The organism is Candidatus Paracaedimonas acanthamoebae (assembly GCA_017307065.1).
Taxonomy (GTDB): Bacteria; Pseudomonadota; Alphaproteobacteria; order Caedimonadales; family Caedimonadaceae; genus Paracaedimonas; species Paracaedimonas acanthamoebae_A.
The window spans coordinates 57,672-109,486 of sequence record JAFKGL010000013.1; the positions used below are offsets into that span (position 1 = coordinate 57,672).

42 protein-coding genes, 1 tRNA gene, 1 other RNA gene and 1 riboswitch (1 of these 45 only partly in view) are annotated in these 51,815 nt (G+C 37.3%); of the genes, 24 read left to right on the plus strand and 20 right to left on the minus strand.

Translation table 11 applies throughout. The annotated features are described in order from the left end of the window. Both rnpB and J0H12_02745 read left to right on the plus strand, forming a co-directional pair. Window positions 1–347: RNase P RNA component class A (rnpB, locus tag J0H12_02740), an RNA gene on the plus strand; it begins 23 nt to the left of the window's first position. A gap of 60 nt (window positions 348–407) precedes the next feature. Continuing rightward, window positions 408–1,346 (plus strand): LD-carboxypeptidase, encoded by a 939-nt coding sequence (locus J0H12_02745; GenBank protein MBN9412831.1) that lies wholly within the window; start codon window positions 408–410, stop codon window positions 1,344–1,346. 37 nt (window positions 1,347–1,383) lie between these two features. On the opposite strand, the gene J0H12_02750 is transcribed toward J0H12_02745, so the two are convergent. From J0H12_02750 to truB, 12 genes are all read right to left on the minus strand, one after another. Further along, complete coding sequence (locus tag J0H12_02750; GenBank protein MBN9412832.1) at window positions 1,384–1,881, minus strand: methylated-DNA--[protein]-cysteine S-methyltransferase; 498 nt, start codon at window positions 1,879–1,881, stop codon at window positions 1,384–1,386. Window positions 1,882–2,032: 151 nt separating this feature from the next. Continuing rightward, the gene (locus J0H12_02755; protein ID MBN9412833.1) at window positions 2,033–2,527 is read right to left on the minus strand and encodes an RNA pyrophosphohydrolase; all 495 of its coding nucleotides are present in this window, start codon (window positions 2,525–2,527) and stop codon (window positions 2,033–2,035) included. Window positions 2,528–2,584: 57 nt separating this feature from the next. Continuing rightward, entirely contained in the window at window positions 2,585–3,922 is a 1,338-nt protein-coding gene (locus J0H12_02760) for a S41 family peptidase (protein ID MBN9412834.1), read from the minus strand. 140 nt (window positions 3,923–4,062) lie between these two features. Next, window positions 4,063–5,601, minus strand: coding sequence for a 2,3-bisphosphoglycerate-independent phosphoglycerate mutase (locus tag J0H12_02765; GenBank protein ID MBN9412835.1), 1,539 nt, complete (start codon window positions 5,599–5,601; stop codon window positions 4,063–4,065). Between the two features lie 45 nt (window positions 5,602–5,646). After that, window positions 5,647–6,120: a transcription antitermination factor NusB gene (gene nusB / locus J0H12_02770; protein MBN9412836.1), complete on the minus strand. Its 474-nt coding sequence runs from the start codon at window positions 6,118–6,120 to the stop codon at window positions 5,647–5,649. Window positions 6,121–6,449: 329 nt separating this feature from the next. After that, a complete protein-coding gene (locus tag J0H12_02775; GenBank protein ID MBN9412837.1) occupies window positions 6,450–6,905 on the minus strand; it encodes a DNA starvation/stationary phase protection protein in 456 nt (151 codons plus the stop codon). A 119-nt stretch (window positions 6,906–7,024) separates the two neighbouring features. Further along, window positions 7,025–9,307, minus strand: a complete 2,283-nt coding sequence (locus J0H12_02780) for a hypothetical protein (protein MBN9412838.1) — start codon at window positions 9,305–9,307, stop codon at window positions 7,025–7,027. Window positions 9,308–9,612: 305 nt separating this feature from the next. Beyond that, window positions 9,613–10,149, minus strand: a complete 537-nt coding sequence (locus J0H12_02785; GenBank protein ID MBN9412839.1) for a peroxiredoxin — start codon at window positions 10,147–10,149, stop codon at window positions 9,613–9,615. A 19-nt stretch (window positions 10,150–10,168) separates the two neighbouring features. Further along, window positions 10,169–11,542 (minus strand): nitronate monooxygenase, encoded by a 1,374-nt coding sequence (locus J0H12_02790; GenBank protein ID MBN9412840.1) that lies wholly within the window; start codon window positions 11,540–11,542, stop codon window positions 10,169–10,171. 70 nt (window positions 11,543–11,612) lie between these two features. Then, on the minus strand, window positions 11,613–13,718 hold the full coding sequence (pnp, locus tag J0H12_02795; protein MBN9412841.1) for a polyribonucleotide nucleotidyltransferase: 2,106 nt from the start codon (window positions 13,716–13,718) through the stop codon (window positions 11,613–11,615). Window positions 13,719–13,759: 41 nt separating this feature from the next. After that, window positions 13,760–14,029, minus strand: a complete 270-nt coding sequence (gene rpsO / locus J0H12_02800; protein ID MBN9412842.1) for a 30S ribosomal protein S15 — start codon at window positions 14,027–14,029, stop codon at window positions 13,760–13,762. Window positions 14,030–14,049: 20 nt separating this feature from the next. Next, a complete protein-coding gene (truB, locus tag J0H12_02805; GenBank protein ID MBN9412843.1) occupies window positions 14,050–14,937 on the minus strand; it encodes a tRNA pseudouridine(55) synthase TruB in 888 nt (295 codons plus the stop codon). A 519-nt stretch (window positions 14,938–15,456) separates the two neighbouring features. Between truB and J0H12_02810 the strand changes: the two genes are divergently transcribed. The 5 genes from J0H12_02810 to J0H12_02830 all read left to right on the plus strand — a co-directional run bounded on the left by J0H12_02810 (window position 15,457) and on the right by J0H12_02830 (window position 20,914). Further along, window positions 15,457–17,730 (plus strand): hypothetical protein, encoded by a 2,274-nt coding sequence (locus tag J0H12_02810; GenBank protein MBN9412844.1) that lies wholly within the window; start codon window positions 15,457–15,459, stop codon window positions 17,728–17,730. A gap of 13 nt (window positions 17,731–17,743) precedes the next feature. Continuing rightward, on the plus strand, window positions 17,744–18,187 hold the full coding sequence (locus J0H12_02815) for a hypothetical protein (protein ID MBN9412845.1): 444 nt from the start codon (window positions 17,744–17,746) through the stop codon (window positions 18,185–18,187). Window positions 18,188–18,430: 243 nt separating this feature from the next. Continuing rightward, window positions 18,431–18,928 carry a pilus assembly protein gene (locus J0H12_02820; protein MBN9412846.1) on the plus strand — a complete coding sequence of 166 codons (498 nt, stop codon included), beginning with the start codon at window positions 18,431–18,433 and terminating at the stop codon, window positions 18,926–18,928. Window positions 18,929–18,938: 10 nt separating this feature from the next. Continuing rightward, complete coding sequence (locus J0H12_02825) at window positions 18,939–19,499, plus strand: pilus assembly protein (GenBank protein ID MBN9412847.1); 561 nt, start codon at window positions 18,939–18,941, stop codon at window positions 19,497–19,499. A gap of 2 nt (window positions 19,500–19,501) precedes the next feature. Then, a complete protein-coding gene (locus J0H12_02830) occupies window positions 19,502–20,914 on the plus strand; it encodes a hypothetical protein (protein MBN9412848.1) in 1,413 nt (470 codons plus the stop codon). Here J0H12_02830 and J0H12_02835 read toward each other — a convergent pair. Beyond that, window positions 20,855–21,880: a tetratricopeptide repeat protein gene (locus J0H12_02835; GenBank protein ID MBN9412849.1), complete on the minus strand. Its 1,026-nt coding sequence runs from the start codon at window positions 21,878–21,880 to the stop codon at window positions 20,855–20,857. The two genes, J0H12_02830 and J0H12_02835, sit on opposite strands and share 60 nt — an antisense overlap. Window positions 21,881–22,055: 175 nt before the next feature. On the opposite strand from J0H12_02835, the gene J0H12_02840 reads away from it, so the two are divergent. The 13 genes from J0H12_02840 to J0H12_02900 all read left to right on the plus strand — a co-directional run bounded on the left by J0H12_02840 (window position 22,056) and on the right by J0H12_02900 (window position 36,906). Continuing rightward, window positions 22,056–22,610 (plus strand): prepilin peptidase, encoded by a 555-nt coding sequence (locus J0H12_02840; protein ID MBN9412850.1) that lies wholly within the window; start codon window positions 22,056–22,058, stop codon window positions 22,608–22,610. Between the two features lies 1 nt (window position 22,611). Beyond that, entirely contained in the window at window positions 22,612–23,406 is a 795-nt protein-coding gene (gene cpaB, locus J0H12_02845; protein ID MBN9412851.1) for a Flp pilus assembly protein CpaB, read from the plus strand. 29 nt (window positions 23,407–23,435) lie between these two features. Beyond that, window positions 23,436–24,836, plus strand: a complete 1,401-nt coding sequence (locus J0H12_02850) for a type II and III secretion system protein family protein (GenBank protein MBN9412852.1) — start codon at window positions 23,436–23,438, stop codon at window positions 24,834–24,836. Between the two features lie 10 nt (window positions 24,837–24,846). After that, window positions 24,847–25,518, plus strand: coding sequence for a hypothetical protein (locus J0H12_02855; protein ID MBN9412853.1), 672 nt, complete (start codon window positions 24,847–24,849; stop codon window positions 25,516–25,518). 20 nt (window positions 25,519–25,538) lie between these two features. Then, on the plus strand, window positions 25,539–26,750 hold the full coding sequence (locus J0H12_02860; GenBank protein MBN9412854.1) for an AAA family ATPase: 1,212 nt from the start codon (window positions 25,539–25,541) through the stop codon (window positions 26,748–26,750). A gap of 58 nt (window positions 26,751–26,808) precedes the next feature. Next, on the plus strand, window positions 26,809–28,239 hold the full coding sequence (locus tag J0H12_02865; GenBank protein ID MBN9412855.1) for a CpaF family protein: 1,431 nt from the start codon (window positions 26,809–26,811) through the stop codon (window positions 28,237–28,239). Next, window positions 28,236–29,219: a type II secretion system F family protein gene (locus J0H12_02870; protein ID MBN9412856.1), complete on the plus strand. Its 984-nt coding sequence runs from the start codon at window positions 28,236–28,238 to the stop codon at window positions 29,217–29,219. The genes J0H12_02865 and J0H12_02870 overlap by 4 nt, the downstream gene beginning before the upstream one ends. A 12-nt stretch (window positions 29,220–29,231) precedes the next feature. Beyond that, entirely contained in the window at window positions 29,232–30,191 is a 960-nt protein-coding gene (locus J0H12_02875) for a type II secretion system F family protein (protein ID MBN9412857.1), read from the plus strand. Next, the gene (locus tag J0H12_02880; GenBank protein ID MBN9412858.1) at window positions 30,188–30,670 is read left to right on the plus strand and encodes a DUF721 domain-containing protein; all 483 of its coding nucleotides are present in this window, start codon (window positions 30,188–30,190) and stop codon (window positions 30,668–30,670) included. The genes J0H12_02875 and J0H12_02880 overlap by 4 nt, the downstream gene beginning before the upstream one ends. A gap of 106 nt (window positions 30,671–30,776) precedes the next feature. Further along, window positions 30,777–33,011, plus strand: a complete 2,235-nt coding sequence (locus J0H12_02885; GenBank protein MBN9412859.1) for a UvrD-helicase domain-containing protein — start codon at window positions 30,777–30,779, stop codon at window positions 33,009–33,011. A 19-nt stretch (window positions 33,012–33,030) separates the two neighbouring features. Continuing rightward, window positions 33,031–33,903, plus strand: a complete 873-nt coding sequence (locus J0H12_02890; GenBank protein MBN9412860.1) for a 50S ribosomal protein L11 methyltransferase — start codon at window positions 33,031–33,033, stop codon at window positions 33,901–33,903. 218 nt (window positions 33,904–34,121) lie between these two features. Further along, window positions 34,122–34,222: riboswitch (TPP riboswitch) on the plus strand. Beyond that, entirely contained in the window at window positions 34,212–35,477 is a 1,266-nt protein-coding gene (locus J0H12_02895) for an MFS transporter (GenBank protein ID MBN9412861.1), read from the plus strand. It overlaps the preceding riboswitch by 11 nt. 103 nt (window positions 35,478–35,580) lie before the next feature. Continuing rightward, the gene (locus J0H12_02900; GenBank protein MBN9412862.1) at window positions 35,581–36,906 is read left to right on the plus strand and encodes a D-alanyl-D-alanine carboxypeptidase; all 1,326 of its coding nucleotides are present in this window, start codon (window positions 35,581–35,583) and stop codon (window positions 36,904–36,906) included. 119 nt (window positions 36,907–37,025) lie between these two features. Here J0H12_02900 and J0H12_02905 read toward each other — a convergent pair whose 3' ends face one another. From J0H12_02905 to J0H12_02925, 5 genes are all read right to left on the minus strand, one after another. Continuing rightward, window positions 37,026–37,652 (minus strand): CatB-related O-acetyltransferase, encoded by a 627-nt coding sequence (locus J0H12_02905; GenBank protein ID MBN9412863.1) that lies wholly within the window; start codon window positions 37,650–37,652, stop codon window positions 37,026–37,028. A gap of 43 nt (window positions 37,653–37,695) precedes the next feature. Beyond that, window positions 37,696–37,770 (minus strand) — tRNA-Val (locus tag J0H12_02910). A 98-nt stretch (window positions 37,771–37,868) separates the two neighbouring features. Further along, on the minus strand, window positions 37,869–38,447 hold the full coding sequence (gene pgsA, locus J0H12_02915) for a CDP-diacylglycerol--glycerol-3-phosphate 3-phosphatidyltransferase (protein MBN9412864.1): 579 nt from the start codon (window positions 38,445–38,447) through the stop codon (window positions 37,869–37,871). A gap of 49 nt (window positions 38,448–38,496) precedes the next feature. Further along, complete coding sequence (uvrC, locus tag J0H12_02920; GenBank protein ID MBN9412865.1) at window positions 38,497–40,359, minus strand: excinuclease ABC subunit UvrC; 1,863 nt, start codon at window positions 40,357–40,359, stop codon at window positions 38,497–38,499. Window positions 40,360–40,790: 431 nt separating this feature from the next. Then, complete coding sequence (locus tag J0H12_02925) at window positions 40,791–42,137, minus strand: peptidoglycan DD-metalloendopeptidase family protein (GenBank protein ID MBN9412866.1); 1,347 nt, start codon at window positions 42,135–42,137, stop codon at window positions 40,791–40,793. A gap of 75 nt (window positions 42,138–42,212) precedes the next feature. Between J0H12_02925 and J0H12_02930 the strand changes: the two genes are divergently transcribed. The 4 genes from J0H12_02930 (at window position 42,213) to J0H12_02945 (ending at window position 48,523) form a co-directional block, all read left to right on the plus strand. After that, a complete protein-coding gene (locus J0H12_02930) occupies window positions 42,213–43,187 on the plus strand; it encodes an RluA family pseudouridine synthase (protein ID MBN9412867.1) in 975 nt (324 codons plus the stop codon). Between the two features lie 181 nt (window positions 43,188–43,368). After that, entirely contained in the window at window positions 43,369–44,250 is an 882-nt protein-coding gene (locus tag J0H12_02935; GenBank protein MBN9412868.1) for an RNA polymerase factor sigma-32, read from the plus strand. 93 nt (window positions 44,251–44,343) lie between these two features. Further along, complete coding sequence (dnaE, locus tag J0H12_02940; GenBank protein MBN9412869.1) at window positions 44,344–47,823, plus strand: DNA polymerase III subunit alpha; 3,480 nt, start codon at window positions 44,344–44,346, stop codon at window positions 47,821–47,823. Next, complete coding sequence (locus tag J0H12_02945) at window positions 47,816–48,523, plus strand: N-acetylmuramoyl-L-alanine amidase (GenBank protein MBN9412870.1); 708 nt, start codon at window positions 47,816–47,818, stop codon at window positions 48,521–48,523. The genes dnaE and J0H12_02945 overlap by 8 nt, the downstream gene beginning before the upstream one ends. Window positions 48,524–48,703: 180 nt before the next feature. On the opposite strand, the gene J0H12_02950 is transcribed toward J0H12_02945, so the two are convergent. Together J0H12_02950 and J0H12_02955 are read right to left on the minus strand one after the other, a co-directional pair. Further along, window positions 48,704–51,247: a tetratricopeptide repeat protein gene (locus tag J0H12_02950; protein MBN9412871.1), complete on the minus strand. Its 2,544-nt coding sequence runs from the start codon at window positions 51,245–51,247 to the stop codon at window positions 48,704–48,706. A gap of 345 nt (window positions 51,248–51,592) precedes the next feature. After that, complete coding sequence (locus J0H12_02955; protein ID MBN9412872.1) at window positions 51,593–51,778, minus strand: hypothetical protein; 186 nt, start codon at window positions 51,776–51,778, stop codon at window positions 51,593–51,595. Window positions 51,779–51,815: the final 37 nt, after the last annotated feature.

A 51,815-nucleotide genomic window follows, 5' to 3' on the forward strand; every position in this document is an offset into this window, starting at 1 on the left:
TAATAATTTTAGAGGAGGAAAGTCCGGGCTCCACGGAAAGAGGATGCTGGATAACGTCCAGCGAGGGTAACCTTAGGGAAAGTGCCACAGAAAATATACCGCTAGCCTTGGCTAGTAAGGGTGAAATGGTGCGGTAAGAGCGCACCGCGCCTCTGGTGACAGAGGTGGCAGGGTAAACCCCATCCGGAGCAAGACCAAATAGGGATGATAGTTAGGGAAACCTAAAGGCGCCTTTCCGCGTTATCATCCGGGTAGGTCGCGTGAAGCTTTTGGTAACAAAAGTTCCAGATGAATGATCATCCCTGGGAATCCCAGGACAGAACCCGGCTTATAGACCTTCGAGTTTGCATTTTTTTTATTTAGAACCATGACACAAGAAGGCATAGCCTATAATTTGGATGAGAACGATGAATCAATCTTCTGTCTTCAAACCAACTTTTTCACCTCTTCGTATTGCGGATACTGTGGCGGTTGTTGCGCCTTCTTTTGGAGCCATTGAGGGCCTTCTTGAGAAAGCACGTTCTTTTTTATCTCAGTGGGGGTTGCGTATAAAAGTTCATTCTGATCTCTACGGGGATGATCTTCTTTATGCCAATACCGATGATAAACGGCTTCAATGCTTAATAGATGCGTTTTATGATGAAGAAGTTAAGGCTATTTGGTGTCTGCGTGGTGGGGCAGGCGCTAAACGTTTAATCCCTTTCCTTGAAAAATTGGAACGACCGCGTCATGAGAAATTATTTATTGGGTTAAGTGATATCACGGCTCTTCATCATTTTTTTCATCAAGCATGGGGATGGACCCCCATTCATGGATGTACCTTAACTCAACTCGTCAAAGAAAACGCAAATCCTGCAATAATAAAAGAAATGCAGGATGTTCTTTTTGGGACACAATCAGAAGTCACTTTTAGGGATTTAATACCTTTAAATCTTCAAGCTCAAGAACTCGAAAGCGTAACGGCTTCTCTAGTGGGAGGAAATTTAGCCGTTTTGCAATATAGCCTTGGAACAGATTGGCAGCTTCAAACTAGTAATAAATTCTTATTATTAGAAGATGTAAATGAAAAACCTTATCGCATTGCTGAATATTTAGAGCATTTTAAACAAGCCAGAATTTTAAAAGATCTTAAAGCTTTGCTTTTGGCAGATTTTACTTATGATCATCCTGAGCAAGATCAAAGTGCTCTCTTACAAGAAGTTTTCAAAAAATTTGCGACAGAAGTCCAATTCCCTATTTTCCGAATGACAGGTGTTGGCCATGGAAGCATCAGTCGACCTTTTAAAATTGGAGGAACAGCTATATTGAATGGGCAAGAACAAAAACTTACTTGTTCTTTTAGCTAAATAAATTTTTTACAGAAGCTGCTATTCATATAGAATTTTAAGCATCAAATCTCTTATCGGGATTTTCAAGTTTTAAGAGGAAGGCTTTGGTCTCAAGACCACCTGCAAATCCTGTTAATTTTCCATTTGTGCCGATCACCCTGTGGCAAGGAGCAATAATTGAAAGGGGATTTTTTCCATTTGCAGCGCCCACGGCTCTTACAGCCTTAGGATTGCCAATTTGTTGGGCAATTTGTGCATAGCTACGTGTCTCACCAAAAGGGATTGTTAATAAAGCTTGCCAAACTTTCTTTTGAAATTCAGTGCCCACAAAATTAAGCTTTAGAGAAAATTTTTTTAATTTTCCTGTGAAATAGTCTTTTAATTGCTTTTCAGCATCAAGAAGGAAAGGATTATCTTTTTCTTCTATCTCTGACCTAAAAGAAACGCGACCAAGTGTATCATTTTCCCATAAAATTCCAGTAAGACCTTTATCACTTGAAATTAATTTTAATATACCAACTGGTGAGGGCATAGTTTTATAAACATAGGTCATGATGAAACTCCTTGTTAGAAGAGGAAATCCAGGGAAAATGAGGTAAATCTATACATCTATAATTATTATAACTAAGAATTTAAATTTTTCAATTTTGTATTTTTAAGAATTTTTTCTAAAGAATAGACTATTGGGAGTTAAATAAGAATTATTATTCATCTTTAGCTGAAACAGCTAGCAGACGAAATTCGTCTATTAATGCCTGATATGTTTTTCGTTTAAATGAGATTGCAAGAGCAGGTAATTCTTTAATACTAATCCACTTCCAGTCACAAAATTCTGGGTGCTCAGTTGCTACATTAATTTCAGTATCTTTCCCGAGGAAACGCATCAAGAACCATTTTTGGCGTTGACCGCGATAATTTCCATTCCATAATTTTCCCATGAGATACGGAGGGAAGTCATAGCTATGCCAAACCTCAGATTCTGCTAAAACTTGAGCATTATTTGTTCCTATTTCTTCTTTTAATTCACGAAAAGCTGCAATTTCAGGTGTCTCTCCGTCATCAATGCCTCCTTGAGGCATTTGCCAAGATTTTTTTGCGGGGAGAATACGCCTTGCGATAAAAACTTGATTTTCTTTATTTAAAAGTATAACTCCAACCCCATTACGATAGGGTGGAAGCACCTTTTTAGAATGCTTCATTTACTTTTTCTTTCTCTCTCAATTAAAACATTGTCGTTTTAAATTGAACTAAACCTCTTATTTACCTTTCTTAAGCTGATCAATATATTTTCCCGGTTGAAGTTTCTCATAAATGCTCATTGCTTTTAAGAGAATGAATGCTTGCTTAAGTTGGTAATCAAGAACGTCTTTTAAAATATTTTCTTCTTTTTTTATCTTTCCTTCGCCTTTTTGAGTTGCGGGAGGCGTAGAGTTGAATTTATCGGAAATAATAGCCGGTAAAGCACCAATAAGGTTATTTTCCCTTAAGTGCTTATCATCATTCACCATTTTGAGATCTACATGCTGATCAATTTTAATATCTGGATCAATGCCATTTTTTTGAATTGTTTTACCTGAAGGGGTGTAATAAAGAGCCACAGTAAGCTTAATAGCGCCTTTATTTGTAAGTGGGATGATGCTTTGCACAGACCCTTTTCCGAACGATTTTGTTCCCACAATGACAGCTCTTTTGTTATCTTGAAGGGCTGCAGCAACAATCTCGGCAGCAGAAGCTGTTCCACTATTAATCAGAATCATTAAAGGCGAATTCCCGGTGAAATCACCAGGATTTGCACTAAAATGAAGCTCTTTTTTAGGATCTTTTCCCCGAATAGAAACAATCTTTCCGCCATTCAGAAAAACATCGCTTACGGAAACAGCTTCATCCAGTAAACCACCACTATTATTACGTAAATCGAGAATATATCCTGTGAGGTCTTTCTTATCTATTTTTCTTTTAATTTCTCGAATGGCTTTTAAAAGTTCTTTAGTTGTTTCTTGGTTAAAAGTCGAAATACGAATATAAGCGATATTATCCTCAATCCGCCATTTGATAGGACGAGTATTGATGATTTCTCTTTCTAAAGTAAGTTCAAAAGGAGCTAATTTTTCACGTTTTATTGAAACTGTAACCTCAGTGCCAGGAGCACCACGTAGTTTTTCAGCGGCTTCAAGAGATTTCATTTGGTAAGTCGCCTCTTTATTGACGGCAATAATCTGATCACCGGGCAACACACCTGCCTTTTGAGCGGGGGAGTCATCAAGAGCAGAGATGACATGAATGATACCATCTTCCATGACCATTTCGATCCCAAGGCCACCATAATGACCTTGTGTTTGCTTCTTAATATTTTCATATTTTGCGGGTTCAAGATAAGCTGAATAAGGATCTAAGGAAGATAAAACCCCATTTAAAGCACCTTCTAAGAGTTTTGTATCATCAACTTTTTCAATATATTCTCTCTTCACACGATCGGTCACATAGCTATAAAAGAGGGCAGCTTCCTTAGTTGATAAAGACGGAGGAGTTGTACTTATTTTGTCTTTATCTTTAGCGCTACATCCCGTAACCAGAATAGTAAAAGAAAAAAACAAACAGGACCACAATTTACTAAAATGAAATCTATGAAAAATATAAGCTGACATAATTTCCCTTCAATTCTAACTCACTCTATTCTAACTCACTCTATTGTCTATAGTTTATAACAATCGTTGTTTTTATAACATAGAATAAACTAAAGATTCTTTAATAAGGATTTTCCTGTCATTTCAGATGGTTTAGGTAACCCAAGTATTTCCAATATTGTTGGGGCTATATCAGATAGTTTTCCATCTGATAAGGAAGCTTTAGAGAGAGTATTGTTGATACACACAAAAGGCACTGGATTCATTGTATGAGCTGTATGCGCTTCTTTTGAAGTTTCATCATAAACTTGTTCAGCATTTCCGTGATCTGCGGTGATCAGAAGAGTTCCATTAAGAGGTAATAGAGCTTTTTCAATTTCTCCTAGGCATTCATCAACACATTCCACCGCTTGAATCGAAGCATTAAGATCTCCTGAGTGGCCAACCATATCAGTATTGGCATAGTTTACAACAACCAGATCATAAGGTGTTTTATGGAGGGCTGAAATAAGTTCTTGTGTTACTTGTTTTGCAGACATCTCTGGTTGTAAATCATATGTGGCAACCTTTGGAGAAGGTATAAGGATGCGATCTTCTCGAGGGAAAGGTGATTCTTGACCTCCATTGAAAAAGAAGGTGACATGCGCATATTTTTCTGTTTCAGCGATGCGCAATTGTTTAAGGCCAGCATTCGCAATGACTTCGCCCAAACTATGATGAATCTCAATAGCAGGAAAGAGCGCAGGGCTGTAATGTGTTAAAAGCTCAGAATATTCAACAAGCCCGAGAATGGAGGAGAATTGAATAATTTCCTCTCTCTGAAAATCTTGAAAGTCTGGGAGGGCAAGAGCACTTAGAGTTTGACGAACTCGATCGGCACGGAAATTTGCAATGAACAATCCATCTCCATTTTGCATGCCTTTATAGCCTTGTAAAAGGGCAGGAGGAATAAACTCATCGGTAATTTTAGAGGTATAATTTTCCTGAATATAAGCAAGAGGATCACTGAAGATAGGTCCTTGGGCTTTGGTCATAACTCGATAGGCTTTTTCAACGCGATCCCACCGCTTATCCCGATCCATCCCAAAATATCGGCCTCCTATTGTTGCAATTTTAATAGAGGGAAGAAGGCTTATTTCACTCATTAAATGTTTTAAATATTCTTTTCCTGAAGTAGGAGGGGTATCACGTCCATCAAGGAAAAGATGCAAGTAAACGGTTAATCCTTCATTTGAAAAATTCTTTGCAAGAGCTATAATATGATTTTGGTGTGAATGAACGCCTCCTGGAGACAAAAGGCCTAAAAGGTGAATGACACCTGTTCCTTCTTTTACTTTTTTAGTGAAATTTTGAAATTCTGGGAGGGGTATAATTTCATTATTTTTAAGAGCAGCATCGATGCGAGGCAGATCTTGCATGATGATACGCCCCCCACCAATATTCATATGTCCAACTTCAGAGTTTCCCATTTGCCCTTCAGGAAGTCCAACGTCAAGAGCTGAGGCTTCAAGGAGAGAGTGCGGATAATTTTTTAGAAAACGATCAAAGTTGGGCGTTTTTGCTTGGGCAATCGCGTTATGATTTAGTTCTTCACGATGTCCCCAACCGTCTAGGATGCATAAAATGACAGGGGAATGATTATCTTTCATTTAAAACTCCATATCCTTGTGTTTTAAAGCATTTTTTAAATGATATTATTTTTTAGGTTTTGAAAGTGAATATCCTAAATGTTTTGCAACTTTATCAAGATAACTATTAACAAATCCTGGTTCTTTACCTTCGAAAAATCCATGAGTAATATCAACATATTCTGAGATAATAACGGGGGCAGGGACTGTTGTTAACCGTCCTAAAAACTCAGCTGTAGCAATTTGTAAAATAGCTTTTAAAATTGATTCAAGACGTTCTAGAGACCATTCTTGACTAAGATTTGCAAGGATGAGGTCCATGATATCCTGGCGTCTCTCATAAGACGTTGTGATAAGTTTTCTGAATAAAGAAACATCTACACTGACAGGGTAATCACCTGAATTAAAGCGATGAAAGATAAATTCCTCTATGACAGCAGGACCTGTTTGATCTGTCTCCGAAATTTGATAAAGAGCTTGAACAGCCGCAAGCCTCGCAGCGCGACTTTTTTCAAAATGATTACGATGATGTTGTGTCATTCTTCATTTGCAAAGATTATTGGTTAAAAAACATTAATGCCGATAGATGGAAAGAAAGGCAAGCATTCTCTGAAAATGTTGAAGATTTATTATAAAAAAATTCCCAGAGATTTAAATTTCTGGGAATATTTTGGCTTATATGAAGTAAACATGTTGCTAAATAATCAATCTGAAACCTTTAGAGAAAGTGAATATTGTTCTTAAATTTTATATTTAAGATAGGGTCCACGAAGCTCTCCCTTTGTCTTATTATTTTTTATCACTGACAAGATCTTTATAGGTAAGAAAGATTAATAAAGAGTAAAAAATAAGGGATTGATTACTATAAATTACAAATGACTTCTTAGTATCCAGGCTGTTTTTTCATGATTTCTGAGGCGTCCAATAAAGAAATCAATTGTTCCTTCGTCATCACTGGATTCAAGTTCTTTTAGAATTACCCGAAGCTCTGCAATAATTTTTTCATGATCATTTAAAAGAGTAGTCACCATAATTTCAGGTGTCTTAAGATCTTCATTCTCACTTAACGTCGTAAGCTTTAAAAACTCGTGAAAAGTCGCGGGAGTTTTTTCTTCTAACATCCGAATTCGTTCAGCAATTTCATCAATTGCCTCTGAGAGAGTCTCATATTGATTTCCAAAAAGCTCATGCAGCATCGAGAAATTAGGGCTTATCACATTCCAATGGCAATTCTGCGTTTTAAGGGAAAGTAGATAAGTATTTGCAAGCAATATTTTCAAATGTTCTATAGATTTTAAACGACTTGAATTCTCTAATGTGATCATCTTTTTCTCCTTCAAAGCAGTACTTTATCATAAATATCTAATATTTATGAAAAGTAAAAAAGAATAAAATAAGTCCTTTTTTCTTCATATAATTAAGATTTTCAAAGTGCTTTCAATTTTTAGATCTCTAAGTCGCTAATTTCGTCGTCCGTATCAGAATTTACAATGTGTTTATGGGGATCTGTATAAACTATTTGTGCAGAATTTTGAGAATCTGTAGGCGGTGTTCGGCTAGTACATGAAGAAGCTGTTAGTCTCTTTTTATTGGCTCTACAAGGGGCATCTTTGGAAACTTTCTTCCAAGGATATATAGATCTTAAATGAAGGTCCAAATTATCTAAAAAGGTATCAGACGCTTTTCTTGTGCGTTTTTCATAATAGGTCCATGTTATTGAAGCAGGGTCATACCCTTGTTCTGCTGTAGAAGTTGTTTCTAAAGGGACAGTTATAGAGGTTATTTCTGCTTGCTTTAGGTGAGCGTCATATGCTGCTTGTATAGGACCTTTAGAACGTTGCCATACCTCCAGCTGGGGCACATAAGAAAAAGTTGACGTTGGGGCCGGATGGGGGGCTTCAGTTGTTTGAGTTAAAGTCGGGATAGTATTGAAAGAACTTGTCGGCGTTACGCCAGCTTGCCTTAGATAGCCTTTATAGGTTGTTTCCGTGAGAGTTTGAGTTTTCTTCGGATATTGATCATGAGGTGATGGGCTATAAGAAGTTCTTGTTGAAGTCGGATGAGGCTTTAAGTTTTTCCCTGCTGTAGCTTCAGAAACGTCTGTGTCACTCTCTTGCCCAGCCATAAAAGAAAGAAGAGGGGCTGATGAAGCTGATGGGGCTCTGCTTAATGGCGGTGTTTTTGGAGCGTCTTTAGTACTCAAGCTTGGGGTTGCTACGGATATCTTGGTATTTGAAGGGCTGCTTGTTGTTTTAGGGGAAGAAATAGACTTAGTTGCACTTGCTATGTTAGGAAGAGATATTTTTACCGGTATATGAGCGCTTACGTTACTGTTTGTAGGTACAGAAGAAGCGATAGGAGCAGCCGGTGCGGACAAGGTTGGTGCTTGGTTACTGATTGTTGCTATAAGGTTTGAATCCTTGAGACTGCAGCTCGTCGCTATAGGCGCTGCACTTGAAGCTGATGTCGCTCTGCTTAATGGCGGTGTTTTTGGAGCATCTTTAGTACTCAAGCTTGGGGTTGCTACGGATATCTTGGTATTTGAAGGGCTGCTTGTTGTTTTAGGGGAAGAAATAGACTTAGTTGCACTTGCTATGTTAGGAAGAGATATTTTTACCGGTATATGAGCACTTACGTTACTGCTTGTAGGTACAGAAGAAGCGACAGGCGCAGCCGGTGCGGATAAGGTTGGTGTTTGGCTACTGATTACTGCTATAGGGTTTGAGTTCTTGAGACTATAGCTTGCCGCTATAGGTACTGCAATTGAAGCTGGTAAGGGGGGTATTTGACTACTGGTTGTTGGCGTGGTTTGAGCCTGAAGAGGATAGCTTGAGATGATTGAAGTGACAGAATTCGAGGCGCCCATATCACTGCTTGCTGCTATAGGAAGCGAAAGCTTGGTAGGTAAGGTTGGTACTTCGCTATTGAGTATAGGGATTATTTGAGGACAAGAAGTACTTGGACTAATTTCCATAGAAATCGGAAGAGTGGCCTCACTAGTCTCAGATGTCTCAGGAAGTATCATCTCTGAGATAGTATCTGTCATTACGTGAGATGATATTTCTTCATCCCTTGAGATTGAGTTAGATAGCGCTATAGAATCAGAAATCTTTAATTGGTCTTGCTTAAAAATAGGAAAAAGAAAAAGGTCATCTTGTGATGGTGATAAAACAGGAATTTTTTCTAAGAAAATACTTTTCAAACCTAAAGGATCTTTTTTTTCTTCTTCTAAAGAGGATAGTTCTGCGAAGGAGAAAAGAATATCGTCCTCTAAAGTTAACCAAGGGAAGATAATTTCATCATCTTTTTCACTATTTTCGGTAATAACGCTTGTCTCGGATTGAGCAGGGAGTTCAAAATTCGGCTCTTTAATAATTTGTCTCTTTTTTTCAGTTAATTGAATTTTTTTAATAGATTTTAACAAAAAGACTGAGGGTAAAAATTGAACATGAGCATGATTTTTTAAAATTAGAGGATTTTGAGGAATAACATTTAAGGTCTTTTTTCGAGATTTTAGCGGGTAAGGCTGAGACAAAAAGTCGGAATCATTTTTAGGAGACAGATAGCGTTTAATTTCTTTTAAATTACCAGTCTCTTTTCTTTTAATTAAAAAGATAATTGGCTTTTCTTGATGGGGAATAGTGAAAGTAGATATTGCTGAAAAAATTCGATGAGGAGTATTTAAACTCAGAATAATTATAAGAGAGAGCAATAATTTTGTAACCACTTTATTGTACCTCTAATGGGCAAATTAACCACCCCGTTTTTTCTTATTTAAAAATCGCCTAAAAAGCAAGAAAATTATTAATAAATTCTTAATGCATAAAAATATTTTTCAACAAATTAATAGGATAACTTTAGCAGGAAAGAACGATAGTTTTAGAGATTTTACGCGTGTTTCATGGATAAATTGATCTAATAAATTGACTTTTTGAAATTCTTTTTAAGAAAAAACCGGCGTAGTACTGAAGAGGGGGGTGAAATAAAAAAGAGCAAGAAAATAACTTCCTTGCTCTTTAAATGAGTCCATTATTAAGCGACTTTTACGTGATCTTCGCCTTTTTGCCAATTGCAACCACAAAGCCCTTCGGATTGTAGGCCATCAAGAAGGCGGAGAGTCTCTTCAACATTACGACCAACTGAGAGATCATTAATCGAGACATGCCGAATAATTCCTTCAGGGTCCACTAAATATGTCGCACGTAAACAAACACCTTCTTGTTTATGAAGGATGCCTAAGGCAGTTGAGAGCTCTTTACGAATATCAGAAAGCCACGCAAAAGGACTATTTTTGAGCCCTTCATGGTGCGTACGCCATGCAACATGGACGAAATCAGAGTCTGTGCTGCAACCATAAACTTCACAATTTCTTTCTTTAAATTGTGTATAAAGATCACCATATCCCATGATTTCCGTTGGACAAATAAAGGTAAAATCTTTAGGCCAGAAAAAGAAGAGTTTCCATTTTCCTTTATCCGTTTTCTCTGTGACAAGAGGAAAATCACCAATCTCAGTAGACCTGACAGCTTTCAGCGAAAACGCAGGAAAATTATCACCAACAGTAAGCATTTTTAAGCTCCTTTCGTTTTTAGTTTCCGGTTTTTAAACGTTCGATAAGTTGTTTAACCGTGGGAATAAAGCCATCGGCATAAAAGGGATCAGAAGCAAAGCGGTAGGCATTATGCCCAGCAAACATAAGCTGTTGATTAACATCACCCCCGTGTGAAATTTCTTGGAGTGTTTTTTGAATGCAGAACGAACGAGGATCTGCTTTATGGCCTGTCGTATAAGGATCATCTTGTTGCCAATTACTAAAGAGGCAAGCACTCAAACAGCCCATACAATTAATTTGATCAGTCAGAATTTGATTGGCATCTTCGGGTGTTACAAAAATGAGGGTGCTATCGGGAGTTCGTAAGCCTTCTGTAAAACCTTGGCTAACCCATTGCTCAACATGAGTAAGATCATGAGCTGTAAGATAAACAAGTCTCTTACGAGCACCAACTTCGTAAGCAGATTCATGATCTCCAATTGGCGACGTTGTATAAGCAACCTGACGTTGCGAACGAGCATGAAGTTCATTTAAGAAATCATTTTTAACAGCAGAAGAATAAAAACCTGTGGGGCTAAAGCGATTTAAAAAGACATCGCCTTGCTTCAGCGTTAAAAGTTTTTGTTTCCATTCTGTAGAGATAGGGCTCTCTTGTGTAATAAGGGGCCGTGTCCCAAATTGAAACGCAATAGGACCAAGTTCAGGATTATCAATCCAATCTTCCCATTCCCTTAAGAACCAAACGCCACCAGCCATAATAATAGGGATATTATCAAGACCAAACGCCGCCATTTGTTTCCTTAAGGCAAGAACGCGTTCATAGGGAGCTTGAGGTTGAGTTGGATCTTCACTATTACTTAGGCCGTTATGACCTCCTGCAAGCCAAGGATCTTCATAAACAACAGCGCCGAGTTTATCTGGAAATTTATGATAAGCTCTTTTCCATAAGGCATTAAAAGCACGTGCAGAAGAAACAATCGGGTAATAGAATATATTGTAACGTGCTGAAATTTCAGCAACTTTATATGGCATTCCCGCGCCACAGGTAACTCCATGAATAAGCCCTTTGGAGCCTTCAAGGACGCCATATAAGATTTCTTCACAAGCGGCCATTTCCCAGAGAACATTCATATGAAGGCGGCCTTGTCCATTCCGCATTTCATGGGCAATTTTCGCCTGATCAATACCACCTTTTATGGCATAGGCGATAAGTTCATGATGGCGTTCACGCCTTGTTTTCCCATGATAAACAACGGGGATTAGATTTCCATTTTCATCATAGGCATCGGCATTAACGCCAGAGAAAGTACCAACCCCTCCAGCGGCAGCCCAGGCGCCTGAACTTTCACCATTCGAAACAGAAATCCCTTTTCCTCCCTCAATAAGAGGGAGAACTTCTTGACCTGACATAAGAATAGGATTTAAGGACTTCACAATTTCTCTCAAAGTTAAGTTAGGTTATATTCTATAAATTTTCTGGTTAGCCTTCAATATCTTGACCAGATTCTTGGTCAACGACCTTCATGCTGAGTTTAGCTTTACCACGGTCATCAAATCCTAGCAATTTGACGAAAACAGCATCGCCGACTTTAACAACGTCATCGACTTTTTCAACTCTAGTTACTGCCAGTTGGCTAACATGAACAAGGCCTTGACGTTCGCCATAGTATTCAACAAACGCGCCGAAATCCATAATTTTTACAACAGATGCTTTATAAATGGCACCGATGTCAGGATCGCCAGCTGCTGCTTTGATTTTTTCAATTGCAGCCTCAATATTCGCTTGATTGGTGCTGGAAATATCAACTTTTCCATCTTCAGCAATATCGATCTTTGTTCCTGTTGTTTCGCAAATTTCGCGGATAACTTTACCACCTGGACCAATAAGGTCGCGAATACGCTCTTTATTAATCTGTATACTCACAATGCGCGGAGCATTATCTTTGACGGATGTTCTGGATTGCTGAATCGCTTTTTCCATTTCCTTCAGGATATGAAGACGACCTGCAAGCGCTTGCTCAAGAGCAACTTTCATAATGTCTGCAGTGATACTTGTGATTTTGAGATCCATTTGAAGAGACGTCACACCGCGAGACGTACCTGCAACTTTAAAGTCCATGTCGCCTAGGTGATCTTCATCTCCTAAAATATCTGTTAAAACTGCAAATTTATCTTTTTCCTTGATAAGTCCCATAGCGATACCTGCTACTGGTTGTTCGAGAGGAACACCTGCATCCATCAATGAAAGAGAGGTTCCACAAACTGTTGCCATGGAAGAAGAACCATTAGATTCAGTAATCTCGGAGACAACTCTGAGTGTGTAAGGAAATTGTTCTTTCGTCGGAAGAAGAGGGTTCATAGCGCGCCATGCAAGCTTTCCATGTCCAATTTCTCGTCGTCCTGGGGAAGACATGCGTCCGGCTTCTCCAACTGAGTAAGGCGGGAAGTTATAATGAAGCATGAATCTTTGACGGCTTTCACCTTCAAGGGCATCAATGATTTGCTCGTCTTGTGCGGTACCAAGTGTTGTTACAACAAGAGCTTGTGTTTCACCCCGTGTGAAAAGCGCACTTCCATGAGCTCTTGAGAGAAGACCTACTTCAGCCTCAATCGGGCGGACGGTTTTTAGATCTCTTCCATCGATACGACGACCATTTTCGAGGATGTCACCGCGCACGATTTCTTCTTCAAGTTTTTTAAATTGCGCATTCAAAACATCTTCTAGGAGTTCTTCAGAGAGAAGAGCTGTGAGCATTTCTTGGCGAACTTGATCGATGCCATTGCAACGTTTTTGTTTGGATGTTTCTTGGTAAGCTGTGCGTAGGTCTTTCTCTGCAAACTTTTTAACTTGAGCAAAGATGGCCTTTTCGCTTTCACTAGGATCTTCAACTTCCCAAGCAGGCTTTCCTGCATCTTTTTTTAGATTTTGAATCGCCTTGATAACTTTTTGGAATTCTTTGTGTCCAAACATGACAGCGTCAAGCATCGTTTCTTCTGAAAGCTCACGCGCTTCAGATTCAACCATGAGAACACCTTCTTCAGTTCCCGCAACAACAAGCTCAAGAACTGATTCTTGAAGATCTGCATAGGTTGGATTTAGGATAAATGAACCATCCTTGTAACCAACTTTGGCGGCAGCGGGAATCTGATGCACAGGAAGACCTGAAATTGCGAGAGCTGCTGAAGCTCCAATAATAGCAACAATATCTGGATCTGTTTCAAGATCATGACTTAGAAGCGTGCAAATAACTTGAACTTCGTTATAGAAGCCTTCAGGAAAGAGTGGGCGAATTGGGCGATCAATGAGTCTTGAGATTAAGACTTCTTTTTCGCTTGGTTTCGCTTCACGTTTAAAAAAACCGCCTGGAATTTTACCTGCAGCAAAAGCTTTTTCTTGGTAATGAACCGTTAAAGGGAAGAAATTTCGATCCTTTGAAACAGTTTTTGCACCAACGACGGTACAGAGTACGCTTGTCTCGCCATAGGTTGCAACAACAGCTCCATCAGCTTGGCGGGCAATTTTTCCTGTCTCGAGAACAAGTTGACGGCCTCCCCATTCCATTTCTTGGCGGTGAATTGTAAACATACTTTTATTTATTCCTTTCTGAAGCCTTCTAACGGCATTTACTAACGGCGCAATCCAAGGCGCTTAATAATCGTTTCATATCTTTCAAAAGTGCTTCTTTTTAAATAATCAAGAAGACGGCGACGACGGTTGACCATGATTAAAAGCCCACGGCGTGAATGGTGGTCTTTGACATGTGATTCAAGGTGTTTACTGAGCTCTTTAATACGAGTAGTTAAAAGAGCAATCTGTACCTCAGGAGATCCTGTATCATTTGCGACAGTGGCAAAGTCTTTAATAATTTGTTGTTTTTGTTCATTTTGTAACGACATCGTGCATTCCTTTCTTTCGTTTAATTTAATACAAATACGCGTTTGGGCAGAATCCTTACGCCCTCTAAGTGTGCAATTGCAATGGGATTCTTTGCCGTATGAAGGCAAAGAAGACAAAGTTGACCAGGAATCGAAAGAGAAGTCTTGAGTTCTTGACCGCAACGAACTTTCTCAACTTCCTGTTCATCAATCATTACAGCCGGGATGTCGTCCAGCCCTGCAATGAGATTTTGCACATGGTCTCTTTTTAGAATCTTTTCATCACAAATTGCAAGCGTTTCATACGATAAAGCTGCATCTTTATGAAAAGACCCGACAGCTGTCCGATCAATCATGCTAGCAAACCCATATGTTCCAAGGGTTTTTGCGATATCACGGGCTAGACTTCGAACATAAGTCCCTTTTTGGCATTCAACCTCAAATTGAGCAATATCTGGGGACTTAACGTCAATTAACCTCAAGGCATAAATGTGAATTGGACGTGAAGGAAGAGAAAAGTCTTCGCCATTACGAGCTAAATCATAGGCTCTCTTTCCCTCAACTTTAATTGCCGAGAATTTGGGCGGGACTTGGCTAATCTCACCGGTAAATTGCGGCAAGATTGCTTTTATTTCTTCTTCAGAAGGGCGGTAACTAGAAGTCAGCATGGGCTCACCTTCCGCATCATCTGTGGTTGTCTGTTGCCCCCAAGTGATTTCAAACCGATATTTCTTTTTTTGATCAGAAAGGTAAGGGATTGTTTTTGTTGCTTCCCCTAACGCAATAGGAAGTACTCCTGTTGCTAAAGGATCTAAAGTTCCAGCATGCCCCACTTTTGTCTTGGGGAATTTTCGTTTAATAGCTCGTACAACATCCGTTGATGTTATGTTAAGTGGTTTATCAATAATAATCCATCCGTGAATAGACATAAAAGCCTCCGTTATTCTTTTGTTTTTATAAATTTTTATCTTTTAAGGGGAAAGCCCCTAAATTTTTATTCGTATCTTTGTTATATTGGTGTCACTTTCTTATAATTCCTTTATTTGTTTTGGTGAAATCTCCACTATTAGCGCCTGATAGAGGGGAAATCATCGATGTTCACTGTGTCATAACGTTATATATTAATAGTAACATAAATCATTACATTTTTCAAGAAATTTTGGAAAAAATATCTGATAATATTGTAAAAAATGATGAATCCTATGGCTAAAAAATAGGTAAAATTCAAGCGTATAAATCTCTAAAAAAGTTATTTAAAATATCTTTGGTGTTTAAGGGATTACTAAATTAATTTTGATGCTAGTGTTATGAATTTAAACAATAAATCTACTCCAATTGGATTCGCATAATTCACAATGTAATAATAAGAAATTCTTAAAGAACAGAGCTAAAATTTCACAATTGACACAAATTATATGCTATAATAATTCTTTTTAAAGGGCGTAATCGTGATTTTTACTCAACATTTCAAGAGGATTTTGGTTGTTTTCTCAATCTTTTGTACGTCATTGCTTCATACGACGAATGTTTGTGCTTCTGATGATTCAAGTGAAGAAAATGAAGGACCTCCCACAAAAAAAAGAAAACTAAAGGAAAATACCGATAGTAATGAAGGGATTATTCATATAGTTGATTCCCCGGACACGAAGCCCAGCCCTGTAGTTCCTAGTAATCCCACTTTACCTGAATTAGACACAACAGCGGTTACATCGCCGATCCTTTCGACTCTGCCCTCAACTCTCCAAACTCCTTTCACCTCAGTTGCGCCAAAAAAAATAACTATTACAGATTGGCTCAAGGCAGCACCTTCTATGCCCCTATATGAAGAAGAAGTTATTGTTCCTAAAAGTATGCCCTTAAAGGATTCATTTTATATTTTTAACGTGGGACAAGGTAATTCTCAGTTGGCAATGTATGTTGAAGGGCCGGGAGAAGCTTTTGCAGTTCTTTATGATGGTGGAACCTCAGCAGAAACCGTTAATAGTAAAGTTTTAAAAATACAATCGTCCAATAAAGAATCTAAACCTTTTTTGATGAAAAAAACAGAATTATCTCAACCATCAAAGCCAAGTGTTCCGGATTCTCTTAAGCTTCCTCTCGCAACATTATTAGAAGAAAAAGCGTCTCCTGAACATACGACAAATATGGAATCAACCGAAGGAAGTCTAGAAAGTTCTGACAATAGTTTTAGTAATGACGCAGATACAGAAAATCCTGAAAATCCTATAACATTAAATATTAAAAATACTCTAAAAACAGTAAAAAATTTATTTGTGGTTTTATCTCATCCTGATAAAGATCATATTAACTTAATTAAAGACTCTTTATCCACGACTATAAATGTTTTATTTATACTGTGTGGAAATTTTTTTGCTGAAAATGATAAAGAAGATCTAAAGAAAGATATTAAGGAACTCTTTAGTTTTATATCAACTAGAATGCGCTCACATCCAGCAAAAACACACTTTACTTTTCCTTATTTTTGGCCTTCAGATCTTAAGACACCTTATTCCACTTTAAACTATCAGGAGATTAAAGATTTTCTGTTAACTTATCACCCTTCAAATAAGCATCCTCTAGGAAGCGACACTTATCTGCCAAAAATGTTCCAAGGAAACTTCTCAATCTTCTTACAAACAATGCAAGCTATAGATCCTCAAAACACTACAGAGAATCCTTTTTGGGTAAATTTTTTAAATGATGAGCGTTTACAGAATATTTATATTTGGCTCATGAATCAAATATCTGATAATATTAACAATCATTCACCTGTTATTTCTTTTCGTATGCCTAATCTAGAAAAAACATTCATTTGCACAGGAGATGCAGGTCCTGAAGTTTTTCTAAAAATCCAAAAGAAAATTAGCAAGCAGATTGCTATTCAGCCAGCTAACAAATCTACTTCAGGGGAATCTATGTTAGATGATGAACCTATCACTATACCTGCAGAAGAACTGATGAGAGTTAGGGTTGATGCTCATCTCCATGGACAGATTCCTTATATTATTATGTTAATGTTACCTCATCATGGTGCTGAAAAAAATCTTTCATATTCAATGTTAGATTTATTTGCTCCCCACGTATTGGGGATTTCTGCAGGTGCAGGATCGATGTATCGGCATCCATCCACCGATCTTATCAAATTATATAAAAAAGCTTATAAAGAAAAAGCTCATCTTCAAAAAAGAAAAAAAGAGCTATGGGAACATTATGAGCTTCAAGTCGCACATCGTTATCTCACATTTAAAGACGAAGAAAAAACAAAGGAAAGTAAAAAACCAGTTGTTTGTGCAAGATTAAATCGTTTACAGGAAACTAAACTTCCTATCCTTTCTACTGGGATAGCAGGAACAATTAATGTCACAAAAGAAGGTTTTTATAGCCAATTTACTGATCATTTTCAATTTACTGACCAAATATATTCTTTAGTATTCTCAGAGGCTATTTGCATACATGATCCTGCAAGTACAAAGGTTACTGATGACTCCATTGAAATTATAGAAAAAGGGCAAAAATTTTATATATCCCCTAATATATTAAAGATAAAATATGAGGGTAGAGTTTTTAAAAAGAACGAGCCTACAAAATTGTTGGGAAAAAAAGTTTTTCTCTCTGAGGATGGGGAACAACTATTAGTTTCCCTTGACATAAAACAGAAGGGAAGTGATAGTAAAAGTATACAAAAGCTTTATCTAGGTCATAAAGTAATAATAGATAATTAAGAAAGCCCTGATTATGTGGAAAAAAGCCTTCATTTTTTTTGTTCTTTTTATAATCATTTCCATCAATAACGTACAGGCAAGTAATCCAGTTTTACAATTAGATGAAGATGAAATTGATCAAAGAAGTTTTAGCCGTATATATAATAAGCTCGTGAATTTTTATCGACTCAACTCTGAGCAAGTCACTAAACTTAATGCGCAAAAATTTTTTGAAGATCCTGAACATCCCTCAGCACTAGCCGAGCAGGCTCTTAAAGAAATTGAAAAAAATAGAAAAGCATCTATTACTCAAAGCTACTTTAAAAATTATAATTTACTTAAATCTCATCTTTTGAAAATTCATGGATGTTTTAAGGAAGATCAGACGGCGGAAGATTTAGATGCCTCAAAAATTACTGATCTCCTTACTTACACAAATGGTTTATTCTTAATTCTTTACGGGCTGGGAGTTCGTTAAAGGGTTTGAAACTCTAAATTTTGTGAAATCATTACTTTAATGGGAATTGGTCTATTCTGGATATTTGGCTCATTTTGGATTAATATCTCAAAGAAAATAATAGTCAAAATTCAATATCTGTACCACGCCATTGACAATTAAAATTCTTTTAATAGTACGCTTTATTTAAGGCAAGCTTAACCAATTTTTAATCGATTTTTCTTATAATTATAGTAGGTCTATTACTTGGGTGAGGCCCTCATAATGAGGAAAAATCTAAATAAATCAGGAAAAATTTTTTTCCACCGAATGTCTGATGAAAAAGGGGCGTCCGTTGTAGAATTTTCCTTGCTAGCGCCCCTTTTTATTTTCTTTATTTTCGCGGTCATTCAGATGGGAGCGGTGCTGACAATTGATAATGCATTAGAAGCCTCTATTCGGGAAGGGGCTCGTTACGGAATTACGGCTCAAGGAGGCTCTTCGCGCGATAGTCAGATTCGCAACGTCATTCAAACAATCGCCAAAAATTATAGTGGCGGGCTTATAAACCCTAGTAATCTTATCATTACAATTAATTCTTATCCAACTTTCCAAGCTTTAGATGCCAATACATCGGCGTCAAATGGGGCAGGAACTGGGAATCAAGCTGTTAAATATCAAGTTCAGTATACATGGGATACGATATTTCCTATTTTTGGAAGTTCTAACTTAATTGTTTTAAAGGCACAAACACCGGTTATGAACGAAGGTTTTGAAAATTAAAGAGGATAATGTGAAATTTTTAATTAATTTTTTTCGGAAAAAACAAGGGAATGTGATGATTGAATTTGCCCTTATTTTACCCCTTGTTTTTTTGCTGAGTGCGGGCGTGTTTGAGCTTGTGATGTTTACCTTGTTGAATAATAAACTTGCTCGAACAGCGGCGGTTTTTGGGGATGCCATTACGCGAGATAATATTAAGAAAAGTGAAATTACAGGACTTTTAAATACAGCACGCTCTTTTCTAAAGCCTTTTTTTGATTTCAATACAGGCGGGAGCATCGCTGTTACTCAAGTTTATAATAGTGGTTTATCAACGGATCCATCGAAAATGGTTATTTCTTGGCAAGTCCCAATAAATGGTGCAACAAGTCGTTTGGGCACGGCGGGATCTTATCCAAACAATATGCCTAATAATCTTAAGGTCTTGAATGATATGGCTGTTGTCGTGACAGAAGTCTTTTATCAATATAAGCCCATTATTTTTACAGGATTTATCTCAAATAAAACACTTTATCATACTTCTGTTTTTGTCCCGAGAGTCGGAAGCATGATTTCATTAGAGGCTGAGTGATAATGATAAGAGAATTAAAAAAATATATAAGAGAAATAAAGCGCAACGAAGACGGTGCTGTTTATATAATGTTTGCTTTTCTTCTTGTTCCTTTCATTATTTTTGCTGCAATTGCCATTGAGGTTTCTCGGGCTTCTTATATTAATACCCAGTTAGCCTATGCTGCAGATGCGGCAGCACTTGCGGGAGCGCGCTATAACGTTAGTGATGTGCAGTCAAATGCAAGCAAAATATTTTATGCTAATTTTATTAATGGAACTCAGGATGTTAATGTCACACCGCAAATAAGTGTTTCTAGTGATCAAAAATTTGTGACCGTTTCTGTTTCCGGCAGTATGCCAACCATTCTTGGAAAATTTGCAGATGTTTTATCACTTCAAGTTCATGCATTTTCGAAAGTTCAACGCTCATTTGAAGGGTTTGAAATGGCTCTTGTCTTAGATGTGACAGGGTCGATGGCTTCAAATGGAAAAATGACAGGTCTTAAGACTGCCGCCACAAATCTTATTACAACTATTTATGGAATGGATAATACAAAAGAAAATATGGCGATCTCCATCGTGCCTTATGTGGCAGCTGTGAACATCGGGACCCAATACACGGCGTGGCTTTCTGATCCCGCAACTGTCAATACATTCCCTAAAAAAGTTCCGTGGGAAGGATGCGTAAAAGCGGTTGATACAGGAAGCGTAATGGATAAAGATGATGCCCCTAGTTCAACTCGTAAATGGCCAGTTTACTATACGGAGTCAACTTATGGGAAATATGGCTCAAGTAAAGGCGATAATGATTGGGTTGCAAATTCTAATGGTACCGTGACGGTAAAGACGTCTATTGGGAGCGTAAAGATTGGCCCTAATAGAAGTTGTGGTCCTGCTATCATGCCTTTGACGAATAATCGCGATGCGCTTAAGGCCAAGATAGCAACATTTGAACCTGTCTATGGGGGGGGAACTTTTGGTAATTTAGGGCTTGTGTGGGGATGGAATACGATCTCACCTAAATGGAGCGGCTTATGGAATGGTATTAGCCCGCAAGCTTATGATAAAATAACAAAATATGTTTTAATTATGACCGATGGTGAGAATAATTGGTACGATGAAAGTGGGTACCAACCCGTTGGAGATCCTACAGCCTATGGACGTCTTCAGGATAATCTTCTTGGGACGACCACTATTTCACAAACAAGAACGAAAATAGATAATCGGTTAATAGATTTATGCACTAAGATTAAGGCAGCGGGTATTCAGATATTTACGGTAACCTTTCAAGTGTCTGATTCACAAGCAAAAACGATTTATAAACAATGCGCCAGCAAAGCTGAATGGGCTTTTCAAGCTGAAAATTCAACTCAATTAAACACGTTCTTCAGTCAAATCGGAGAAACCGTCAAGAAAATTATTGTTGTTGAGTAAAGGTTCTTTTTTTTCGGATTTTAGAGGTTTTTTTGCGTCAGAATTTTTTGGCTGGATAGAAGGAGTTTCAGCGCTTTTTTGGGGAAGATTGAAACCTGCAGAAGAAGAATTTATCTGTTTTTTTGTGAGATTTTTCTTTTTATTTTTAAGAGGCTTACTCGATCCTTTTGGAGATTCTTGAGATTCAAGTTTTGAGGGTTTAATTGTTAAGGTTGAATTTTCTTGCGTACTAAGAGACGATAAGAAATTAATATTTTTTTGGATAGATTTTTGATCAAGGCCATCTTTAAAATATTGATTTGCTTTTTGGCTGTCACCTGCCAAGGCATAGGCCACTGCAAGATTATGTTTCACATTTGGCGTTGCCTTAGGATTTTGGCTTAATTTAGTTAGGTAATTAATCCCTTCTTCAATTTTTCCTTCTAGAGCTAAAGATAAGCCCAAATTCGATTGAATGCTGATATTATTTTGCTCTATTTCAAGCGCTTTTTTATACCATATTTGAGCTTGATGATGCTGACTTTTAAGGTCTGAACAAATACCCAAGCCGTTGAGAATAAGAGCATCTGTGGGGGCAATTTGATTCATTGTCTTATAAACAATTTCACATTTCTCGCTTTTATTTGTCGCGATATAAATCTTTCCAAGGGCTTTTAAGGCAGGAAGATGTTGAGGATGAAGTTTTGTTGCTTCCTCAAGAAGTTGTATCGCTTCCTCTATTTTTCCTTCTTTAGTAAGCATTGTGGCAAGGCCAATCTGAGCGTCTACATGATCAGGAGAGGTCTCTAAAATTTGCTGATAAAGTTTTTTAGCCGTTGTAAAATCTTGAGATTTTTGCATCGATTCTGCAATTCTTAATAAAGAAGCTGAAGAACTATCGACATAGTTTTTTTCGTGATCTGCACACCCACACATTAATATTGAGGCAAGTAATAGAGGGGTAAAATTTTCGATCTTAAACTTCATTTATTTGGCCTTTATTTATTATTATAAGTAAGTAATACATTATTTTGAAATAAAAATCTACTTTTCATATAATTCTATTGCATTAACAAAAATTTAATAAGTTGAAGGATATGGTTAATCACAATTTAAGTCAACGTTAATTAAAAGTTTTGGAAATTAGGGGGAGAGATAAAAAGTGCAGACATTTTATATTATTTTTAGCCTGTTAGCTTGTTGTGCGGCAGTCTTTGATTTCCTCTTTTTTCGTATTCCCAATATAATTTGTATCCTTATGGTTTTGTGTTTCTTTATGGGAGGGGCTATTTTTTATCCTCTCGAAAGCATTACAGAGGCTGTTCTTTTGGCTTCAGGAACTCTAATAGTAAGTTTTTTACTCTATGCTGTTCGAGTATTTGGAGCCGGTGATGCAAAGCTTTTAGCGGCTTCTGCTTTGTGGTCAGAGAACTCAAATTTTCTTTTATTTATCTTGGCTACAAGTATTTTGGGATGTTTTTTAGGAATCTTTTATCTCAAATGGTCAGATGAAATAGATAAAATTCGTCTAAAAATAAATATATTTTTAACTAAGTTTCTTCAGGATGGAATTCTGTGGACGTTTTATAAACGATATCAAGAATTGCCTTTTAAAGAAAGCCGTTCACCAGAAAGCAAAAAGGTAATTCTTCCTTATGGTGTCGCAATATGTGGGGGATGTTTCGTTATAACCTACATAAAAATTTGGGGGGCTTAAAATGAGATCTAAAAGTATATTACTCGTTCTGGGGTCCTTAGTTTTTGCTGTTTTACTGTCTTTGTTATTGCAAAGCTTTTTTAACAAGAATAATAAATCTGCCGCTAAAAAAGCCCAAGAGAATATAGTTCTTGTCTTAACAGCGCCGACAGAATTATCTCCTGGCACAATTATCTCTGTTGATAAACTTGTTTGGAAAGAATGGCCTACTGACGCTTTAAATCCGAATTATATTACAAAAGATAAAACAGAAGAATTAAAGACTCTTAATGGATCTACTGTAAGATTTGCGATCTTAGCTAATGAACCTGTTAAGCTCTCAAATGTTGTAAGTCCTGGAAAAAGCATCCTATCAGCTATTATTCGGACAGGGATGAGAGGCGTTACAATTCCTTTTTCAAAAATAGCTAACGCTCCAGGTTTTATCGCTCCGGGAGATCTTATCGATGTTGTGATTCCTAAAAGGTCTCAAGAACGTGGTGAAGGATATTTTGGGCAAACAATCATTAAAGGTGTTCGAATCCTTGCTGTAGATCGTTCTTTACAGAATGTTGATGGAAATAAATCAGATCAACCAAAAACAATGACGTTAGAAGTGACGGCTGATCAGGCAGAAGATCTCGCAGCTTCGATCCGCGGCGGAGAAATTGTTATTAGTTTGCGCAGTGCTTTTAAGGGAACTTTAGATGAAAATGCGGCTCCTGTGAAAGTGGAGCAAGCCCCTGTGGATGATAAAATAAAACTTATAACAATGATCCGAGGAAAAGATAAATCTCAAGTTACTTTTAATGAATAGAAGATATAAAATTAATAAAGGGATAAAAAATGTATCATTTAATTAAGGCTAAAACAAAGCTCTTTATTTATATAGTTGGGTTTACATTTTTTATAAATAATGTGTACGCAATTAAAGAAATGATAATTGAACAGAATGTAGCAGAAACAATTCATCTCGAAGATCAAGTTACAGAGGTTTTTGTTGCAAATCCTGAGATTGCAGATGTTCAACTCAATAATCCTCGGGTTGCCTATGTTTTTGGAAATAAACCCGGTGTAACAACTATATTTGCGACCAATAAAGAAGGAAAGCTTATTTTACAGCTTCAACTCAAAGTCACGCATAATTTGGCGCAACTTAATCAAACCTTGAAAGCGCTTTATCCTTATGAAGATATTCAAACAATCTCAACGCCTGGTGGGGTTGTTTTAAATGGAAAAATATCGACACCTGAGACAGCAAAGAAGATTGTCGATGTTGCGGCAAAACATATTGGAACAAAAGATAACATTATCAACAATCTACAGATTGGCACCAAGACACAAGTTTTATTGAAGGTAAAAATTGCTGAAGTCAGAAGATCAACCCTGAATAAATTAAATATCAATTGGTCATCTGCTATTAATTCTCCGGCTCATTTCACGTATGGTTTGATGACGGGACGAGCTCCTATTGTAAACGGTGTTTTTGATCGAAATAATGGAATACCTCAGTTATCAAGTGTAGGAGCAGGATTCAATGATGGGGTGAGTAATTTTAGCGCTTTGATTGATGCCTTAGATCAAGAAGGTTTGGGGACAATTTTAGCAGAACCAAACTTAATTGCGGTTTCAGGTGAGACAGCAAGCTTCTTGGCGGGAGGAGAATTTCCTTTTCCAGTTCCTCAAGATACCAATATTACCATTGAATTTAAGCAATTTGGTATAAGTCTTGCTTTTACACCTACAGTGCTTTCTGGGAATTCTATTAATTTAAGAGTTCGCCCAGAAGTAAGTGAATTAGATGATAGTAATGCTCTTGCGATCCCGGTAGGTACATCATCAGCTCCTGTGCGAGTTCCTGCTCTTAAAACAAGACGTGCAGAAACATCTGTCGAACTTGGCAGTGGTCAGAGTTTAGCAATTGCTGGACTTATTACAGCTAGTACAGCAAATGCGTATTCTCAACTTCCTGGATTTGGAGATATTCCAGTTTTAGGTGCTCTCTTTAGATCGACTGATTTCAAGCGTGAACAGAGTGAACTTGTAATCATTGTGACTCCTTACATTGTGGAACCTAATTCAGATCCAAAAGCACTTCAATTACCAACAGATGGTATAAAATATGCTTCTAATTTGGAAACACTTTTTATGAAAAGACTTAACCGAAAAAATGTAAGACCAGATCAAGATGGTAAAGAAATTTCCGAGCATCAGCTCTTTGGTGTTGCTGGTTTTAACGTAGAATAAGAGGAATAATATGTTTAAGAAAATAGCTGCACTACTCCTAACTTCTTCTGTTATGTTACCGGGATGTTATATGGAGAAAAACATAAGTTATACTCGTCCTGAAGAACCTTTAGTAAAGAAGAGAACTGCCTCTCAATTAATTCACTATAAATCAAAACATCGAGTTAAGCTGACGACTAAGGAGGTTCTTGATCTTAAAGACAAGGTTGAGAAAGCTCAAAAAATACAAGATATTCGAATAAATATTGTAGGGCCTCATCTGAAGTCTGCGGGGGAAAACTCTCTAACAAAAGCACGGATTAATCATTTGGTTCGAATTCTTGATCGTTTAGGGATTCCAAATTCTTCGATTCAAATCCTGGATAAAATTAATGGGGCGATTTCACAGGTGAAATGGGAGCCTGAGATGGTTGTTATTGAGGTGGAATGGTATGATCGGCAAGCTCTCAAGAGTCCAGGATGGGGGCAAGTGATGGATGGTTCAGTTGCGCCAGAAGGAGAAGAAAATTTTGGTTACACAACAAACCATAATTTAGCACAAATGGTTACTGATCCCCAAGATTTGATTGCTGGGAAAGATCTAAAAAGTTCTGATGGTCAATATAATAGTATGAGTATTGAGCGCTATCAAACAGATAAAATAAAAGCAATAAAAGTTGAAAGATTTGACAAGGCACAATAGAGAAGAAAAGAGGTTCTCACGTGAGTAAAGATAATAATTTAAACACCTTACTATGTTTTTTATCTGATGATACTTCAATTGAGGTTATGCAGGCGACATCCTTGAATAATTTAGGGCTTTCTTTAGAGGTCAAAAAAGGGGGCATAGAAGAGTGTCTAAAATATCTCAAAGCTAATCAATCACCAGATGTTTTAGTCGTCGATATTAGTGATTCAAAACTTCCAATGACAGATATGATGAAGTTAGCGGAAGTTTGTGAACCTGGTGTAGAAGTTATTACTGTTGGGAATCGTAATGAGGTCGGTCTTTTTAGAGATTTAATACATTTGGGGATCAAAGATTATCTTGTTAAGCCTTTAACGTCAGCTCATATTTTTAAGGCTCTAGAGCATATTCTGGTAGGGGATAAAAAAGTCGCTCAACCAGGAAAATTTAATAAATCTGGTAAATTGGTGACATTCGTTGGGTCGCATGGTGGGGTTGGTGTCTCAACTTTAGTTGCGAATAGCGCATGGGTGCTTGCAGAGAAAGAAAGCAAAAGAGTTAGTATTATAGATTTAGATATTCAATTAGGAATTATTCCGCATTTTTTTAATCTAGAACCTTCCGTAGGATTGCAAGAACTTTTTGAAACACCTGAGCGTATTGATGAGACTTTAATCAATAGATCTATGACGCATGTTGGGCAAAATCTTACGATTTTAAGTTCTCAAACATCTCTACAAGACCAGCCAGATATTGGTTTAAAAGCGATTGAATCAATAACACAAGAACTACTCTCTAATGTTCACTTCATTTTGGCTGATCTGCCGCGAAATTTCTCAACGCCATCAAATACATTTTTGTTGCAAAGATCAAATATTGTTGTTGTGACAACGGATTATTCTCTTATAGGTCTCAAAGAAACATCTAGATTTTTAGAGCTTTGTAAAGACCGTTTGGTGCCAGATCAAGAGATCATTATTATTGCAAACAAGCTAAATCAGTATAAGGCAGGAGAATTAACTCGCGAAATGTTTGAAGAAGCTCTGCAGCATAAAGTTACCCTTGAAATAGCTTTTGATCCTCTCAATCCTTTGGAAGCTTTAAGAGATGGGATTCCCCTTGCCAATAAGATGAAAGGGTCAGTTTACAAAGGGGTTTTAGCGATCGTAAATCGATTATTAGGAAAAGAGATGAATCATAAAGAATTTAAAGGCATTTTGGGATATCTAAAAAACTTAAAATTTTAAGTTTTTTTTAAGCCTATTGCGATATCCTCGAATCAATAAATGAAGAAAAGAGGGAATGATGTCAGGGTTTGGTCGTAAAGAAATATCAGAATTCGTTGATACAGCTCCCCAAAAGGTCTCTTTATTAAACTCAGGCCCTACAGATAAGATGAATGCGGTAAAACAAGGGGGCCATAGTTCTCAAGAAAATAATCACTATAAAACAAAAGTGGTTAATCAATCTCCAAATATTGTGATTTTTAAAGAAAAAGTTTTTGATCGTATTATTAAGCACATTGATTTAGTTGCAGCGGCAAAAATGCCAAGTTCGGAACTAAGACATGAAATTGAGCATTATGTCTTAGAATATTCAGAAGAACATCAAGCCCAAGTAAGTCGGAAAGAGTTACAAGATATCATTAATGATATTATGGATGATATGGTGGGGTTAGGGCCTCTTGAAATTTTACTTAAAGACTCAACTATAAATGACATTCTTATAAATTCTTATGATCTTGTTTTTGTGGAAAGATTTGGAAAGCTCTTTAAAACAGATATTGTTTTTCGAGATGAAAAACATGTTTTACAGATTGCACAGAGAATTGCGAGCCAAGTAGGGCGGCGTATCGACGAATTGAGCCCGATGGTTGATGCACGTTTGCAAGATGGAAGTCGTGTTAATATCATTATTCCTCCTGTTGCGTTAGGGGGAGCTTCTATTTCTATACGTAAATTCCAGCAACAAAACATAAAATTAAATGATTTAGTACAATATAATAGCCTTTCTCCCAAGATGGCTGAGTTCTTAAAAATGGCAGCTGAAGCACGCCTTAATATTATTATTTCTGGAGGAACAGGTGCTGGAAAGACAACTCTCTTAAACGCTTTATCTGGGCTTATAGATCCTTCAGAAAGAGTGGTTTCTATTGAAGATTCTGCCGAGTTGAAATTATCTTTACCTCATGTTGTTAGATTAGAGAGTAGGCCTTCAAATATGGAAGGGGCAGGTCTTATTACTATCAGTGATCTTTTAAGAAATGCTTTACGAATGAGGCCAGATCGCCTTGTTATTGGGGAATGTCGAGGAGCTGAAGCATTTGACATGTTACAAGCGATGAACACAGGACATAATGGCTCTATGTCAACGTTACACTCCAATAATACAAGGGAAGCTCTTCATCGAATAGAAAATATGTTGCTCATGGCAGGTCATGATTTTCCTAACCAAGTTGTGAAAGGTTATATTGCAGATGCAATTGATTTAATCGTTCATGTCTCTCGTATGAAAGATGGTGTGCGACGAGTCACTCAAATAAGTAGTGTTACGGGACTTGAGGATAATAAAATTAATATCCAAGACGTTTTTCTATTTAATAATATAACGGAAGAAAAAGGAAAGATTAAAGGGGATTTTGAGTTCCAAGATCTACCAAAAAAATTATGTGAAAAAATAGAAAATCATGGTGCTGGAAATGCTTTAAATAACTTCTTAAAATTGATCTCATCATGAATCAAGATATCTTCTTATATAGTAGTTTAATCTTATTTTTGATTATCTTGGGGCTCGTGTATGGCATTAATGAATTAGTTGAAAAGAAAACTAATCTACAATCTCGGATTAATAAAATGTTAGAAGGAAGAGATACGACCTTTTTGAATCAAGAGAATTTTAAAAAAATTCCGACCAAGCAAACACTTATAGAAAAGAAATTAAAACAGTATCTTCTTCGTAATCCTAAAAAAGTAGAGCAGTTTTATCTATGGATTCATCAAAGCGGCCTCAAATTAGAAATACGAGTGTTAATTATTGCTTTCTTGCTAACATGGTGTATCAATTTTTCGGCAGTAAAATTTTTTACAGACTTTAATATCTTACTTGCAATTGGTGGAAGTTTGATAGGACATTTCCTTATATTTTATGTGCTTATAGAGTTTATGGTGGCAAGACAAAGAGCAAAAATTGTTGATGAGCTTGCTCATGCCGTAGATATTATTGCGCGAGGTATTAAAGCTGGAAGTACAATTGAAAAAACTTTTCCCGTTGTGATTAGAGAAACAAAAGCACCTTTAAAAGATGAATTTACGCGTATGCTGCATGAATTGGATTTTGGTATCCCCTTTGAAAAAGTTATCCATTCTGCGGCTCACAGAGTGAATGTTCCAGATTTCTTTTTTTTCGCAAGTGCCCTTATTATTCAGCGTAAATCAGGAGGTGGCCTGCATGAAGTTTTAGAAAATATTGTGACGATGTTGCATAAAACAAAAGAAATTAGAATGAAAATAAAAGTGTTCTCAGCAGAAAGTAAAGGAAGCGCTGTTGTTCTTACTTCTATACCTTTTGTTGTGTGGGCTGCTGTCATGAGAACTAACCCTAGCTACTTAGATTTTTTTCTTCACGATCCTCTAGGAAATAAGCTTTTAATATTAATATTTGGCCTTGTGGCAGCAACGATTATATCCGTCAAAAAAATTATAAAATTTGAGGTTTAAGTTGAAATGTTTATGGATCTGATAAGCAATAATCTTAGTTTTATCCTTATAATAACCATTACTCTTATTTCTTTAGTACATTTTCTCACTAAAACGGCAGCCTCAGAAGATGTAAAAGATCGGATCCAAAAAGTAAGGGGCTTTGAAGTTTTTTCAAAAAATCCACAAGGCACTAATGTATCATTAAGCAATACAATAAATTCTCAGAAAATTTCAGAATCAAGCTTTATCTCATCGTTGAGAACAAGACTGCAGGGAACAATCGATGGTTATAAATTACGCTTAGAACAAGCAGGGTGGAGCTCTGAGAATGGTTTTCTTATCTATATCATTTCCAATACGATAGGCTTTATTGTAGGAACATCATTGTACTTCTTTTTAATTTTTTCCGTTCCCCAAATATATGAGCAAACTTGGTTAATTAAGTTAGTTATTTTTATGTTGTTTTTATTTATTTGTATTCGTTTTTTCGAATATCTACTCGATTATACGATTGCTAAACGTTATGCGAGAATGAAGAAACATTTGACTTTTGTTGTCGATCTTTTAGGGGTTTGTGTTCGAGCAGGTCTGACAATTGACGGAGCTTTGGAAAAAATAGCAGAAGAAATCGCGACGATTAACCCAGACTTGTGCAAAGAGTTGACCCAAGTTTCGATTGAATTGGACCTTATTCCTGATCGTCATATTGCTTTTCGCAATTTTGCACGTCGCGTTGATATTCCTTTGGTTCATATCCTTGTCTCAAGTATTATTCAAGCTGAAGAACAAGGTGCTTCTATTGGAAATACGCTGACAGTTCTTTCTCAAGAATTTACAAAACATAAAATTTTAGAAATAGAAGCAAAAGCGGCTCGCCTTCCTGTTTTATTATCTCTGCCTTTAGCGCTTTTCAGTTTCCCTTGCTTACTGATTGTCTTGTTGGGACCAGCTGTTGCAAATATTAGCAGATCTGCTATGTTTCATGGATGAAACAAGTTAGAACTTCTTCAGCTCAATTTATTGCAAAGCTTTTACCAAAACTTGTCAAGCCTACCTTTGAAAAAAAAGGATTTGTTCAGGCTGAGATCCTCTTGGAGTGGGGTAAAATTGTTGGGCCAGAATTGAGTGAAAAATGCTCACCTGAAAAATTAGTTTTTCCTCAAGGAAAAAAGACAGAAGGGACACTTCACCTGAATGTACAAATATCTTCAGGGCTCTTAATTGAATATGGTGCCCCTTTAATTATAGATAAAATAAATAGTTATTTTGGTTATCAAGCTGTTACTCGGTTTAAAATTAAGCAAGTTTTATATAAATTAGGGTCGAAGCCATTTTTAGAAAAAAAGATATTTAAAGATGTTTCTTTAACTTCTGAAGAACTGAATTATCTTGAGGACATTTCTTTTGATGACCTAAGAGAAGCCTTAAAAAGCTATTTAATATGCTACAAAAAAGCTTCTCTAGAATAATAATCTTTTGGCTCTATAAATAATATATTAAAGCTATTGGGATGTATAGGTAAGGTATGCTATGAGAACATAGGTCATATTATTTTATTATCGTAGAAGTACTTAAATGTTTCCAAGTAAAGAATTACAAGCCTCTTCCCAAGAATTCGAAAGAGAAAATATGAATGAGCAGCATCTCAATAACCTTAATGAGGCGCAACGTATTGCTGTTGAAACCATAAATGGTCCGGTACTTGTTTTAGCGGGAGCAGGCACAGGAAAAACACGCGTTTTAACAAGCAGAATAGCTCATATTTTATTGCATCGTCATGCGTGGCCTTCTCAAATCCTTGCTGTAACTTTTACGAATAAAGCGTCTCAAGAAATGAAGGAGAGACTTAACCGCCTTATAGGGCACTCAGCTGAAGGTTTATGGTTAGGAACATTTCATTCTTTATGCGTTCGTATCCTGCGGCATCATTCAGAGCTTATTGGTCTTAAATCTAATTTCACGATTTTGGATACAGATGACCAACTTCGTTTGATAAAGCAACTCTTGAAGGCGGAAGAATTAGATGACAAGCGTTATCCTCCTCGCCAGGTATTGGGGGCTATAGGCCGCTGGAAAGATAGAGGTTTATTACCTGAAAAAGTAACAGCGACTCAAATGGGTAAAACTGGTTACGTAGGAGATGAAAATACCCTCAAAATTTATAAAGATTATCAACAACGTCTTCAAATTTTGAATACTGTTGATTTTGGAGATTTATTACTTTTAACAGTCACCTTATTTACAACACACCAGAATATTCTCAAAACTTATCAAGAACAATTTAAATATATCCTTGTGGATGAGTATCAAGATACCAATATTGTTCAATATTTATGGCTTCGGCTTTTAGCGATGGGGAATCAGAATAATCTCTGTTGTGTGGGAGATGATGATCAATCAATCTACGGTTGGCGTGGTGCAGAAATAGGAAATATCTTAAAATTTGAACAAGATTTCCCGGGGGCTAAAATTATACGTTTGGAAGAAAATTATCGTTCGACCCCTCAAATTTTAGGTGCGGCTTCTACGCTTATCTCACATAACAATAGTCGTTTGGGAAAAACACTTCGTACGCAACGGGATGGAGGGGAGCTTGTTCAGGTAAGAGGAGTTTGGGATGGTGAAGAAGAGGCTCGTTTTGTGGGAGAAGAAATAGAAAATTTCCATCGAAAAAATGAGAATTTATCTTCTATTGCTATTCTTGTTCGTGCGAGCTTTCAAATGCGAGAATTTGAAGACCGTTTTATTACCTTAGGAGTTCCGTATCGAGTTATTGGAGGACCTCGTTTCTATGAACGTCAGGAAATCCGAGATGCCCTTGCTTATTTACGTGTGGTGATACAGCCCAATGATAGTCTTGCGTTTGAACGCATTATTAATACACCTCGACGAGGTATAGGGAATTCAACTCTCCAAACTTTACATGCTTATGCACGAATAAATCTTATTTCCTTAGTGGAGGCGACACGCATACTGTTGGAAACAGATGAGTTAAGAGGACAAGCTAAAGCCGCCCTTAATTCTCTTTTATTAGATTTTGATCGTTGGCGTAACATGTTAGAGAAAGTTCCTCCAAAAGAGTTAACAGGCATTATCCTCGATGAATCTGGTTATACGGCTATGTGGCTTGAGGATAAATCTCCAGATGCGCCAGGGCGACTTGAAAACCTAAAAGAATTTGCAGCTGCTGTGGGTCAATTTGAAGGTGTGGCATCTTTCTTAGAACATGTCAGTTTGGTTATGGAAAATAGTGCAGCCTCGCAAGGAGATATGGTGAGTCTTATGACGCTACATGCGGCTAAAGGGCTCGAATTTGATACTGTTTTTCTTGCAGGATGGGAAGAAGGAGTTTTTCCGAATCCACGGGCTTTAACGGAAGCTGGCGAAGGTGGGCTGGAAGAAGAAAGGCGCTTAGCTTATGTCGGGCTCACTCGGGCCAAAAAACGTGCTATTATTACTTTTGCAGTCAATCGACGTCTTCCTGGGGAATGGCAGAGTTCTATGCCTTCTCGTTTTATTGATGAATTGGCCCGTGAGCATATAGAAGTTATCAATCAACCAGGAATCTTTGGTCGAGGAAGGAGAGGGTGGGATGATGCGGTTACTTTACAAGAGTCTTCTCGCTCAGGTATTTCTTACTCTCAAATAGCGCCAAAAGTAACCACGTCGCCATTTTCTTTGGGTGATCGCGTTTTTCATATTAAATTTGGTTATGGGCGTGTCACAGAAATCAGTGGTGATAAATTAGATGTTCATTTTGAACATACTGGGCTTAAGAAAGTCATGTCTTCTTTTGTTGTTCGTAAATAAATTTAATAAGAAATGAAAAATGCTTTATAAACTCGAATTCCACTGCAAAAAAACACATATCATCTTATTTGAAGAGATTTTAGGAGAAGACCACCTTGGAGTGTCTACTTTTGAACAAAAAGAAAATCCCGACCAGTGGCACATAGAAGTTCTCTTTGATTTTAGCCCCAATTTACAAGTCCTAAACTATCTTTTCAAAGAAACGTCTGAAAAAGAAGGGATAGAGACACCTCATTTAAGTTTGTCATTAGTTCCTGAGATTGATTGGCTTTCAGAAAATCGTAAAGCTTTTCCTCCGCTTACCATTGGAAATTTTTATGTGTATGGATCCCATCATGAAGAGCCCATTCCACAAGGCAAAATTTCTTTTAAAATTGATGCAGCCACGGCTTTTGGAACTGGACAACATGCAACAACCCAAGGATGTCTTCTCGCTTTAGAGAAACTTAAAGAAGAAAAATATGCTCCTCTTAATCCTTTGGATTTAGGTTGTGGGACGGGTATACTTGGAATGGCAATCGCGCGTTTATTTAATATAAATGTGACAATGTCTGACAACGACATAGAGGCAGTTGAGAAGGCAACATCTAATGTCTTTGAAAATGATCTTAAGTCGCAAGTAACTTGCTATCTTTCAGAGGGGTTTCAATCTGAAATCCTTAAAAATAAAGCTCTTTATGACCTTATAACTGCCAATATTCTTGCGGATCCTTTGATTCTGTTGGCTTCGGATATGGACCGTTATGTCAGTGAAAAAGGGATTATTATTTTGTCAGGACTTCTTGCAACACAAGCAGAGGCTGTAGGAAATGCTTACAAAGCATTTTCATTTAAAGAAATAGACCGATACCCCATTGATGAATGGATGACGTTAGTTTTGAAGAAAATATAAGAATTATAAGATCAAGTTACAATTTAATTTAAAAGAATATTTCTAAAGAAATATCCAATATCAATTGATTTTGGATATAGAAAAACAAAGATACTATTTGAAATAGTTTCTCTTTAAAAAGCATGCATTTGTGGTAATAAGGAATATAAATGCATGTATGTTTTTAAAATTTTCTAAGTTTATTCTTGCTTTTATGAATTAAGAAATTTACATCTACTTGCTAACACCAGGGGTGCAAGCTTTAGAAAAGCTCGCTGAGAAAAACCCTTACAACCTGTTCAGGATAATGCCTGCGAAGGGAGAGTGAAATGCAGATCAAATCAAATGTGCGCTCATCTATTCTAAAAAATAAAATCTTCTTATCGACAATTGTTGGCAACAGTCTCGATCATTACGATACAGCCTTATACGGTTTTTTAGCGCCTTACATGGCGCCTCTCTTTTTTCCTAATGACGACCCTGTTGTTGCTCTTATTTATGCCTATAGCCTTTTATCGGTTTCTATTGTGACGCGCCCTTTAGGGGCCTTATTTTTTGGAAAATTGAGTGGTGAGAAAGGCGGAAAACAGGCTTTCATCTTTTCATTGTGGGGGGTTGCGTTAACAACAGGAGGAATAGGGATTCTACCATCTTTTGAGAAGATAGGTGTTTTTGCACCGTTAGCGCTTGTACTTCTCAGAGTCGCCCAAGGTTTTTTTGCTGCGGGTGAATCAACTGTAGCACCTTTGTTAATGTTAAAGAATGTGCCCTCTATCATTCAAGGTCAAGCAAATGGAATCTATCAAAGTTCAACAGTTGCGGGAATTCTTTTGGCGTCCTTTGCAGCAACATTGGTTTCTTTTTCAAACTTTGCGGATCTATATTGGAGAATTCCTTTTTTATTGAGTTTTTTTACAGGAATTTTAGGGCTTTATCTAAGATATCAAATCAAACAAGAGATGTTTGCTGTAAAGCCGAATTCTCCCAGTTCGTTGAAAATAGTAGAAACTTTAATAAGACGCAAAAAAGATTTGTTCAGAATTATTGCTGTATCAAGTCTAAGCTATGTGACATATGCAATTCCTTTTGTTTTTATGAATATTTTTGTTACTCAAGTAACATCATTAACGTTCGGGGACGCCTTAAAATTTAATACAATATTGTTAGCTTTAGATATGTGTCTTTTACCTTTATTTGGAAAGTTTTCTGATATTTTTGGTGTCCGAAGAACAATGATTTTTATAGCTCTGCTTCTTGCCATTACAGCAATTCCATTCTTTGCGCTTATTCCTTATAGCAATATGTTTGGGGTCGGATTAATTCGCTTGTGGATTGTTCTTTGTGGTCTTGGTTTTTCTGCCTCATTGCAAGCTTGGTTTATACAATCATTTAAAGGGCGTGAAACTTATCTTCTTACAGGGGTAGGATATGCCCTTGGATCAGAGCTATTTGGTCGTTCAGCACCAGCGCTTTGTCTCTGGTTTTGGCATTTAACTAACTGGGTTATAGCGCCTGCTTTTTATATCGTTGTCATAAGTATTGCGGCGATTCTTGCTCTTCGTGTGCAGCCTCTAAAAAATAATTTAACAGAATAAAATTTCTGAAGAAGATAAGCAGCTTTTGCTTGACCTTCTTTAAATTTTGATTAAAAATTAATCCTTATAAGTAAGTCATTAGAAAAATAAAGGTTCGTTATTTATGAAAACACGGTGGATAAACCAAACATTTATAACAATCTTTTTCTCATTATTCTTCCTCATTCATAATTCTGTAACTGCGGGAAAATACGCTGCTTATGTTATGGATGCCTATAGCGGGAAAGTCTTGCATGCAGAAAATGCCTATGGTCGTGTTCATCCTGCTTCTTTAACAAAAGTTGCAACTCTTTATATGTTATTTGAAGCCCTAAACCAAGGTCGGGTTAAACTTGATACCAAGCTTAAAATTTCTGCTCATGCAGCGCGTCAAATTCCAACTAAGTTAGGGATCCCTATTGGTTCAACAATTTCAGTTAAACATGCCATTCTTGCGCTTGTGACTAAATCAGCAAATGATATTGCTGTGGCAGTTGCGGAACATCTCTCTGGTTCAGAGGCTGCCTTTGCTCAACAGATGACAAAGAGAGTTCGACAGTTGGGGCTTAAGAGTACACTCTTTAAAAATGCTTCTGGTGTTCCTAACAAACAACAAATTACGACAGCAGCTGACATGGCAAAACTCTTGCAGATTGTTATACGTGACTTTCCAATCTATTATAAACACTATTTTGGTCAAAAAAGCTTTACTTATAATGGTATTGTTCACGCCAATCACAATAAACTTTTAGGAAAAGTTGAAGGTCTGGATGGAGGGAAAACAGGCTTTATTTGTGCTTCTGGTTTCAATATTTCCACATCAACTATTCGGAATGGGAATAGGCTTATTACAGTTGTCATGGGGGGAGAGACCTCAAGATGGCGAGATCAGCGAGTTATTTCCTTAACAAATAAAGGATTTACAAAATTCAAGCAACCACGTTTGGATCCCGAATTTATTGAACAGAGTGATCTTCATGAATTGCCGAATCCGCGGATAGTTTCAGAAAATCCTTTGCAACAAATGAATAGTTTTTCCCCTGCTGGATTGCCTCAAGTAAAACGTATTAGTTATCCATCAGTGGCAACGCCTAATAATACTCCAAGTAATGCTTTAAAAAAGAAAAATGCTCTAACTACTTCTCCAAATAAGATAAAAAAGGAAAAACAAGATGAATGGGGAGTTCAAATCGGAACTTTTAAGAATGCCAATCAAGCTCATATGACCGCGGCTCGTCTACTTGCAAAACTTCCCGACGATATTGAAGAAGGACAAGTTTCTATTGCACGTGCAACCCGTAAACAAGGGAATCCTTATAGAGCTCGTTTGGTTGGTTTTAGCAAAGAAGCTGCTCAACGGGTGTGTTATTTTATTGAGCAAGAGGGAACTCCTTGTCTCCCTTTTCAGAAGTACCGTCAGGAAAAAATGTATACAGCAAGTGCTCAATAAATTGTAATACTTTTGAAGCACTCTTAAGAATACCTAGTTTGGACTTTCAAAGATGTAAGAACTTTTTCCTACTTAATAAGACATCACGAGGTATTTTTTTAAGAGTTAATAATTTAAGATTATTGCCCTTTTAGAGCTTGAATATCTCCAGTTGTAATCGCTTCTAAGAAAAGCGTGATTTTCTCAACAGGCCAATCCCACCATGCTAAATCTAGCAGAAAAGAGATTGTTTCTTCATCAAAGCGTTTACGAATGAGCTGTGCCGGATTGCCACCAACAATTGTATAAGGCTCAACATTTTTTGTTACAAGAGCATTTGTTCCAATGATGGCTCCATGGCCAATGTTAATGCCTTGCATGATTGTCGCAGAATTACCTATCCAAACATCATTTCCAATCACAGTATCTCCTTTGCTAACAGCATTCATGCTTGCCGTCTGCCAGGATTCTCCAAAAACTCTAAAAGGGTAGGTAGAAATTCCGTCCATAGCGTGGTTAGAACCATTCATAATAAATTTGACACCTGTTGCAATTTGACAGAATTTACCAATTATAAGCTTGTCTTTCATAAAATCGAATAAATACAAAATATTTTTCTCAAAATTATAGACATCATCTGGATCATCATAATACGTGTAATCACCTACAATGATTTGAGGATTTGTAATAATGTTTTTAAGAAAACATGTACGTTTTACGTCTTTGATGGGGTAAAGTATATCTGGGTTAGGGAAAAGAGAATTCATTCCAAAAACTTATCTGATATTAGGGATGTAAAATTCATTATAATGGTGGGCGCTACTGGGATTGAACCAGTGACCTCTACGATGTCAACGTAGCGCTCTCCCGCTGAGCTAAGCGCCCTCACCAAAGGAATATTGGTATATAGCATCAGCCTTGCCATTGAATCAAGTGTTGAATGCAAAGTATGCTAAAATCTTGATCTTTTCCCGATTAATCATTTATCGGGAAAAATTTGTTCGATGATCATTAGAAATATATTTTAAACCGAAGCGACAATAATCGTAGCCTGTAATGAGTGTTAGAATTGCAGAAGCCCACAACCCAAATGTGCCTAAAATACGTAGATATAAGAAGTCAGTGAGAGGAGTAGCGGCAATGAGAATAGTCAGAGAGGTCATCTGAAGGGCTGTTTTCCATTTTGCAAGTTGAGTCACAGGCATAGAAATCTTGGTTTCGGCTAAAAATTCCCTAAGGCCAGAAACTAGAAGTTCTCTGCATAAAATAATGATAGCAGGAATAAGTGAAATCCCTTTAATATGGTCAAACCCAACCAATAGTAACAATGTTGATGCAATTAATAGCTTATCGGCCATTGGATCTAAAAATCGGCCTAATTGCGTTGTTTGCCTGAGTGTGCGTGCATAATAGCCATCTAAAAAATCTGTAATACAAGCGATCACAAAAAAGAAGCTTGCAATCCAATATCCTAGGTTTGAATTTAAATAAAATAAAGCCGCAACCACAGGAATAAGAATAATGCGAAAGAGCGTCAGATAATTTGGTAAACCTGCTAACACTTACTTATTTCTCCTTCTTTAATTTGGATTTTAAAATTATTTGGATTCTTTAATGAAAGTAATCATATATTTTTTGAGCTAAACTTGCACTAATTCCTTTTACAGATTGTAGATCTTCAATACCAGCCCGAGCAACTTCACGTGTAGATCCAAAATGGCGCAGTAGAGATTTTTTACGATGCGACCCAATTCCTAAAATATCATCAAGCATGGAACGTTCAATTGTTTTTGTTCTTTTTTGTCGATGAAAAGTAATTGCAAAACGATGCGCTTCATCGCGTAATTGTTGGAGATAAAAAAGGACTGTTTTATGCTTTTCAAGAGAAAAGGGCGCACGACCAGGTTGGAAAAAAGTTTCTTTTCCGGCATTTCTTTCTGGTCCTTTTGCGATGGCAACCACAGGAATAGAAAGTCCAAAATTTTCAAGGATTTCATAAACCGCATTAAGATGGCCTATTCCGCCATCAATGAGAAGAAGGTGTGGGAAGGGATTGCGAGATTGATCTTGAGCTAAAGAACCTGAAAAACGCCGCCGAATAACTTCTCTCATCATGCCGTAATCATCTCCTGGAGTTGGCGCACCTTCTTCATCTATTTTAATTGTAAATTTACGATAACTAGCTTTATCAAACCCTTGTGAGCCTGCGACGATCATCGCCCCAATAGCATTGGTTCCTTGGATATGACTATTATCATAGACTTCAATCCGTTGGGGCATATTTGTGAGTCCAAAAACATCTGCAACTTCATTTAAAATTTTTAACTGGGAACGATTCGAAGAGAGATGGCGTGCGAGGGCTTCATCAGCATTTTCAAGAGCTTGTCTTAAGATTTTTACGCGCTGTCCTCGCTGTGGTATGCTAATATTTACTTTCCGTTCGGCCGTTAATGAAAGGGCTTCTTCCACGAGACCCTGTTCTTTTAAAGGGTGGCTTAAAAGAATTTCTTGAGGGGGAAGCGTATCTTGATAGAAAAGAGTGAGGAAGCTAGCCAATACTTCTTCTATTGATAAATCCTTTGTGTGCTCAGGAAAAAAGCTATGACTTCCAAAATTGCTGCCATGGCGGAAAAAGAAGATCTGAATACATGTTGTTTCGCCATGAGACGCAATTGCAATGACATCTGTATCTTCTTTTAGAGCTGTATTAATATTTTGTTGCGCCTGGATTTGAGTAAGGGCACGAATTTGATCTCGATAATGGGTTGCTTTTTCATAATCTTGGCATTCACTTGATTCGTGCATACGTTGACTAAGATTTTGTTGAAGCTCATGCGATTTACCTTCAAGGAATGATTTTGTTTGCTGGACCGATTCTTCATAATCAGAAGCCTTAATATAGCGCGTACAGGGAGCGGTACATCTTTTAATATGATACTGTAGGCAAGGCCTTTTGCGACTTGCAAAAAAACTATCGCTACAGGAGCGTAGCTTAAAAATTCTATACATCGTGGTGAGTGTTTGATTAACAGCATACGTAGAGGCAAAAGGGCCAAAATAAGTGCCAGGAAGTGTTTTTGCGCCACGATGCTTTGTAAGGCTAGGCCATTCATGGTTTGATAATAAAATATATGAGAAAAATTTATTATCTTTTAGGAGGATATTATACCGAGGTTTTAAACGCTTAATCAGGTTAGCTTCAAGGAGGAGGGCTTCAACTTCAGTATGGGTGGTAATAAATTCCATTGTATGAGTTTCAGCGACCATACGTTGAAGACGATTAGGAAGGCGATAGGCTTGCGTATAACTATGAACCCTTTTTTTTAAATTTTTGGCCTTTCCAACATATAAGACTTCTGCTTGCTGGTTAATCATGCGGTAAACACCGGGAGAGGGTGACAATGTTTTTACATGCATGGCGATGATAGAAACACCCTGTTCTAAGGATGTCTGAAAAGAAGGAGAATGTGTCATAGGACCATTTTGGAAGAGATTGTTCTAATGTCAATCAAAAGATTTATCGCTCGCTTATCTCATCTATTTTCTGTTTTATATAAAGTTATTAAAATGAGCTTAAAATTGATCATACACCCTAAAATATTTTCATCCCCAGAATTTGTGAATAAGTCTGTGGATAAACCATAGATAAAGGTAAAATTCCCTGAGAGATCTTCGACTGAGGCTAAGTTGCTTAAATTTTAAGCAAATCGAAAAAAGCCTGGAAACTCTAAGTTTATTTTTAAAGCAAGTAAAATTTTTTCTTATAATAAAAAAAATGTATTGACATAGAAAGACCGTAGTAAGGCTTGTGCATAAGTTTCAATATTTTTGGATAATCAAAGAAGATTACTATAAGGCTGTGCTTAATAAAGATTAATTTTTTATTAAGGAATTTCTTACCAAATTTACGACTGAGGCGAGGGCGCAGGCGTGATTTCGGGAGCAGAAACTTTTTTCTCTAGTGTAGCTCTTTTTTCGTAGAGAGATTGGTATTTTTTATCAACTTCCTCTTTATGTACTATAAATTTGTTTAGTTCTTGTCCAGTTAATTTGCCCGCTGGTAACATTTTAATGCTTGAAGGGTTAATTTGGACGTTATGCCGTAAAAGCTCATAATGCAGATGTGGGCCTGTTGTGCGTCCTGTCATTCCAACATACCCAATGATTTGAGCTTGTTTAACACGTTTCCCTGCACGGATCCCATTTGCAAACCGACTTAAATGTGCATAAGCAGTTGAGAATTCGCTATTATGTCGGATACGAATATAATTTCCATAACTTGCCCAGGGACCTGCTTTTTCAATAACACCGTCACCTGAAGCCATAATAGGTGTTCCGATAGGAGCTGCAAAGTCGACTCCCTTATGCTGTTTAGTATATCCTAAAATAGGGTGTTTACGACTTCCGTATCCTGAGGAAATACGAGCCCCATCAATAGGGGTTCGTAAGAGTCCTTTGCGGACACTTTCACCTTTTGCATTAAAATAAGCATAATCACCACTTTTAGTTTTAAAACGATAAATAGAAAGCTTTTTACCTTGCAAAGTTAACATTGCATACAGAAGATCTCCGGCTTCTTCGCGTTGTGTATTAGGATCTGCATAAAGGTCGAACACCAAAGCATATTCGTCATCAACATGAAAGCTTCTTTGAAAGTCAACATCATAACTAAATGCTTTAATGAACTCATGGAGTATTCTTTTTGGAACGCCTTGTTTCCCTGCATCCATATAAAAACTGTCATGGATCTTTCCGGTTACTTCTTTTACAACGTGATCAAGCTTCACGGGCAGTTTTTCAATGATAAAAGGACCATTATCAGTTCGCGTTATCCAAATTTCTTCGCTAATCGATGGACGGAAATAAAGGGATTGCAAATCATAAGCCCCTTGTTTTTCAGGAATAGGAATGAAAGTTATATGAATTTCATGATCGGGACGAAGGTCTTTAGGATTAAAAGCTTTTCTTAGAAGTTCGGCGATTTCATGTGCTTGACCTCTCTCAATACCAGAGGTAACTAAGACAGATGTTAAAGTATCTCCTTTATGAATAAAAAGAGTTTTCTCTTGGGGGCCTTTGTCTTCATCGGGAATAACTTTTTCTTCAGCAGAGAGGAGAGGAGCTGGTTCAACAGGCGTATAATTTTCAAGTTTCTCTTGACGATGAAACCAGAAATCATGCACAGCTATTGCCATAGCTAATATAAAACATAAAAGTGCCGCAAGAATACGTGGGTTAATACGAAAGTTCATTCATTCTTCGAAGCTATGATTAATTATTAGAGAATATTGATACTCTGAACCAAGCATGGAGTCTATGAGAAAATCATGACCGAGGTCCGTAAATATATTGTTGAGTTGGAAGATGCTGGTTTACGCTTAGATCGTGTACTGGCTCAAAAATATCCAGATCTCAGTCGCACGCGAATTAAGTGCCTTATTGAACAACATAAAATACTTGTTAATGAAAAACTTTATCTTCCTTCTGCTAAAGTAAAAGAAAATAATGAAATTTCCATTACAATTGAACCTTTAATCGATGCTATTCCAAAGCCTCAATCTATCCCCCTTGATGTGGTTTATGAAGATCAAGATGTGATTGTTATTAATAAGCCTGCTGGCATGGTTGTTCATCCTGCCCCTGGTAATTATGATCAAACACTCGTGAATGCTCTTTTAGCTCATTGTGAAGGATCTCTTTCAGGTATTTCTGGTGTTAAGAGGCCAGGGATTGTTCATCGGCTGGATAAAGGAACAAGCGGGCTTCTCGTGGCGGCTAAGCATGATAAAGCTCATCAAGGACTTGTGACCCAATTCGCACAAAGAACTCTAAAAAGACAATATTTAGCCCTTGCGTGGGGAGCTCTTAGCCCTTTTCAAGGTCTCATTGATGGAAATATTGGTCGAAGTCCTCGCAATCGTCAAAAGATGGCCCTCTTAAAGAATGGAGGAAAAGAAGCAAGAACATACTACGAAACTAAAGAGATCTTTGGGAGATTCGCAAGTTTAGTAGAGTGTCAATTAGAGACAGGGCGGACTCATCAGATTCGGGTGCATTTAGCAGCTCAAGGACATGGAATTATTGGCGATCCTCTTTATGGCAGAATTCCTAAAGGATATGCTCGTATTGTTCAAGCGATGAAAGAACTCACAGAACAAAATACGCGGCCTCTTCTTCATGCTTATTGCTTAACGTTTATTCATCCAATAACACAGCAAGAAATGACATTTGAATGTGAATTGCCGGAGGATTTTAAAGAGGCGATGACTCTTTTAAAGCAGAATGTTGAATCTTATAATTGAGCTCAAGCTGGTTTAAAGTTTCGAATGGGAGCTAAATAATATAATACTCTTAACAAGATAGAAAAAATTCTTCTGTTGTTTTTTTATATAAACACATTATCCTAATTTTATAAAAAATGAGGTACATGTGTCTTTATCAAGCCAAAAAGAATCTCAAGATGTTCAAGATTTCAAGAATTTAATCCCTAATTTAAGTGATGAGAATAGTCTTTCTCATTTTGTATCATTAGCTAAAAAATTTCCTATTCTAGAGTCTACTGAAGAATTTAAGCTCGCAAAACGTTGGCATGAAGAGCAGCATGAAGAATCTGCTCACGCTTTATTGCAGAGCCATTTGCGCTTAGTGGCAAAGATAGCTTCTGGTTATCGTGGGTATGGGCTCCCTGTGCATGATTTGCTTGCAGAGGGAAGTATTGGCATGATGCAAGCTTTAAAGCGTTTTGAACCGGATAAAGGTTTTCGATTTTCAACTTACGCCATGTGGTGGATTGATGCGACGATCAAAGAGTATATTCTTAAATCTTGGTCTCTTGTAAAAATAGGGACAACGGCAAGTCAGAAAAAGCTTTTCTTTGGATTAAGGGCTCTTAAGAGCAAATTAATGAGAGAAGAAAGAGAAGAAAATCAAGGTGGTAGTCTATCTGATAAAATGATAGAGGAAATTTCTCAAAAATTAAATGTTCCTCGCGAAGATGTCACCATGATGGAGCAACGAATGCAAGGTCAAGAATTTTCCCTGAATGCAGTTTTAAATGTAGAAACGGGAGGGGAATGGCAAGATTGGCTTTTAGATGAAACTGAGAATCAAGAAGAGAGTTTTGCCCATCAACAAGAATTTGAAAAGCGACACACACTCCTCAAAGAAGCTTTTCACACACTCGAAAAAAGAGAATTTGATGTTTTCAAAGCGCGTCGACTTGAAGAGCCTCCTAAAACGCTCGAAGAACTTTCTATCGTTTATCAAATATCTCGTGAACGTGTTCGTCAAATTGAAATGAAAGCTTTTGAAAAAATTCAGAAAGATGTTCATAAATCAGCTAAGAAAATAGGCCTTCTGAATTGACTTCAGTTAATTTAAGTTAATTAGCTATTCTTGATTGCTGATTCTATCTTTCTTGAGATATAAGCAAGACAGGCAAACCATAAATTTTGGCAGATGATGAGTTTTAGTTATATTCCTTTGCGTAATCACTCGACTTATTCTCTTGCAGAAGGGGCTATAAAGTTTCCTGAGCTTATCCAAAAATGCCAAGAATTAAAATTACCGGCTGTTGCCTTGACAGATACAGGAAATTTGTTTGGAGTTGTGGAATTTTCAAAAATGGCTGCAAGCGCAGGCATTCAGCCAATTATCGGTTGCCAGCTATTAGTTGATCTTGATACTCAAGATCCTCGGTCTCAGGAAACACGGCTTCCTGGGATAGAGCCTGTTTTAGATACACTTTTATTTTATGCTCAAAATGAAAAGGGGTATAAGAATCTTCTAAAGCTAGTTTCTTATTCATATCTTCATCATAAAACGGGTTCAAGACCCTATATCCCTTTCAATATGCTTGAATCATATAGTGAGGGATTAATAGTTTTATCTGGAGGCATGAAGGGAGGAGTCAATCAGCTTCTCTTAAAAAGTCAAAAAGCTGCTGCCAAAAATCTTCTCTTGAAGTTAAGTGAAATTTTTCCTGATCACTTTTATGTGGAAATTACAAGACAAGGCCTTTCTGAAGAAGAGGAGGTTGAAGCTCTTTTGCTTGAGATTGTATTTGAAGCAGGGATACCTTTGGTTGCGACGAATGAAGCATTTTTCGTAAATGAAGATATGTATGAAGCCCATGATGCTTTAATGTGTATTGCTTCGGGGCGGTATGTAAGTGAAGCCAGTCGTCCTCGTCTTACTTTAAATCACCGTCTTAAATCACCAGAAGAAATGAAAGCCTTATTTTCAAACCTTCCTGAGGCACTCGAAAATACTGTGCGAATTGCGCAACGTTGTGGATTTATGGTGGAAGCTCAAAAGCCAATGCTACCACCATTTCCCTCTGAAAAACCTGAGCCAGAAGAATTACGACTGCAGGCTAAGATAGGGCTAGAGAATCGTTTAAAGGAAATTTTTTCAAAGGAAGATATCTCACCCCAAGAAGCAGAAGCGATACGTCAGAAATATTTTGAGCGCTTAGAACAAGAACTCGAAATTGTGATTGGGATGGGTTATGCAGGTTATTATTTAATTGTTGCTGATTTCATTCAATGGGCAAATTCTCAGGGAATTCCCGTGGGGCCTGGGCGAGGTTCAGGAGCAGGATCTCTTGTGGCGTGGGTGTTAACAATTACGGGGATTGACCCTATTCGCTTTGGCTTAATTTTTGAGCGATTTTTAAACCCTGAGCGTATTTCAATGCCTGACTTCGATATTGATTTTTGTCAGGATCGGCGAGATGAGGTTATTCGATACGTTTGTGAACGTTACGGCAATGATCGAGTCGCCCAAATTATCACCTTTGGTAAATTGCAAGCGCGTGCGGTTTTAAGAGACGTTGGGCGTGTCCTTGGTATGCCTTATGGCCAAGTCGATCGTATCTGTAAATTGATTCCTAATAATCCAACGAGTCCAATTACGCTGAAAGAAGCGGTTGCACAAGATCCTCAACTGCAGGGAATGGCAGCCCAAGAAGAAGTCGTTGCCCGGCTTTTAGATATCGGAATGAAGCTTGAAGGCTTAAATAGGCACGCTTCAACTCATGCGGCTGGTATTGTGATTGGAGATCGGTCTTTAGATGAATTAGTTCCTCTTTATTACGACGGTAAAAGCACAATTCCAGCAACACAATTTAATTTGAAAGATGTTGAAAGTGTTGGCTTGGTCAAGTTCGATTTTTTGGGCTTAAAAACTTTAACGATCATTCAAAAAACAATTGATATGGTTAAAGCCCGTGGGGAAGAGCTCGATATTTCACAAATTCCTATAGATGATTCAAAAACTTTCGAAATGCTAAGACGTGTTGAGACAGTTGGTATCTTCCAGCTTGAAGGATCTGGAATGCGAGATGTGTTGCGACGTTTGCAACCGAGCCGATTTGAAGAAATCATTGATTTGAATGCTCTCTATCGTCCAGGCCCTATGGATGACATTCCACGTTATTTAGCTTGCAAGCATGGAGAAGAAACCGTCGATACTCTTCATCCCATGTTGGATGATATTTTGCGTGTGACTTATGGGGTCATGGTTTACCAAGAGCAAGTCATTAAAATTGCTCAGGTTATGGGGGGCTATACTCTGGGGGGGGCAGATCTTTTAAGACGTGCCATGGGTAAAAAAATTAAAAGTGAAATGGATGCGCAACGACAAATATTTTTAAGTGGCGCACAACAAAAAGGGGTTGATGGAGCAACAGCCTCAAGAATTTTTGATTTAATGGCGAAATTCGCGGGGTATGGATTCAATAAGTCGCACTCGGCTCCGTATGCTTTAATTTCGTATCAAACAGCCTTTCTGAAAGCAAATTATCCAGTTCAGTTTATGGCTGCGACAATGACATACGATATTAATAACACTGATAAATTAAGCTTTTATAGGCAAGAGCTCAAAAGGATGAAGGTGGCTTTATTGCCTCCAGATATTAATACGTCTATGCCATGGTTTTCAGTCGAAAAAGATTATGAAGGCCAAGAAGCTGTTAGATACGCCTTAGCTGCAATCAAAAGCGTTGGCGAGGCCGCGATGCAAGAACTCGTTAATGAACGTGAGCGGGCGGGACCTTTTAAAGATATCATTGATTTCGCAAGAAGGCTTAGTTCAAAAGTTGTAAATAAGCGCTTACTAGAAGGGCTTATTCCCGCGGGGGTTTTTGATTCTTTAGACCCTAATCGTGCTCAATTGATGGCGAATGTTGATATTATTCTTCGATATGTAGGAGAAGCACAGGCTGCTCAAAATAGCACTCAAGGAAGTTTATTTGGGCATGAAAAACCTGTCACAGCTTCAACCGTAAAATTTCAAGAAACTGATCGGTGGACGCGCTTAGAAAGTTTGCAATATGAGTTTAATACGATTGGTTTTTACCTTTCTGCTCACCCTCTTGATGTCTACGGAGATAGTCTTCAGCGCTTATATTTGATTACGTCATCGGATTTTCATGATTATACTCAGCGACAAGATGGAGCTTCTTTCAGTGCAGCAGGTGTTTTGATTAGCAAAAAAGAGCGCATCAGTAAAAATGGTAATAAATACGCTTTTATTACGTTTTCAGATGCCACAGGCGTGTATGAAGTGACTGTTTTTTCAGAAGTTTATCTTGCCGTTCGAGAAAAGCTAGATGTGGGTAAAACTTTTTTTATGAAACTGACAAGCCGCATTGAAGAAGAGAATCTCAGACTTACCGTCACAGCCTTAGAAGAGTTAGATAAAGTCCTTGAACGTTATCCTAAAACGCTCCAAGTTTATCTCCAAAATGCGGTAGCACTGGATAAATTCAAGATGCTTTTGTCTAAGTGTGATCAAGGAAGTGGAGCTATTCAAATTATTTTGAAACCTCTTGATCGAGAAGTTCACTTAACATTAGATAAAAGGTACGCAATTACGCCTCAACTTAAGGAAGCTTTGACACTTATTTCCGGGATTGAAGCTATTCGAGATGTATAAAAATTTTTGTTCATTAAATTATAATGTTCGATCTGCTCAGGCTTCTATAGAGTATCTTATTTATCATTATACGGCTTGCGATTTGGCAACTTCATTAAAGATTTTATGTGATGATAAGTCTGTTAATCCTGTAAGTGCTCATTATTTAATTGATGAAAAAGGGGATGTTTATCAGCTTGTCGATGAAGGAAAAAGAGCATGGCACGCGGGAAAAAGCTCTTGGGAAGGGCGCGACGATATCAATAGTTGGTCGATAGGGATTGAACTGGTTAATCCGGGGCATGGCCCTCATTATAGGCCTTTTCCTAAAGCGCAGATGGAATCTTTAGCTTCTCTGTCTCTTCAGATAATTGATCGGTATAAAATTAAACCCTGGAATATTTTGGGGCATTCAGATATTGCCCCCACACGTAAAGTTGATCCGGGTGAGCTTTTTGATTGGAAATGGTTAGCCTCCCAAGGCATCGGGTTAATGCCGTCTTTTGAAGGAGCTTTAACCTCAAATAATTCCCTCGAAATGACCCTCAAATTATTAAAACAGTATGGGTATGGTATTGATGGTTTGGAAGAGAAGCATCTTCAAGCCGTTTTATATGCCTTTCAAATGCATTTTACGCCGTCACATATTACGAAACAGCCTGACATTGAAACCTATAATGCTCTTTTAAATCTATTAGAGAAAAAAAATAAGGAAGATTAATTTCTTTCGCTCGATTCGCGTCATTTCATTCTGCTACTTCTCGACTTGTCTGTCTCAAGAGGATGGGTAAAAGAATAGCATCTCAAGAGAACAAAGAAAATTCTTTAAAGAAAAGAAGTCTCAGACAACCTTTGTTAAAAGAAGTTAAGTTGCCTGATCATTCTTATTTTTCTTAACGTCTTACTCTATCCACGACCATGGTATGAATGAAACTTCAGATGTAACTAAATTTTTAAATGCTTTATGACTATCCTTTTCATAATGTCCTTTGATTGACATGATCTGAATCTTAGTCACTCCTTGATGTATTGAGCCTTCAAGAATACGAAAGACAAGACGGTCCTCATGAGTTAAGCGCATAGAGTGTAGGTTGTCGTATCCTGTCAACGGTTCATAACGGGATCTTTTATGTTCTCCATTGGCTAAAGAGGTAAGACATTTTTGAATCATGATCTTTTCAAAGTCAGTGAGTGTATTCATCTCAATATCAGGGTGTATTTCGGTGAGCACATCCTTATATGTTTTCTGAGATTGAGAGTCGCTTTCCTGAGTTGTCAGAGGTTTCTTCAAGGCTTCTTTGCGTTGTTTTTCAGCACGTTCTAAATACTTCAAGTATTTCTTAGCAGGCGTTGGCGCTTTGAAAGATTCAACGGGAGTTGGTAAAGGTTGATAGAGTTGTTCTTGGACAGAAGGAGACAGATTTGGTTGAGGAATATTAGGTTGAGGAGCGAGAGCTTCAACAGTCTTTTCCTCTGGTATGATCTCTTCTGGAAGAAGCATTTCGAGGTAATGGTCTTCTACTTTTCGAGCTTGTTCTAATTCTCCAATTTTTTCAAGGAATGCAATGTAGAATGCTTCAGCATCTTCAACGTTTGAAGCAATGGCTTTTTGATAAAAGTTTTTTGCTTGTTCGAGGTTTTTTTTCTCTTCATGAATTGCGGCAAGCAGAAGAAAACCTTGGACTTCCCCTTTATCAAGAGCTTTTGTTGCTAATTCTTCAGCTTCCTCTAAATTTCTTGTTTCCCATTCTAAATTAGCAAGAGAATAAAGAGCTGGAGGAAATCTTTCGTTAGTAAGAACTTTTTGGAGCCATTCTTTGGCTTCATTTAAATTTCCTTTCACATGTTCTAATCTACTAAGGTTAAACATTATCAATAAATTATATGGATGAGTTTCGAGTGCTTGTCGCAAAAGTGATCCTGCTTCTTCTAAATGTCCTTCTGTCAGTAAGAGTCCTCCTAAATTACTGATAGACGAGGCATGCCTTTTATTGATGGCTTTTTGGTACCATTCTTTGGCTTCTTTAGATTTACCTTCTTTCTCTAACAAAACTCCCAAATTGTTCATAGCTTTTACTATTCCTTGCCCAGCCATTTTTTGATATAATTCTTTGGCTTCTTTAGATTTACCTTCTTTCTCTAACAAAACTCCCAAATTTCCCATAGCATGGGTATGGTTGTTTTTAATGGCTTTTTGGTACCATTCTTTGGCTTCTTTAGATTTACCTTCTTTCTCTAATAGCCATCCTAAATTGTTCATAGCTTGTGCAGAACCCTTTTCTGCAGCTTTTTGGTACCATTCTTTGGCTTCTTTAGATTTACCTTCTTTCGCTAATAGCAATGCCAAATATTTCATAGCCGGTGCAGAACCCTTTTCTGCAGCTTTTTGGTACCATTCTTTGGCTTCTTTAAAATTACCTTCTTTCTCTAATAGCCATCCTAAATCGCTCATAGCCGGTGCAGAACCCTTTTCCGTAGCTTTTTGGTACCATTCTTTGGCTTCTTCTAGCTTTTGGGCCTGCTCTAAAAAGTCAGCATATTGGTTGCATAAGCTTAAAGCATCGTAAAAACGTAATTTTAATGCTAGATCAAAGAAAGTAGCATTTGAACTAAGGGCACCATACAAATTGTCGTGAGAAAAAATAGGAAGAGATGGAGGGTGATATTTAGTTATTTCTATAATTTGAGTTTTTAAGAGATTAAATTCTGTTTGAATAGTTTCATAGTGATCCTTAAAAAAAGTGGGTAAGAAGATTTTAAAGGTCTGTTGGGATTCTTCTAGTAAAATGGGGAAGTCATTTTCCAGAAATATGAATTCATGAACTTTTGAGAGATATTCATAAAGAGGTTCAAGAATTTTTTTTCGTTGATCCTTGTTGGTACCGGGGACATTTGAGAATAGAGAAGTCTGTTGTGGAGAAGGATTTTTTGGAAGTGTCGATTTTGTAGATGTTTTTTTAGATTTTCCTATATTCTGAGATAAAGGAGGGGATGCTGATTTGGTCGCGTTTAATAAAGCTTCAAAGAACTCTTTTCCTCCTTGGATAATCATATTTCTTGTCATGAAATAATTAAAACTAAAACACCACATTGCTATTTGGAGGCGAGAAGCATAAAATTCATTTTTAAGGGCGTCTTTTTGGGAGGCTAGCAGTTTTTTTCCTTTCTGCAATGGAGCTTGATATGGGGGCTTGAGTTCTTCTGTCAGTTGTTCAAGAATAGTCGTTGGGTTATAAAGCTGTGCTCTTTCAACAAGAGAGATCTCAGGATTAATGATATTTTTTCGAATATGTTCGAGGGCGAGAAGCGTTTCAGTTTCTGTCTTGGGAGAGGATTGTTTAGTGGTATTAGAGATCTCTTGAAGATTTGCATCTGAAGCATAGGTTGAGGGGATATATACTGTTGAGATTAAGAAGACTAAGGAGTGAATGGATAAGGTTTTCAATTTTATCTCCTAAAGCTTATTCTTGCCTATTTTACAAGATTTTTTTAAAAAAAGCAATTTTTGAGAATAAGAGGTGTTTTTCTTTTCATAAAAGAGAAGATATTGTGGGATAGAAGGACAAACCAATTCTTTTTAAGAAAGAGAAGTAATTAACAGAAAAAACACTCCAGAAAATGATATCCCCCACATATTTAAATTGAGACACCTTACTAGTAACTCTTTCATGGCTTTCAGACTTGTCCACGATAAATCAATTTCAATTCATTTCTCGTCACATCATTTTTTATGATTCTCTAATTACGTTTAAAACGTAAACTTATCCTTTAAAATCGAGAATCTTACTCTCTAAATAATCTTGCAAACACAGCTGATTAAAAATTTCTTTTTAAATCTTTTTTTTATTGGTTCGAATTTACTCAGTTGCCAGTTGCCAGTTGCCAGTTGCCAGTTGCCAGTTGCCAGTTGCCAGTTGCCAGTTGCCAGTTGCCAGTTGCCAGTTGCCAGTTGCCAGTTGAAGGCCTTTATGGTCATTTATTCACGCTGTCAAACATCCAATTTAGTCTAGTCT

What these genes read in the sequence shown, in the direction of transcription:
- J0H12_02745 (MBN9412831.1), top strand. Translation starts at nt 408, where the DNA reads ATGAATCAATCTTCTGTCTTCAAACCAACTTTTTCACCTCTTCGTATT.
- J0H12_02750 (MBN9412832.1), bottom strand. Translation starts at nt 1,881, where the DNA reads ATGACCTATGTTTATAAAACTATGCCCTCACCAGTTGGTATATTAAAA.
- J0H12_02755 (MBN9412833.1), bottom strand. Translation starts at nt 2,527, where the DNA reads ATGAAGCATTCTAAAAAGGTGCTTCCACCCTATCGTAATGGGGTTGGA.
- J0H12_02765 (MBN9412835.1), bottom strand. Translation starts at nt 5,601, where the DNA reads ATGAAAGATAATCATTCCCCTGTCATTTTATGCATCCTAGACGGTTGG.
- nusB (MBN9412836.1), bottom strand. Translation starts at nt 6,120, where the DNA reads ATGACACAACATCATCGTAATCATTTTGAAAAAAGTCGCGCTGCGAGG.
- J0H12_02775 (MBN9412837.1), bottom strand. Translation starts at nt 6,905, where the DNA reads ATGATCACATTAGAGAATTCAAGTCGTTTAAAATCTATAGAACATTTG.
- J0H12_02785 (MBN9412839.1), bottom strand. Translation starts at nt 10,149, where the DNA reads ATGCTTACTGTTGGTGATAATTTTCCTGCGTTTTCGCTGAAAGCTGTC.
- J0H12_02790 (MBN9412840.1), bottom strand. Translation starts at nt 11,542, where the DNA reads ATGTCAGGTCAAGAAGTTCTCCCTCTTATTGAGGGAGGAAAAGGGATT.
- pnp (MBN9412841.1), bottom strand. Translation starts at nt 13,718, where the DNA reads ATGTTTACAATTCACCGCCAAGAAATGGAATGGGGAGGCCGTCAACTT.
- rpsO (MBN9412842.1), bottom strand. Translation starts at nt 14,029, where the DNA reads ATGTCGTTACAAAATGAACAAAAACAACAAATTATTAAAGACTTTGCC.
- truB (MBN9412843.1), bottom strand. Translation starts at nt 14,937, where the DNA reads ATGTCTATTCACGGATGGATTATTATTGATAAACCACTTAACATAACA.
- J0H12_02815 (MBN9412845.1), top strand. Translation starts at nt 17,744, where the DNA reads ATGTGGAAAAAAGCCTTCATTTTTTTTGTTCTTTTTATAATCATTTCC.
- J0H12_02820 (MBN9412846.1), top strand. Translation starts at nt 18,431, where the DNA reads ATGAGGAAAAATCTAAATAAATCAGGAAAAATTTTTTTCCACCGAATG.
- J0H12_02830 (MBN9412848.1), top strand. Translation starts at nt 19,502, where the DNA reads ATGATAAGAGAATTAAAAAAATATATAAGAGAAATAAAGCGCAACGAA.
- J0H12_02835 (MBN9412849.1), bottom strand. Translation starts at nt 21,880, where the DNA reads ATGAAGTTTAAGATCGAAAATTTTACCCCTCTATTACTTGCCTCAATA.
- cpaB (MBN9412851.1), top strand. Translation starts at nt 22,612, where the DNA reads ATGAGATCTAAAAGTATATTACTCGTTCTGGGGTCCTTAGTTTTTGCT.
- J0H12_02850 (MBN9412852.1), top strand. Translation starts at nt 23,436, where the DNA reads ATGTATCATTTAATTAAGGCTAAAACAAAGCTCTTTATTTATATAGTT.
- J0H12_02855 (MBN9412853.1), top strand. Translation starts at nt 24,847, where the DNA reads ATGTTTAAGAAAATAGCTGCACTACTCCTAACTTCTTCTGTTATGTTA.
- J0H12_02865 (MBN9412855.1), top strand. Translation starts at nt 26,809, where the DNA reads ATGTCAGGGTTTGGTCGTAAAGAAATATCAGAATTCGTTGATACAGCT.
- J0H12_02870 (MBN9412856.1), top strand. Translation starts at nt 28,236, where the DNA reads ATGAATCAAGATATCTTCTTATATAGTAGTTTAATCTTATTTTTGATT.
- J0H12_02875 (MBN9412857.1), top strand. Translation starts at nt 29,232, where the DNA reads ATGGATCTGATAAGCAATAATCTTAGTTTTATCCTTATAATAACCATT.
- J0H12_02880 (MBN9412858.1), top strand. Translation starts at nt 30,188, where the DNA reads ATGAAACAAGTTAGAACTTCTTCAGCTCAATTTATTGCAAAGCTTTTA.
- J0H12_02885 (MBN9412859.1), top strand. Translation starts at nt 30,777, where the DNA reads ATGTTTCCAAGTAAAGAATTACAAGCCTCTTCCCAAGAATTCGAAAGA.
- J0H12_02890 (MBN9412860.1), top strand. Translation starts at nt 33,031, where the DNA reads ATGCTTTATAAACTCGAATTCCACTGCAAAAAAACACATATCATCTTA.
- J0H12_02895 (MBN9412861.1), top strand. Translation starts at nt 34,212, where the DNA reads ATGCAGATCAAATCAAATGTGCGCTCATCTATTCTAAAAAATAAAATC.
- J0H12_02900 (MBN9412862.1), top strand. Translation starts at nt 35,581, where the DNA reads ATGAAAACACGGTGGATAAACCAAACATTTATAACAATCTTTTTCTCA.
- J0H12_02905 (MBN9412863.1), bottom strand. Translation starts at nt 37,652, where the DNA reads ATGAATTCTCTTTTCCCTAACCCAGATATACTTTACCCCATCAAAGAC.
- uvrC (MBN9412865.1), bottom strand. Translation starts at nt 40,359, where the DNA reads ATGACACATTCTCCTTCTTTTCAGACATCCTTAGAACAGGGTGTTTCT.
- J0H12_02925 (MBN9412866.1), bottom strand. Translation starts at nt 42,137, where the DNA reads ATGAACTTTCGTATTAACCCACGTATTCTTGCGGCACTTTTATGTTTT.
- J0H12_02930 (MBN9412867.1), top strand. Translation starts at nt 42,213, where the DNA reads ATGACCGAGGTCCGTAAATATATTGTTGAGTTGGAAGATGCTGGTTTA.
- dnaE (MBN9412869.1), top strand. Translation starts at nt 44,344, where the DNA reads ATGATGAGTTTTAGTTATATTCCTTTGCGTAATCACTCGACTTATTCT.
- J0H12_02945 (MBN9412870.1), top strand. Translation starts at nt 47,816, where the DNA reads ATGTATAAAAATTTTTGTTCATTAAATTATAATGTTCGATCTGCTCAG.
- J0H12_02955 (MBN9412872.1), bottom strand. Translation starts at nt 51,778, where the DNA reads ATGACCATAAAGGCCTTCAACTGGCAACTGGCAACTGGCAACTGGCAA.